We start from the raw sequence: 56,973 nt of genomic DNA, 5'->3' as shown, positions 1-56,973 counted from the left end.
CTGCAACAGACCGCCGACATGCTGGATCTGGCCTACGAAGAGCTCAAACACAGCTATGTCACCGGCACCGAAGTGTTTTCGTTGCTGGCCAACCTGCGCCTGCCGCCCGCCAAACAGACCAACCGGCAGATCATCGAACTGGTGCGGGTGCACTGCAAACTCCATGGCCTGGACGAAGGCAGCAGTCGTGACCTGACCATGGCAGCGGCGCTCTACAACATCGGTAAGTTGAGCTGGACCGACAGCATGATGAGCACGCCCTCGGACCTGCTGCATCACAATGACCGCGAGCGCTATCGAGGTTATCCGAAGCAGAGTGAGTCGCTGCTGATGACGCTCGATCCGATGAAGGATGCCGCCCGGCTGATCCTGCATCACCAGGAGCGTTGGGACGGCAGCGGTTTTCCTGATCGGCTCAAGGGCGAAGCGATTCCGTTCGGTTCGCGGTTGCTGAAACTGGCGGTGGATTTCATCGAGTTACAGCGCGGGCTGATCCTCGAACGGCAGATGAACAGCGATGAAGCCCTGGTGTATATCCGCCAATACGCCGGTCGCCTCTACGACCCGGAACTGGTGGAGGATTTCATTCAGGTCTGCGCCACTTATCTGAGCGACGTGACGCTGGCCGATCCAACGGTCAAGGTGCTGACTACCCGGGATCTGGTGGCGGGCATGATCCTGGCGCGCAATCTCAATGCCGACAACGGCATGCTGCTGCTCAATGCCGGCAAGGTGTTGAATGGGCCGCTGGTGGAGAAGTTGATCGCTTTCGAGGCGATGGAAGGTGCCAAGTACAGCATTTTCGTGAAAGTGCCGGAGGAAGTGGGGGGCGCGCTTCTCGAGACGAGTTAAGCCTTCAGGCCGTAAGTAAAGACGCATAACCTGTAGGAGCGAGGCTTGCCCGCGAAGAATGCAGCGCGGTTTTTCAGGTATTACGCGTCATCGTTCTTCGCGGGCAAGCCTCGCTCCTACAGGGAGGGCTGCGGAGGTTTTTTCGGCGTGACGAAGAACCGGCACGCATGTGATCCTTGCTGCTTTACCCAAGGTCAATCCTGATCCATGACGCTTTCATCCGCCGCTTCGCCTCGCCTCATCCGCATTGCCGCTGCCCTGCTGATCGGCCCTGACGGTCGCACCCTGCTGGTTCGCAAGCGCGGTACCCAGGCGTTCATGCAGCCAGGGGGCAAGATCGAGGCCCATGAACAGCCGGTCCATGCCCTCGCTCGTGAGCTGGAAGAGGAATTGGGGCTGGTTATCGATCCGGCGCATGCCGCCTACCTGGGGCAATTCTCGGCACCGGCCGCCAATGAGCCGGGTTATGTCGTACAGGCCGAACTCTTTCAACTGACCATCGATTCGTGCGTTTCCCCAGCGGCGGAGATCGAAGAGGTGCGCTGGATTGATCCGGCCACCGACGGCGATGTCACGCTGGCGCCATTGACACGGGACCTGATCTTGCCGTTTTATCGAGCCTCACTGATCGAAACTGCCTGATCGTCCAAGGACGGAGGATGCCCATGATCCCGCTTCAAGATTTGCTGATTTTCGCCGCCGCGGCGTTGCTGATGGTGCTCACGCCCGGGCCCAACATGATCTACCTGATCTCTCGTTCAATCTGTCAGGGGCGCAAGGCCGGAGTGACTTCGTTGCTCGGCGTGGTCGCGGGATTTTTAGTGCACCTGTTCGCGGCCGCCGCGGGTTTGACCGCGGTGTTCGTGGCAGTGCCGATGGCCTACGAAGCATTGAAATGGGCCGGCGCGCTGTACTTGCTGTGGCTGGCGTGGCAGGCGGTCAAGCCCGGAGCGCGTTCGCCGTTCGAGGCGCAGCAGTTGCCGGCGGACTCGTCCCGCAAGTTGATCACCATGGGCTTTCTCACCAGCGCGCTGAACCCGAAGATCGCGGTGTTTTACCTGTCGGTGTTTCCGCAGTTCATTACCCCTGAGCACGGTTCGGTGTTTACCCAGAGCATCATCCTCGGCCTGACCCAGATCAGCGTGAGCTTCAGCGTCAACCTGCTGATTGCGCTGTTTGCCGCGGGCATCGCCTCCTGGTTCGTCAACAACCCGAATTGGTTGGCGATGCAGCGTTATTTCATGGGTTTCGTGCTGTCCGGGCTGGCAGTGCGCTTGATGCTTGAGCAGCGGCGCGTGGCCTGAAGATGTGGATTCAACGGCTTGATGCCAGCCATGCCCTGGATTACCGGGCATTGATGCTTGAAGCCTATGACTCGCATCCCCAGGCGTTCACGTCCAGCGTGCGCGAGCGCGCCGTGATGCCGCTGAGTTGGTGGGAATCGCGCCTGACCAGCAAGCTGGACGTAGTGTTCGGGGCGTTCGAGAAGGGTGAGTTGGCGGGCATCGTCGGCCTGGCCTTCGAGTCTCGGGAAAAGGCCCGGCACAAGGCGACGTTGTTCGGCATGTACGTTTCGGGTGACGTTCGGCAGCGCGGGCTCGGCTATCAACTGGTTCAGGCCGCGTTGGCTGAAGCACAGGCCCATCAGGGCCTGAGGCTGATCCAGTTGACCGTCACCGCCGGCAATGAATCGGCATTCAGGCTGTATCAGCGTTGCGGTTTCGTGCAGTTCGGGCTTGAGCCATTGGCGGTGCGGGTGGGCGAGGACTACTTCGACAAGATCTACATGTGGCGAGAGCTCACCTCTAAGCCTTTGCCATAAGAGCTGTTGTGGCGAGGGGGCTTGCCCCCGTTGGGTTGCGAAGCGACCCCAAAACCTGCAATCGCATGTGTTCAGACACAGCGCATTCACCGTTTTTACGACTGCTGCGCAGCCGAACGGGGGCAAGCCCCCTCGCCACAGGTTCTTCGCTAGCATCGGGGACGCCAAGCCTGTGCCGTAAGATCTGAAACCACCCCGATCCCTTGTAGGAGCGAGGCTTGCCCGCGAAGACGGATTCACATTCAAAACTGCTGTGGGCTGACACACCGCTTTCGCGGGCAAGCCTCGCTCCTACAGGAGATAGGTCGCTCTATCGGACAGCGCTGACGCCATCCAGCGTCGAAAACGACGTGTCCTTGGCCGTCAGCAAAAAGTCGCGCATGTACGGAGCATCCAGCATGTCGGCACGAATCCCGGCATACAGCGTCGCAAACAAGCCTTTCTCACCCAGTCGCTTGGCCTTCACATAGCCCCGTGAACTGTATTCATGCAGCGCCCAATGAGGCATGCCGCAGACGCCACGACCGCTGGCCACCAGTTGCATCATCATCACCGTCAGTTCCGAGGTGCGCACCTGGGCCGGTTCGATGTCGGCCGGTTCGAGGAAGCGGGTGAAGATGTCCAGCCGATCACGCTCCACCGGGTAGGTGATCAAGGTTTCCGTCAGCAGATCTTCGGGCACGATGTACGGCTTGCTCGCCAGGCGGTGCTGATTGGCCACCGCAAGCATGGCTTCGTAGGTGAACAACGGCACGTAAGTGATCCCGACCAGTTCCAGCGGGTCGGAGGTCACCACCAGGTCCAGATCGCCTCGTGCCAGCGCCGGCAGCGGGGCGAAGGAGAACCCCGAGGCCAGGTCCAGCTCGACTTCCGGCCAGGCATCGCGGAACTGGTCGATGGTCGGCATCAGCCACTGAAAGCAACTGTGGCACTCGATCGCCATGTGCAAACGTCCCGCAGTGCCGCCGGCCAGTCGCGCAATGTCACGCTCGGCGCCGCGCAGCAACGGCAGGGTGGCGTCGGCCAGTTGCAGCAGGCGCAAGCCGGCACTGGTGAAACGCACCGGTTTGGTCTTGCGCACGAACAACGGCATGCCCATGCGCTCTTCCAGCTCCTTGAACTGGTGGGACAACGCCGACTGGGTCAGGTGCAGGCGGTCGGCCGCATCCACCAGGCTGTCGGCTTCGCGCAAGGCGTGCAGGGTTTTCAGGTGACGGATTTCAAGCACCGGGGGCTCCATGAGGAAAACTTGTGATCAACACGAAAAGGTTGAGTTTGTCTCATGTTGGGTGAGCTGTCGACAATAGCACCATGTTTTATAGCGTCCTTTATAGAGAGAACTCTTACCATGGCCTTGGCCCACACACTTGGTTTTCCGCGCATCGGCGCTGACCGCGAACTGAAAAAAGCCCTCGAATCCTACTGGAAGGGCGATCTTGACCAGGACGCATTGAAAAGCGTCGGCCGCCAATTGCGCGCCACCCACTGGCAACTGCAGAAAGACGCGGGCATCGACCTGCTGCCCGTAGGCGACTTCGCCTGGTACGACCAGGTGCTGACTCACTCCCTGACCTTCGGCGTGATCCCGGAGCGTTTTGACAGTGCCAAGGATAAACGTGGCCTGCCGACCCTCGACACCCTGTTCGCCATGGCCCGTGGCGCTACCGCAGCCTGCTGCGGCGGCGAACATACCCAGGCGCAATACGCTCAGGAACTGACCAAGTGGTTCGACACCAACTACCATTACCTGGTCCCGGAATTCACCGCTGATCAACAGTTCAAACTGAGCTGGGAACAGCTGTTCGACGAAGTCGACGAAGCCAAAGCCCTGGGCCACAACGTCAAACCGGTGATCATCGGCCCGTTGACTTACCTGTGGCTGGGCAAGGCCAAAGGCAATGACTTCGACAAGCTCGACCTGCTGGAGCGCCTGCTGCCGATCTACGGCGAAATTCTCGGTCGCCTCGCCGCCCAAGGCGTGGAATGGGTGCAGATCGATGAACCGATCCTGACCCTCGACCTGCCACAAGCCTGGAAAAACGCCTTCGAACGCGCCTATCACATCCTCCAATACTCGCCGCTGAAAAAGCTCGTGGCGACTTACTTCAGTGGTCTGGAAGACAACCTCGGCCTGGCTGTCAGCCTGCCAGTGCAAGGCTTGCACATCGACGCGGTGCGCGCGCCGGAGCAACTTGGCCAAGTGCTGGATCGTTTGCCGACTTACAAGATTCTCTCGGTGGGTCTGGTTAACGGTCGCAATGTCTGGCGCTGCGAACTGGAGCAAGTGCTGGCGCAACTGCAGCCAGCCCAGGAACGCTTTGGCGATAACTTGTGGGTCAGCAGTTCCTGCTCGCTGCTGCACAGCCCAGTGGACCTGGACCGCGAAGACAAACTCGACCCGGAACTGAAAAGCTGGCTGGCGTTTGCCGTGCAGAAGTGCGGTGAAATCGCCGTGCTGCGTGATGCCCTCAACGACCCGCGAGCACCGAAGGTGCAAGCCGCCCTGGCCGAAAGCCGCGCCATTGCGGCCAGTCGCGCTCAGTCTCCGCGTATCCACAAGGCGGATGTTCAGGCCCGAATCAATGCCATCGGCGCAGCGGACAGCCAACGCCTCTCACCGTTTGCCAAACGCATCGCACAACAACAGGCACGGCTGAAACTGCCGACGTTCCCGACCACCACCATCGGCTCGTTCCCACAGACCGCATCGATCCGTCTGGCGCGCCAGGCCTTCAAGCAAGGCAAGCTCTCGGCCAACGATTACACCGACGCCATGCACAGCGAAATCCGCCACGCCGTGCAAATCCAGGAACGCCTGGGCCTGGACGTGCTGGTGCACGGTGAAGCCGAGCGCAACGACATGGTCGAGTACTTCGCCGAGCAACTGGACGGCTACTTGTTCACCCGGTTCGGCTGGGTTCAGAGCTACGGTTCGCGCTGCGTCAAACCGGCGATTATTTACGGCGATCTGAGCCGTCCGAAGCCGATGACCGTCGACTGGATCACCTACGCCCAGAGCCTGACCGACAAGGTCATGAAAGGCATGCTCACCGGCCCCGTGACCATGCTGATGTGGTCGTTCCCGCGCGAAGACGTCTCGCGCAAAACTCAGGCGCAGCAACTGGCCCTGGCCTTGCGTGATGAAGTGGTGGACCTGGAAAACGCCGGCATCAAGATCGTGCAGATTGACGAAGCCGCGTTCCGTGAAGGGCTGCCACTGCGTCGGGCGCAATGGCAGGAATACCTCGACTGGGCGGTGGAAGCCTTCCGCCTGAGTGCATCGGGCGTGCGCGACGAAACCCAGATCCACACCCACATGTGCTACAGCGAATTCAATGACGTGATCCAGTCCATCGTCGGCATGGACGCCGACGTGATCACCATCGAAACCTCGCGCTCGGACATGGAGTTGCTGGAGGCCTTCGAAGCGTTCGACTACCCGAACGACATCGGCCCGGGTGTCTACGACATCCACTCGCCACGGGTGCCGGACACGGCCGAGATGGTGAAGTTGATGAGCAAAGCCGTGAAGCGCATTCCGGCCGAGCGGTTGTGGGTCAATCCCGATTGCGGGTTGAAGACCCGGGCCTGGCCGGAAACGGAAGCCGCGTTGGTGAACATGGTCGCGGCGGCCCGTCTGCTGCGCAGTCAACTGGCCTGACATCAAGTGGTTATTGACTGACAACGGAGCGCTTGGGGCGCTCCGTTGTCGTTCTTCATAGCGGTGGAAAGTGTTTGAGCGCCAGCGGTTTGCCGATGTCGCCCCGCCAGATCGACTCCACCTGAGCGCCGCTGTTGGCTTGAGCCTGTTGCCATTGCAGACCCAGGTTGCGTTGTTCAGGCAATTTCAGGTGACCTTTGACGAAGTCATTGAACGCAGGCTTTGCCGAGGTGTAGTGAAAGTGCGCATACCACAAGGTTGGCGCCGGCTCGCTCGTCAGATCGCGTACCTCATATTCCTGCAGAAAATCCCGTCGACCGTCCGGGCGCTTGCCCAGATCCCGCAATCCGCCTTCCTTGCGGATGTCCACCACCCGTTGTTCCAGCAGGTAGTCCAGATAACCTTCGGTCGGGGTTTTACTGTTCATCGACTGTTCGATGCGCAGCGTACGCCCGGCACGCGCTAGGTCTCGAGCCTGATCGGACAATTGCCGGACCAGCGGATCATGGGGCGAGAGGCGTTCGATGGCTTGGGCGCGCATCGATAACTCCCCAGCCTCGAAACTCATCATGTGCTCCAGATCCACTGGCAGCATGTCTTGCTGGGCATAACCGTCGACTTTGCTTTTATAGGTGGGCACCGCCGCGAGTCTTTTTCTGGCTTCGGCCAGCAACGGCTGAACATCCGAGGTGAGAGGCTGCTGCGACGGCGCGGTGGGTTCGCTGAGATGGTACTTGCCGCTGGAGCGCGGTAGCCAGGTTTCCGTGTGACCGTCGATGCCTTCAATAGTGAAGCGCTTTTGCCGAGTGGCGGTGTCCGTGTGCTCGACGCCGACCAGCAGTCGATTGTCTTCGGTTTCAAAGAGCTTTTTGCCGGTTGTGCCCTCCGTTGGCGTGATCGAGGCTCGATTGCGAAGTGCGTTTCGCGCGTACTCTTCGACCTTCGTCAGGTTGTCCAGGAATGGCGCGATCTGCTCCAGATCCAGATGTTGCGGGTAACCCAGCGTCCACGCCTTCAGGTTGCGGCGGAACTCGGTGTAAGTCGCCAGGCAGTCTTCGAACACCCGGTTGCGCTGGGGCAGGCTGGCGCGTACTTGCGACAGATTGTGCTGGGTGAAGAGAGCACGCCCGACCTGGGTGCGGGCCTGTTTCAGTTGCATGTGGAAATAGACCCAGGTGGTGTCATCGATGGCATCGACGCGGCTGATGATTTCCAGAAGGTGGGCAGCTTTCAGGTAACGGTAATTGGTCTCGCTTAACGTGTTGTTCACTGCCGCCACGTCAGCGGCCATCCTGGCTTTTTGATCCCTGTTGGTGATTCGGCGGTTCCAGAGATTGACCTGTTCCACCGCGGCGTGAGCCTGATCAAATTCCTGGAGGAAGGCTTTGCGCACGTTCTTGCGTTGTCCCATCAGGCGCAAATGGGCGCGGGTGTCGCTGACGGGGGTGGTGTCTGAGCGGGTGAGAAGTTCATCGATCCGGTTGAGGTGTTCCATCAGGCGTTCTTTGCCGAACTGTATCCGGTGCACCGTCCGATCGACCACCACCCAGGCACTGCGGCTTTGCAAATCTTCGATCTGGGTGCGTTTTCTGCCATGGCTCAGGGGCAGCAGGTCAGCCAGGTTCTGGTAGCTGTTTTGGGCGATATCGATGTCGGTCAGGCAGGCGTTTTCCAGGGGCGATCGCAAGGCCTGACGCTGGCTCGGTGTGCTGGCGTAGTAGCGTTCCATGGCAACGTTGGTGCTACGGGTCTGAGTATCGAGCCGCAGGATATAGGCGTCGGCGGTATTGGTCAGGGTCAGTTGGCGGCGCAAGTGGCGATCAGTCCACCAGCGGGGCAGCCAACGCCTGATGGCGGCTGGCCAGAGCGGATCCATGCCGTCGGCCAGATGCCCGAGTGCCGCACCGCCGCCCATGCCACCGCCATCCATCAGGGTTCCGTACACGGCGTAGTGGGTGTGCCAGTTGCCGGCCTCATCGAGGGCGATGGGCTGTTTGTAAGATCGGGCCCAAGTACCGTACAAACGCCAGCCACGAGGAGCATCGCTCAACTCGATCCGGTAGATGCGCCCATGGCTGATCATGAAGTCGCCGTCGGCATGCCGGTAGACATTGCGATAGACACCGTGTGTCGCCGGTTGCAGGCCCGCCAGCGAGATCTCGTGTTCGTACTCGTAGCCTTTGAAGTAATCGTGGACGCTGCGGGCCTGTCGCCGCGAGGTCACTTGCATGGCCCCGGCTTTTCGGGCCAGCGCTCGCAACTGGCGATGGCGGGTGACGGTACGGGCCGCGCCGGGCGCCACAGCGGCACCAGGGAGAAGATCCATGGCCGCGTCGATCAATGACAGCAACACCGATTCAAGGTCAGCCAGACCATGACCGACGTCGCCACGCAGGAACGCGGCGACCGCCAGGTTGGCGCTGCCCCAGGCGTCATACAGCGCGACCGCCGTACCCACGAAAGGCACCATGCCCAAGGCCATTTTCAGGTAATTGAACATCGCGCCGGACTGCAGTGCGCATCGCTCCAGGTACAACGCATCGTTGGAACGGGAGGTACTTCGATGGGCTTCCAGCAGACGCCCCATATGCACATTGAGCAGGTGCGCTGCCAGGGACGTGCTGGCCGGCCACGCCAGGCCGACGCCGATCAGTGCATTGAAGTTTCGCAGCAAGGCCTGATTGATTCGACTGACATGAAAGGCGAAGTCGCCCTGCAAGGCACGCCCGGCCAGATAGTTGACCATGCTGGTGTGCAGGCACAGGTTGAACAGGCTTTGGCGCGCCTGCTCAAGGGTGTCGTACTGGCGCAGGTAGATCCCGTCCGGGCTGTCCGGTAGGTAGAGCAGTGTCAGGCCGCTGAGCTGTTCCTCGATGAAGGTGACACCGGACAACGTGCTCGGGCCTTGATGCGGGGTATCCCCACCGCCCACTGTCAGATGGGCCGGCAGCAGCACGATACGCTTGCCCTGAGGCGCAAAGGTTTCCCGGGTATTGGCGTCAATGGCGATATCCAGCACTTGCCGTCCATGGGCATCGATCTGCCGTTGCAACAAAGCAAACTCACCTTGCAGTTTCAGCATCAAGCGCCAGGGCTCGGTCAGGCTTTCAAGGCGATACTCAAGGCCGAAGGCCGAGGCGCCGGGAGCGCCAAGAAAAGCGTGACGGATCTGTGTCTCATAATGTCCAGCCAGATCCAGCTCGGTCACCAGTTTGCGCAGGTAAGGCGGGGTGATGCCGGTTTTCAGCACCTTGCGTTCTGTCTCGGTATCCGCTGTGACGTCGACCTGCATGAATGACAGGCGCCACCACAGGGGCTGATCGATGTTCGATTGCGTCAGCTCGACGAGGGACAGTTTGCTGCGCGATTCACTGGCAATCAGCACATTCTCCTGAGGCGTTCCCGGGGCGGCGCCGGCGATCGGGACCTTCTGCCACTGCGTCGAGTCGGGCAGATCGATCGTCACCGCAAAGCCTTGCGTGAGGGAAAAGTCCTGGCGCAGGCGAGCGTCGATGCGTTTTTTGCTGAAATCATCCCGTGGCGGCAGATCCCTTTCGAGCAATTCATGGGAGCGTTTCATCGCCGCAATGTAGGTTTTGAACAGATGCTTGAGCTGCAAGCGCCGAGCATCGGCCAGCGTGCCGAGCCACTGCGGCAGCGCTCGAGCCAGGGCGCTGCTGTGGTTTTGCTCGAGAAATTGCGCGAAGGCCAACTCCCGGGCGGCGGGCATTGGCACGGTCAAGCGGGCGAGGGTGTGTTCCCGCAGTTTTTCCAGCGCCACCGTCCGCTGCCCGGCATGGGATGGCACGGGGTTGTCGGCAATCAGTTGTGCAGCCTGCTGTTCGCAGCGGTAGAGCTGATTTTGCAGGGCGTATTCGAACGGGTCACCGGCCAGCTCGCTAAGGTGCAAGGCCAACACATCGTCGTTGGCGCTCAGTTTGAACAGCGCTTGTTCCAGCGCTCGCCGAGAGGCGAACCGCTGCAAGCCACCGAACCGGCCGGGCCAGTACAGCAACAGGGAGTGGGAGCCGGTGCCGTGCAGCACGGATGGACGCGTGATCAGCAGCACGCCGTCCAGTTCCTCGGTTTGGGGGATGCCGTCGTCACCTTCGGTTGCTGACAGTGTCAGCCGCGCAACCGCGACCTCGGCATTGCGCTCCGCTCGAACGGGAGCATCCAGAACATCCTTGAGCATCTGGTGCTCTTCGGGGCTGATCTGGTCCAGGGTCAGCTGAATCTCTGCCTCGCTGCGCAACCCCGTCAGCCGTGCCTGATACAGCGCGGTGTAGTGTTGATTCGGTGCATGACGCAGTTCCAGCATCTTCAGCGCGTTGCGGGCGTTCAGCAATGTGGACGCGGCGGTGTGGCTGGCCTGTTCTGCTGTCGCCAGGGCGTCGAGGTATTTTTTCAGATTCTGCAGGCGTGGATCATTCAGATCGCCCTCGAAGTTTTTGCCAAGCAGAGCTTCCAGCGCTGCGCAGTGATACGCCATGGCTCTCTGGCGGGTGTCCAGCGCAATATCGGGGTTGAGCAAGCCGAACTGCGGGACACTGTCGCCGCTTTGCCCCTCGCTACCGATGTCTGCCGGTCGTTCTGCAGGCTCGGCAAAAACCGCCTCCTGGCGATGTTGCCCTTCCAGCCGGTCGGCGGCGTTCAGCGCGGTGGCACCATGCTCGGCGATATCACTGCCGTTGCCCTGACGAACACTGTTCATCCAGGTGACCGATACGCGAGTGATCAGTTGTTCGGCAGCCATCTCCAGCGGCGTGGTTTCGATCCGCGTGTATTCGAGGCTGACGTCATTGAGCCGGGCCATTCCGACAGCGTTTTGCGGGTGGGCGATCAGCCAGTTTTCGACCTCATGACGCTGCTTGAAGTGTTTCCAGGCCGGCTGCTGCTCTGGCAAATACAACAACTGCGCGGCCGGTTGCTCGGTACTGATGAGTAAAACCCCGGGCAGCTCGACACGGCGGCCATCAGTGAAGCGCAGCGCCATTTGGTTGACAACCACCCGAGGGGAATCGACAGCCATGCTGTCGCTGGGCGCATCGATCAACGCCAGCAAGGGTTTCATCTGTTCGGCCGTCAAGGTGCGCAGGGCATGGGCGACCTGGCTGGAGGCTTCGAAGTGCTGACGATACAACCGGGCGGCCAGTGCTCTGCGTGATACCGCCGTACCGGGCGCCCGGGCATGCCACCAACGCTCCCAGGCGTGATTGAGCAGACGCTCCGGGTTCAGGCTTTTGAGCTGTTCGAGCAGTTCGGCGGGGGACTTGCCGTAGAGGCGGTGTTCCGGTGCAAGCCCGATCACCACGCAACGCGCGTTGAGTGAAGCTTCGATCACAGGATGTTGCAGCACAAAGGCGCAGGCGTGGCTCAGGCTGACAAAGTGTTCTGGCCGGTTGGCGGTGGCGAAGAAACCGAGACCGACCCGGTGGCCGTCAAGGTCCCAGTGTTCCTTGAGCAATTGGTTGATCGAGGTGCGAGCCCCCGGGATTTGCGCCATGAGTTCGAGCCACTGTCGGCGACAGTCGCTCCAGCGCTGCGAGGCGGTCAGAAGCAGGCTCTGATCCGGGTTGGGCTTAAGCGGGTGGGTGAGGCCGAAATCGGCCTGTATGGGTTTTGGGGCGTCGGGCATGGCAACTGGTCTCCATAGGCAAAAAAGGCCCAGGTTGTCTGGGCGCTCAGGCCATTAGAGGTCAGTTGCTGGAGGCGCTGGTGGTACATAGTTATAGGCTGACGTCTTGCCTGCGGAGGGTGCAAGCAAGACTGTTTCGGCACCCGCGCGGGTGAATCAGTGGGTATCGCAGTCGGCACCTTGGGGGCTATCGGCGCGGAGGAAAACGGAACTTCAAGGTCAGCCTGATGGCCCAGCCCTTTTTTCACTGGATCGCCTGATCCTTGGAATGAAACTCAAAACGCGCATTGTTATTCTGTGGAGAGGTCGGCATGATCAATTTGATGATCGGAACAACTTTATTTGTTGTTTGGGCATAAAAGTCCCGTTGGTTGTGTTGAGCCACCTCCAGGCCACCCGCTACATAGAAGAATGCCTCAATGGGAAGTTGGCGTGGGATGCCAGGGGACCACGTCTGGATAATGACTTCGCTGAAGTCATTGATTGTCGGAAGTCCGACAGGCTTCAGTCCGATAGCGCGAATGGCTTGGTAAAAAGAATCTGAGGCAAGTTCGTTCATTGCATCTCGCACATCAAAGCTGCATTGATAGCGAAACGAATCAACCTCAGGCGTGAAGGTATGGCGGACCCACTGTTCGGCGGTGGTGATCCCCATGGTCTGGCATCGCTTGCTGTTCAAGGGATAAGATCCGGAAGCCCCGCAGCCTGGTTTGTCCCTCTCCATGGTAGCGCCGTCGATGGGGAACACACACAGCACCATTGTTTGCAAGCTGCCCTCGGGACGGCTCAATACGGGGTACAGGATGTAGCCATTGGTTCGGTCCCAAGGCAGGTGTTGGAAACTTGCGTCGACCCTGAAAAAGGAAAATGACATGCCGCCCAGTTCAATGGCAGCAGGGCTGGGATCCCAGACATGGAAGCCGTTCGGGGTGTCAGTCGCTCGTAGTAACACTCCGGAACAAAGGAATGCCGGCTGGCTTGGGGAGTCATTGCATTTATTTTTTGTTTCGTTGTAACGCTCTTGAAGTGATGCGGCAACGCTGGCGCCCGAGCTCGTGTGGCTGACGTTAATCACCGGGCTGCTGCTGCAGCCCGTCAGCAAAACCAGAAGAATTAAAAACACTAAATTTCTCATAGGTGACCCCTTGGCTTTCCTTCGATGGATAGCGAGCCTCAATGTAATGAAGAGGTGGGGGTCGCGGTAACTATCACTTTTGACAGTTACGACAAGCGGTAGGGCAATTCGAACCGCACTGTGAGCATTCGACGAAACGACCACTCGGCAATCTTCATCAAACTGTCACGTAACTGTGGCAGCGCGCTTGAACAAACTTCATCAGACTCGCGCTCTACTGGAGTTCTGCGTTTCGGTGTTTTTCATGCGTGCTTTATTTTTATCAGCGACCACTGTTCTGGTCGCTTTATTGTTCAGCCTGCCGTCTCTGGCGGCTTCGCGATGTGATGTCAATGTTCCGACCGAGCGGGTCGATCTGGCGCAGGTGAGCCTGGCCTACCAGAGCATTGGCCGTGCTTCGGACCCTGCGTTGTTGCTGGTCATGGGCTTGGGTGGGCAGTTGATTCACTGGCCGGACGAGGTGGTGGTTGCGTTGTGTCAGCAGGGCTTTCGGGTGATTCGCTATGACAATCGCGATGTCGGCCTGTCGACCTGGCGACAAACACCTGCCGATGCCAACCTGACCTTTGAAGTGCTGCGTTACAAACTCGGTTTGCCGGTATCGGCGCCATACACCCTGACGGACATGGCCGACGATGCGCTTGGGCTGATGGATGCCTTGCACGTCGAGCAATTCCACGTTTTGGGCGCCAGCATGGGCGGGATGATCGCTCAGCATATGGCGGCCATGGCGCCACAACGTGTCGAGAGCCTGACGTTGCTGATGACCAGCTCGGGCGCCGAAGGTTTGCCGGCGCCGAGTGCGGCGCTGGTGCAGTTACTCGCGCGACGCGGTGCGCCGAATCGCGAAATGGCGCTGGAGCAACAGGCTGATTTGCTGGCGGCATTGGGCAGCCCGACGGTGAGCGATGACCGGCAGGCGTTGCTGCAGCAGGCGGCGCAGTCCTATGACCGGGCGTTCAACCCTGAAGGCGTGAAACGCCAGATCATGGCGATCCTCGCTGAACGGAGCCGCGTGGCGCTGCTCAACCAATTGCGGGTGCCGACGCTGGTGGTTCACGGCACCGCCGATCCGTTGTTGCCGGTGATGCACGGCGTGCATCTGGCGGCGCATATCCGCGGCAGTCAGTTGAAGCTGATCCCGGGGTTGGCCCATCGTTTCCAGGAGGCATTCAAAGCGCCGTTACTGGCGGCGGTGTTGCCGTATTTGCAGGCCCACCGCGAAGACACCTCGCATTGGGCGCAGATCGATCCGGTGGCCGAACGCAATCTTCTATAACACCCACATCCAATTGTGGGAGCGAGCCCTGTGGCGAGGAAGCTTGCTCCCGCAGGGCTGCGAAGCAGTCCCATGACCGGTCAGCGCGGATCTCCTGATAAACCGCGCAAGCCGATTTACGACTGCTGCGCAGCCGAGCGGGAGCAAGCTCCCTCGCCACAAAAGCGCCTCAATTACAGTGGAGGCTGGTTTACGTTGGAACGAAGTTATCCAGCATCCGGTTCACCGCCAGTTCACCCAACATGACGGAGTTCTGGATGCCGAGCACGGTGTTGCGCTGCGGGCCGTTCAGCTGCCCGGCGAAATCACTCAACATCACGCTCGCCGCTGCCAGTGATTCGCAGGCGTTGACCAGCAGGGTTTCGTTATTGGCGTCGGGGGCGATGAGGTAAAGGGTGCTGGGTTTGCGTGGGGTGTCTTTGGGAATGACCGGTTTGAGGTAGTAATCGAGGGCGCGGTCGGCGGCTTCGTTGAGCTTTTTGGAGCTCGGGGTTTCGTATGGGGAAACGTCGTCGGTTTCCGGTGGATTTGGAGTGATTTTGAACATTGAACTGGTACTCCTGTTAGTAGAGCTGCAACTCATCTCGCTACTAAACGGAATGGGGAGGCAGCTGTGCGCAAGTTAGTAGACCGGCCACCAGTCAAAACCGGCGCGCCCGAGGGCACCATGCGCACAGCCACCATCAAGTGCAGGCGAATGCCTGACTGGATGACACTTATGCGACCGGAAAGAAAAGCCGGGCTACTAAACCCGATCACTGGGAATCAGTGACACGAACCAAGTTACCGACGGGCCTCCAGGCGCACAAGCCGGCGGATTCTGACGTGGTTGTAGGCGACGGCGCAAGGCGCTGTAGCTTTCAGGAAGTAACGCTAAACAGAACTAAACACGCCCTCCCAAACACCCCAAAACCTGTGGGAGCGGGCTTGCCCGCGATGGCGGCGTGTCAGTCACCGCAGATGTCGTCTGGAAGGCCGTCATCGCGGGCAAGCCCGGCTCCCACAGGGATAGTGGAACGGCTGCCACACGGGCTCAGCCTTCGGGTGTATCGTTCGAGCTTTCCGGCGCGATCAAGCCTGCGAGGTCAATGATGAGTACCCCCCTGAAAATCGATTTCGTCAGCGACGTGTCCTGCCCCTGGTGCGTCGTCGGTCTGTATAGCCTGACCCGTGCCCTGGATTTGCTGGGTGACGAAGTCCAGGCCGAGATCCGTTTCCAGCCGTTCGAACTGAACCCGAAGATGGGCCCCGAAGGCCAGAACATCACCGAACACATCAGCGAAAAGTACGGCTCGACGCCTGAGCAATCGCAGAAGAACCGCGAAATGATCCGCGCGCGTGGCGCCGAGGTCGGGTTTGCCTTTCGCACGGACGGCAGCAGCCGTATCTACAACACTTTCGATGCTCACCGCTTGCTGCATTGGGCGGGGCTGGAAGGGTTGCAGTTCAACCTGAAAGACGCGCTGTTCAAGGCGTATTTCACCGAGGGCGGCAATCCGTCCGATCACGCACAGTTGGCGCAGATCGCTGAAAGCGTGGGGCTGGACCGGCAGCGGGCCGAGGCGATCCTGGCGTCCGACGAATTCGCCAAAGAGGTTCGCGAGGAAGAACAGTTGTGGTTAGCGCGCGGCGTGAGCTCAGTGCCGACGGTAGTGTTCAACGGGCAGTACGCCGTCAGTGGCGGGCAGCCGGTGGAGACGTTTGTCGGTGCGATTCGCCAGATCATGAGTGAAGCCAAGGGCGGAACGGTCAACGGTTGAACTGACGTTACACGCTCGATCGTTCCCACGCTGCGTGGGAACGATCAGTTAACTGTAGGAGCGAGGCTTGCCCGCGAATGGTTCGACGCGGTGTCCCTGAAACTCCGCTTTATCGTTCTTCGCGGGCAAGCCTCGCTCCTACAGAACGGAGGCGTTATCCGTGAAGACGCATCCACACGCTGAACAACACCGTCGCCGCCATCAACCACGCCACCGCCGCCACCGCCAATGAAGCCTCCAGCCGCATCCGGTCGACCATCACATACAAGGTCGCCAGGTAGACGAAGTACGGAATGATCGACCACATGCCAAACACGATGGTGGTTTTCAGATCATCCAGCGAGCGCCCCTTGCCGACGATGTAATGAGCGATCAGCGCAAACGTCGGGAACAGCGGCACCAGGCCTGCGATGTAATAGTTTTTGGTCTTGGCCAGCATGGCGAGGATCACTACCACCGCCGCGCCCAAGGTTGCTTTGAACATCAGGTCCATCAGTGGCTCAACCCGTACTTCTTCACTTTGTCGAACAGCGTGGTCTTGGCCATCCCCAGTTCCAGGCTGGCCTGGGTCAGGTTGCCGCCGCTGCGCTGCAAGGCGTCGCTGAGCAGGTTGCGTTCGAAGGCTTCCACCGCTTCGGCGAAGGCCAGGCCCTGGTTGCTGCCGCTGGCGCCGGTTTTTTTGAAGGCCGGCAGGCCCAATGCGAAACGCTCAGCGACGTTGCGCAATTCGCGCACATTGCCTGGCCAGTCGTGGCTCATCAGGTTCGACAGGGTCTGGTTGTCCAGCTCCGGCACCGCGCGGTCGAAGCGCAGGGATGACTGCTGCAAAAAGTGTTCGAACAGTTGCAGGATGTCTTCTCGGCGTTCGCGCAGCGGCGGCAGTTCCAGGGTTACCACGTTCAGGCGGTAATACAGGTCGCTGCGAAACTCGCCGGCCTTGCTCGATTGATCCAGATCGGACTTGGTCGCGGCGATCACCCGGCAATCCACCGCCACGCTCTGGTTCGAGCCGAGGCGTTCGAGGGTGCGTTCCTGCAACACCCGCAGCAGTTTGATCTGCAAGGGCAGCGGCATGCTTTCCACTTCATCGAGGAACAACGTGCCGCCGTCGGCGTGTTCGATCTTGCCGATCCGCCGCTTGCCGGCCCCGGTGAAGGCGTTGGCTTCGTGACCGAAGATTTCACTTTCGAACAGGTTCTCCGGCAGGCCACCGCAGTTCAGCGCGACGAACTGTTTGGTGTGCCGGCGGCTGAAGTCATGCAGGCAGCGCGCAACCAGTTCTTTACCGGTACCGGTCTCGCCTTCGATCAGCACGTTGGCCGAGGTATCGGCGACGTTGGCGATCAGTTCCCGCAGGTTCTGCATGGCCGGGGAGCGCCCGATGATCCGGCCTTCGAGGGAGTCCCGCTCGAACAGTTGTCTACGTAACGACGACACTTCCCGCGCCAGGCTGCGTTGCTCCAGCGCCCGGCGGGCGACGTCCACCAGGCGTTCAGGGGAGAAGGGTTTCTCCATGAAGTCATAGGCGCCTTTCTGCATCGCGCCGACGGCCATCGAGATGTCGCCATGGCCGGTAATCAGCACCACCGGCAGGCTGCGATCGCGGGCCTTGAGCCGGGTCAGCAGTTCCAGGCCATCGATGCCCGGCAGGCGGATGTCGCTGATGACGATGCCGGCGAAGTTATCACCGACCCGCTCCAGCGCTTCTTCGGCGCTGCCGACGCCCACGCAGGGAATGTCTTCCAGGGTCAGCGCCTGTTGGCAGCCGAGCAGCACATGGGGGTCGTCTTCGACGATCAGCACACTAAGGTCGTTGTTCATATTGGCTCGGCGGGAGTGGGGCTTACCAACGGTAAACTGAGAACGAAAGTGGTACCACCGCTGGCCGGGTGTTCGACACCCAGGTGCCCGCCAGTGGCGGCGGCCAAGCTGGCGGAAAGCGTCAGGCCGAGGCCCAGGCCTTGTTCGCCGGGTTTGGTGGTGAAGAACGGTTCGAACAGATGCTTGCGCGCTTCGGCATCGATGCCGTGGCCATTGTCACGTACCCGCAGGCGATACTTGCCGTCGAATTCTTCGGCTTCAAGCCACAACTCCGGCTGGGGCTGCGACTGCATGGCGTCGAGTGCGTTGCCGATCAGGTTGACCAGAATCTGCTCCAGACGAGTCTGGTCGATCTGTACCTGTACGTCTTCGAGGTCGCGGTGCAATTGCAGGTGCGCGCTTTCCATCCGGCTGCCCAGCAATTGCAGGGCGGCGTCCACGGCTTTGCCAAAACTGGCCTGGCCCTTGTCATCACCGCGCCGGGCGAAGGAACGCAGGCTGGCGGTGATCCGGCCCATGCGGTCGATCAGTTCATTGATGGTCTTGAGGTTGGTGCTGGCCACATCCAGCTGACCGCGTTCCAGAAAGCGCACGGTATTGCCGGACAAGGTCCGCAAGGCGGCCAGCGGCTGGTTCAATTCGTGGGCGATGCTGGTGGACATCTGGCCGATGGCCGCCAGTTTGCCGGCCTGGACCAGTTCATCCTGGGCGCGGCGCAACGTCTCTTCCGCCTGCCGGCGTTCACGGATCTGGCCCTTGAGCCGTTCGTTGCTGGCGCGCAGGTCGGTGGTGCGTTCGGTAATCCGACGCTCCAGTTGATTGTTGGCTTCCTGCAAGGCTTCCCGCGCCGCGAGGCGGGTGGCAATCACCTTGCGCCGCTCGTTCCAGGCGATCAGCAGAAACGCCACCAGGGCAAACGCCACTGCCACCAGGATCCCCTGATTGATCGCTTCACGCCGCAGGTCTTGCAGGGGCGTGAGCAGGGTGAAATTCCATGGTGTGTCGCTTAGAGGACGGGTTTGCGAGAGGTAGCTGATGTTTTCTTCATCGGACTCCAGTTCGCTGTTGGCGGGGAAGGTCAGTTTTTCCTCGCCTTCGGCCAGTTTCTCCCGCGCCAGCGGTTGCAGTTCGTTCAGCGGAAACCAGTAGTACTGCAGGCTACGGGCCAGTTTTTCCTTGGTTTCCTCGCTCAATGGCACAACCGATTTAAGCCGCCGCGCCGGATCGCTGGAGAGAATGATGATGCCGTTCTCGTCGCTGACGAAGGCTTCCAGGCGCGCACGCTGCCAGCGTTCTTCCATGGCTTCGAGGCGGACCTTGACCACGGCGACGCCGATGATCTTGCCGTGCTCTTCCAGGCCATGAGCCAGGTAATAGCCGGGTTCGCCACTGGTGCTGCCGATGCCATAGAAACGCCCCGGCTGACCGCGCACGGCATTCTGGAAATAGGCGCGGAAGGACAGGTCTTCACCCAGATAACTGTCGACATCGCGCCAGTTGCTGGTGGCCAGTACGCGACCGGTGGTGTCCATCACATAGATAGCCCGACTGCGGCTGCGCCGGTTCAGGCCTTCAAGGTATTCGTTGACCGTTTGCCGGAGTTCCGGCGACGGGTCGGCCAACAGCTTGGAAACACTGGATTCGAGTTCCAGCAGGCTGGGCAGGTAGGTGTACTTGCTGATTTCGCTCTCGACGGCGCGGGCGTGCAGTTCCAGCTGGCGCTGGCCGTTCTCGCTGAGACTGCGAATTCCGTAGTGTTCACTGACCCAGAAGCCGATGTAACCCAATCCGATCATCAGGGCGATGATCAGCGGCGGCAGGAACAGATGGCGAATCAAACGGGGTTTCACGGCGAGTGATGGCGGCGCGGCGCGATAGAGAGTGGAGTCGCATTTCATCACAGATGCCTTGGGTCAACCACAACACAAATATCCATATACCCACGGGCCCTGTGGGAGCTGCTGTGTGAGAGGGCAAGCCCAACCGGATCCCGTAGGAGCCAGGCTTGCCGGCGAAGGCGTCCTTAAGTGCGCCTTTGCCGGCAAGCCTGGCTCCTACGAAAAACGGTTCACTCCCACACAAGTGGTGCCTGGTGCCTGGTGCTTAGTGCTGCAAAATCTTCGCGAGGAAGTGCTGTGTACGCTCGGCACGGGCGTTGATGTCGCCGAAGAACTCTTCTTTCTTGCAGTCTTCGATGATCTTGCCCTGGTCCATGAAGATCACCCGGTCCGCTACCTTGCGGGCGAAGCCCATTTCGTGGGTCACGCACATCATGGTCATCCCTTCGTGGGCCAGTTGCACCATCACGTCGAGTACTTCGTTGACCATTTCCGGGTCCAGCGCCGAAGTCGGTTCGTCGAACAGCATGACGATCGGGTCCATCGCCAGCGCACGGGCAATCGCCACACGCTGTTGCTGACCGCCGGAGAGTTGGCCCGGGTGCTTTTTGGCGTGGGCGGAGAGGCCGACGCGCTCAAGCAGTTGCAGGGCTTTTTTGGTGGCTTCTTCCTTGCCGCGGCCCAGCACCTTGATTTGCGCGATGGTCAGGTTATCGATGATGCTCAGGTGCGGGAACAGTTCGAAATGCTGGAACACCATGCCGACGCGCGAACGCAGTTTTGGCAGATTGGTCTTTGGGTCGGCGATGGAGGTGCCGTCGACCACGATGTCACCTTTCTGGAACGGCTCCAGCGCGTTGACGCATTTGATCAGGGTGGATTTTCCCGAACCAGACGGCCCGCACACCACGATCACTTCGCCTTTTTTGACCTCGGTGCTGCAATCAGTCAGTACCTGGAAGTCGCCATACCACTTGTTGATGTTCTTGATAGAGATCATACGGCAAACCTTTTTTGCAGACGCTTGACCAGCAGCGAGGCGGCAAAGCTGATTGTGAAGTACGTGAGACCTGCGAAGATCAGGAACTCATTGGAGCGACCGATGATGTCGCCACTGGCGCGCGAGGCATTGAGGAAATCCACCAGGCCGACCGCGTAAACCAGCGAGGTGTCCTGGAACAGGATGATGCTCTGTTGCAGCAGCAGCGGTGTCATCTTGCGGAACGCTTGCGGCAGGATGATCAACCGCATCATCTGGCCATACGTCATGCCCAAGGCTTGGGCGGCACCCATCTGGCCCTTGGGGATCGACTGTACGCCGGCGCGGACGATTTCGCAGAAGTACGCCGCTTCGAACATCATGAATGCCACGATGCACGAGGCAAATGCGCCGATGGGGGTGTCTTCGCCGGTGATCCAGCGCAGTACAAACGGCACCGCCAGGTAGAACCAGGTGATGACCAGCAGCAGCGGGATCGAGCGGAAGTAGTTAACGTAGGCGCCGGCAATGTTTGACAGCAGTTTGCTGTGGGACAGGCGCATCAGTGCCAGGATTGTGCCGAGGATGATCCCGCCGACCACGCCCAGAACCATCAGTTTGAGGGTCATGACCATGCCGTTCCACAAACCCGGCAGGGACGGAATGATGCCCGTGAAGTCGAATTCCATCATTTACCCCCTACGGAAATCAGGCCCGGTACGGCGACTTTCTTCTCGACCGCGCGCATCAGCAGCATCAGGCCCATGTTCAGCGTGAAGTAGATCAGCGTGGCCAGGGTGAAGGCTTCGAACAGGTTGGCGGAGAACTCGGCGGTCTGTTTGGTCTGCGCGAGCAGTTCCATCAGGCCGATCAGCGATGCCACGGACGAGTTCTTGAATACGTTCAGGAATTCCGAGGTAAGCGGCGGAATGATGATGCGGTAGGCCTGGGGCAGCAGCACATTCCAGTAGATCTGTGGCAGCTTGAAGCCCATGGCACGGGCGGCGGATTCCTGGCCGCGAGGCAGCGCCTGGATACCGGTGCGCACTTGTTCGCACACCCGAGCGGTGGTGAACAGACCCAGGCACACGACGACGCTGAGGAAGGCCGAGGTGGTCGGGTTGAGATCCTGCTTGTACCACTCCTGGATGTCCGCAGGCAGCAGGTCGGGCACCAGGAAGTACCAGATGAACAGCTGAACCAGCAGCGGCACGTTACGGAAGAGTTCGACGTAGCAGGTCGCGATGCCCGATACGATGCGATTCGGTACCGTGCGCATGACGCCCAGAATCGAGCCCAGCAGCAGCGCGATGATCCAGGCTGCGACGGCAATGGCGATGGTCCAGCCCAAACCGGAGAGGTACCAGTCGAAATAAATCTCGCTGCCCACGCCGGTGGACTTGAAGAACACGCCCCAGTCCCAGTTGTAATTCATTAGGGTCTCCCCTCGGATTCGTTCGATTTACAAATGCCCGCCTGGGGAAGCTCCGTTCCCGCCCGATCTTGAAGATCAGGCACACACGAGCGGCTCGACAGCCACCGGTTCGAGTGTTTCCAGAAATGCCAGCAGGGAGTGACAACCCCTGAAAGGGCAAAGGCTCTCTCAGGGGATAGGTTAGTCAGAAATCAGGATTTCTTTTCGTCAGCCGCTTTGTCGGTCGGATTGGCGATCAGGGCCTTGAGCTCTTCGCTCATCGGGAACATCAGGTTCAGGCCTTTTGGCGGAATTGGCTGCATGAACCATTTTTCGTAGATCTTGTTGATCTCGCCGGACTTGTAGGTCGCGACGATGGCGTCGTCGACAGCTTTCTTGAACGGCGCGTCGCCTTTGCGAACCATGCAACCGTAAATCTCATTGGACTGCGCAGTCCCGGTCACGGCCCAGTCGGTCGGCTTCTTGGCCTTGGCCATTTCACCGGCCAGCAAGGCGTCGTCCATCATGAAAGCCACGGCACGGCCGGTTTCCAGCATCTGGAAGGATTCGCCATGGTCTTTGGCGGAGATCACGTTCATGCCCATCTGCTTGTCGGCGTTCATCGACTTGAGGATGCGCTCGGACGTGGTGCCGGCGGTGGTCACGACGTTCTTGCCTTTGAGGTCGGCGAAGTCTTTGTATGGGGAATCTTTCTTGGACAGCAGTTTGGTGCCGATTTCGAAAATACCGACGGAGAAGTCAACTTGCTGCTGACGTTCGACGTTGTTGGTGGTGGAGCCGCACTCGACGTCCACGGTGCCGTTCTGCACCAGCGGGATACGGGTTTGGGAGGTCACCAGGTTGTATTTGACCTGGAGGTTGGGCATGTCCAGGTCTTTCTTGATGGCTTCGACGATTTTCAGCTGGATATCGTGGGAGTAACCAACCGGTTTGCCGGAAGCGTCCGCGATGTAGGAAAACGGAATGGAAGCGTCACGATGCCCGAGGGTGATGCTGCCGGACTCTTTGATCTTCTTCAGTGTGCCGGTGAGTTCGGCGGCGAAAACTGGAGTGCTAATCAGAGCGGCAGCAATGGCTGCGCCCAGGATATGGGGAACGATGCGCATCAAATTTTCCTCGACATTGTTTTTATATGGAGCCAGTTCATCGGCCCTTTTTGGTGCTTCGAATGCTTGCCGGCTCCTGAAGGGGTGGCGCAGCGTACATTCGTCCAAGAGTGTAGAGCATGACTCGTGCCAGGCCAGGCGATATAGGTCAAGGTATTGATTTATAAGGGTATTAAATATTTATGGCGCATTTTTTCACGATCAGTAATCCGGTTATCCGAATCGACTGACAAGTCGCGTTCGGAAAACCGAATGAATCCCCCTCAACCTGTAGGAGCGAGGCTTGCCCGCGAAGAACGATAACGCGGTGTTCCAGGCAGACCGCGGTGATCCATTCGCGGGCAAGCCTCGCTCCTACAGTCTTGCGGGTTATGAAAAAGCCCCTGAATCTTGAGATTCAGGGGCTTCGTTTTAACCGGATTCCCGATCAGGCCGCTTCGATCTTGCTGCGGTTCTGCTCGACCTTGTTCAGGTAATCCTTGAGCTTCTGCTGCTCGGCCGGCGTAGTGAACAGCCCAAGCTTGCTGCGGCGCCACAGAATGTCGTGGGCGCTGGTCGCCCACTCTTCACTGCACAGGTAATCGACTTCGCGGGTGTAGAGACCGCCGCCGATGTGTTCGCCCAGGTCGCTGAGGTTTTCCACACCTTCGAGCATGCGCCAGGTGCGGCTGCCGTAAGTGGTGGCCCAGCGCCGGGCGATTTCGGTGGGCACCCAGTCGAACTTGTCGCGGATCCGCGAGCTCAAGGCCTGCGGGGTGGTCATGTCTTCGCCGCCGGGCAGGGTGGCGCTGGCAGTCCAGCTCGGCTTAATGTGCGCGAAGTACGGGGCCAGTTGCGCCAGCGCCGACTCGGCCAGTTTGCGGTAAGTCGTCAGTTTGCCGCCGAACACCGACAGCAGCGGCGCTTCTTCGGCACTGCCCGACAATGCCAGGGTGTAGTCGCGGGTGACGGCCGACGGGTTGTCGGATTCGTCGTTGCACAACGGACGAACACCGGAATAGCTGTGCAGGATATCGTCGCGGCTGACTTGCTTCTTGAAGTGGGCGTTGACCACTTTGAGCAGGTAATCGGTTTCGCCTTCGGTGATTGCAACTGCGGCCGGGTCACCGGTGTACTCGCGGTCGGTAGTGCCGATCAGGGTGAAGTGGTTCAGGTACGGAATGGTGAACACGATGCGCTGATCTTCGTTTTGCAGAATGTGCGCGTGTTCGCCTTCATACAGCTTCGGCACGATCAGGTGGCTGCCCTGGATCAAACGGATGCCGTACGGCGATTCCATCTTTAGGTCGTCACGGATGAACTTGGCGACCCACGGGCCGGCTGCATTCACCAGCGCTTTGGCGCGGATCGAAAACAGGCTGCCATCGGCGCGTTCCAGATTCAGGTGCCACAGGCCCTTGGTGCGACGGGCACTGACGCAGCGGGTTTGGGTATGGACGTGAGCGCCTTTCTCGCGGGCGGCCATGGCGTTCAGCACGACCAGACGTGCGTCATCGACCCAGCAATCGGAATATTCGAAGCCTTTGGTGATTTCGCTTTTCAGTGCGCTGTCCGGGCCGAACTTCAGGCTTTTCGAGCCTTCGAGTTTTTCCCGTTTGCCCAGGTTGTCATAAAGGAACAGGCCGGCGCGGATCATCCAGGCCGGACGCAGGTGCGGGCGGTGCGGCAGCACGAAACGCATCTGCTTGACGATGTGCGGCGCCTTGGCCAGCAGCACTTCGCGCTCGGCGAGGGCTTCGCGCACCAGGCGAAATTCGTAATGTTCGAGGTAGCGCAGGCCGCCGTGGATCAGCTTGCTGCTGGCGGACGAAGTGTGGCTGGCCAGGTCATCCTTTTCGCAAAGGAACACCGAAAGACCGCGACCGGCGGCATCCGCTGCGATCCCCACGCCATTGATCCCACCACCGATGACGGCGATATCGTAAACCTCGGCGAGAGGGGGCGTAGGCAAGGTAGAAGTGGGCATCGGCTGGCCTCGGGTTTTTTGAATTTCTATATTTGAATTCGAACATTAATGTTCATTTGCGAAAATATTAGCCCATAAAGACGCCCACAGCCAGTGTGCTTCGATTGAAAATACTGATCGAAGGGCGGTTAAAGGAAAATTTTCGAACATTTAGGCGTGCGGCGGAGCACTAGAGGTGTGTTGCGAATGCGGCCGTCATCGCGGGCAAACCCGCTCCCACAAGGTTTGCGCAATCCTTGTAGGAGCCAGGCTTGCCGGCGAAGGCGTACTCAAGGGCGCCTTCGCCGGCAAGCCTGGCTCCTACAGGTTGTTTAACCACCTTCGGTGTTAAACAACCTCCAACCGAATCTTGTGCTGGCTCAACAACTGCGCCAAGGCCGGCGAAGGCTGCTGATCGGTGACCAGGCAATCGATCAGGCTGATCGGCCCCAGGCGAATCATGGCATTGCGCCCGAATTTGCTGGAGTCCGCCGCGAGGATTACCTGCCGGGCGTTGGCGATGATCGCCTGGGACACCCGCACTTCCTGATAATCGAAATCCAGCAAGCTGCCATCTTCATCGATGCCGCTGATGCCGACCAGCGCGAAGTCGACCTTGAACTGGTTAATGAAATCGACACTCGCCTGACCAACCACTCCACCGTCACGCCGCACGTTGCCACCGGTCAGCAGCACGTCGAAATCGTCCTTGGCGCTGAGCATCGAGGCCACGTGCAGGTTGTTGGTGATGATCTTCAGGTGGTTGTGGTTGAGCAGCGCCCGAGCGATGGATTCGGTGGTGGTGCCAATATTGATGAACAGCGAGGCGTGATCGGGAATCTGAGCGGCAATGGCTTCGCCGATACGCTGCTTTTCATCGCGCATCTGGTCGGCGCGCATGGCGTAGGCGGTGTTTTCGACGCTGGAGTCGTAGGCTGCGCCGCCGTGGTAGCGACGCAACAGATTCACTTCCGCCAGTTGATTGATATCGCGGCGGATGGTTTGCGGTGTAACGACGAACAGCTGGGCCATTTCCTCGATGCTGACATAGCCGCGTTCGCGGACCAGTTCGAGGATTTGCTGCTGACGGGGAGGCAGATTCATGGGGCTTCCTTTGGGCTGCCGTGCAAAATTTGCCCATGATGCCGGAGGAATCTGCTCCCTGCCAGTTAGAACCCGACCTTGGCTTATTCAGCACCCTCATGCGGTTCCCAGTCGCGAGTGCGGCTGACGGCTTTTTTCCAGCCTGCGTAGAGTTTTTCTTTCGCGGTTTCGTCCAGCGTCGGTTCGAACTCGCGCTCGATCACTGCCTTGCCGCGCAACTCGTCCAGGCTGCCCCAGAAGCCACACGCCAGACCCGCCAGGTAAGCGGCGCCCAACGCTGTGGTTTCGCGCATTTGCGGACGCTCGACCTGAGTGCCGAGGATGTCGGCCTGGAATTGCATCAGGAAGTTGTTCGCGACTGCGCCGCCGTCCACGCGCAGGGACTTGAGGCGCTCGCCGGAATCCTGTTGCATGGCGTCCAGAACATCGCGGGTCTGGTAGGCAATCGATTCCAGCGCGGCGCGAATGATGTGATCCACGCGTACACCACGGGTCAGGCCGAACAGCGCGCCACGGGCATACGGGTCCCAGTACGGAGCACCCAGGCCGGTGAAGGCCGGCACCAGGTACACGCCGTTGCTGTCCTTGACCTTGTTGGCGAAGTATTCGGTGTCGTGGGCGTCGTTGATTATTTTCAACTCGTCACGCAGCCACTGCACGGTGGAGCCACCGTTGAATACCGCGCCTTCCAGGGCGTAGGCCACTTCGCCACGCGGGCCGCAAGCGATGGTGGTGAGCATGCCGTGTTTGGATTTCACCGCTTTGTCGCCGGTGTTCATCAGCAGGAAGCAACCGGTGCCGTAGGTGTTTTTCGCTTGGCCTGGCTCGACGCACATTTGGCCGAAGAGGGCCGCCTGCTGGTCGCCGGCGATGCCGCCAATGGCGATGCCGCTTTTGGTGTGGCCGTAGATTTCGGACGACGATTTAACTTCCGGGAGCATCTCGCGCGGGATGTCGAGGACTTCCAGCATCTTCGCGTCCCACTCCAGCGTATGGATATTGAAGAGCATGGTGCGCGAGGCGTTGGTGTAGTCGGTGACGTGTACCTTGCCGCCGGTAAATTTCCAGATCAGCCAGCTATCGATGGTGCCGAACAGCAGTTCACCCTTGCGTGCACGCTCACGGCTGCCTTCGACGTTGTCGAGGATCCACTTGAGCTTGGTGCCAGAGAAGTATGGGTCGGTGACCAGGCCAGTGGTGTCGCTGATGTATTGCTCGTGGCCATCGCGCTTGAGCTGCTGGCAGATCTCGGTGCTGCGCCGGCACTGCCAGACGATCGCGTTGTAGATCGGGCGGCCGGTGGTCTTGTCCCAGACCACGGTGGTTTCGCGCTGGTTGGTGATGCCGATGGCCGCGACCTGGTCGTGATGCAGGCCGGCTTGAGCCAGGGCCTCGACCATCACGGCGCTTTGGGTGGCGAAGATTTCCATCGGGTCATGCTCGACCCAGCCGGCTTGTGGGTAATGCTGTGCAAATTCGCGTTGGGCGGTGCAGACCACGTTCGCGTCACGGTCGAAAATGATCGCGCGGGAGCTGGTCGTACCCTGATCGAGGGCAATGATGTAGTTCTTATTCTGTATGTCGGTCATGTCGATTGCCTTGGACGAAAATTAGGAAGTGAGGTCAGGCGCGGGACCACATGGGCAGGATCACGCGCCAACGGTTTCAAGACGTTCTTGGTTTGCCGTCAATGGCCGGTGTTGCATCCTTTGTAGCAGGTATGGCGCTGGGCAGATGGCGGGCAATCAGCCCGCGATAAGCTGCAGCGCCGAGGCAGGCACCGACAATCGGTGCAAAAATCGGGATCAGGAAGTACGGGATATCGCGCCCGCCGGTGAAGGAAATTTCACCCCAGCCTGCGAAGAAAGTCATTAGTTTAGGACCGAAGTCGCGGGCCGGGTTCATCGCAAAACCGGTCAGTGGGCCCATCGAGCTACCAATCACGGCAATCAGCAGGCCGATCAGCAACGGTGCCAGCGGCCCTTTGGGCAGGCCATTGTTGTCGTCGGTCAGCGACATGATCACGCCCATCAGAATGGCGGTGATGATCACTTCAACCAAAAAGGCCTGGGCTGTGGTCAGGGCAGGGTTCGGGAAGGTGGAGAACACCGAAGCCAATTCAAGGCTGGCCTGGGTGCCACGAACCATTTGGTGAGTTTGTTCGAAATCGAAGAAAAGGTTGCTGTACAGCGTGTAAACCAACAAGGCCCCGCAGAAGGCGCCGGCCACTTGGGAGAGGATATAGAACGGCAGTTTGCGCTTTTCGAAGTCAGCGAAAATGCTCAGCGCGATACTCACGGCAGGATTGAGGTGCGCACCGGAAACGCCGGCGGTGAGGTAGATCGCCATGCTGACGCCAACCCCCCAGATGATGCTGATTTCCCATAGCCCGAAGCTGGCACCCGCCACCTTGAGCGCGGCAACACAGCCAGTACCGAAAAAGATTAGCAGTGCAGTACCCAAAAACTCGGCCATGCATTGGCTCGAGAGCGACGGTTGTTGTAAAGCAGTTGTCATTGAAAACCTCGTTTTTGTTGTTGTCTGGCGCTTTTTCATCAAGGTCAAAGCGCGATTTTCACCGAGGAGGATCCCCATCCTGGGCTCGGCTTGCTGCTGGGTGCTGCAGTGAGACATTCGTACAGTATTCAGAATCGAAAAAATATAGACAAGAAACGCTGCTGTCAAAGGTCGAAAGTGAACTGTCAGTCACATTTCAACTATTAGTCACGTGAATGACCGCATCGTTCATCGGGCAGGCTGACCGTGGACGAACGGCCCAGAAGCCCGGCCAAGCTTTTGAAATAGCGTTGTAATAGAGCCTTTTATCGATCAATGACCTAGAATCTGCGCAGTATTTTTTCTTCTGCCGCCAAGCTTGGAGCTGCCATGACCCCCGCATTGGATTTGTTGAAAAAAGTTCGTGCCGAACATCGCGTGCACAGTTACGAACATGATCCGAAGGCCGCGTCCTATGGTCTGGAGGCCGCGGAAAAACTGGGGCTGGACCCGGCCCAAGTGTTCAAGACATTGCTGGCGGCCAGCGAAAAGGGGGAACTGTTGGTGGCAGTGGTGCCGGTCGTCGGAAGTCTGGACTTGAAGGCGCTGGCGCATGCTGCTGGCGTGAAGAAAGTCGAAATGGCCGATCCCGCCGCAGCACAGCGATCGACAGGGTATCTGTTAGGGGGTATCAGTCCGCTCGGGCAGAAGAAGCGCCTGCGTACCTTTATTGACAGTTCAGCTCAGCCTTTTTCCAGCATCTTCGTCAGTGCCGGACGGCGTGGTCTGGAAGTTGAGCTGGCGCCCGCCGTATTGGCCGAACACACCCAGGCGAAGTTCGCCGATATCGGTCGCGCCTGAGCAGAAGGCCTCGGGCGTTCAGCCCGGTGGTGTATGGTGAAAATTGATTCGCTCTGTCACTGGTGAAGGACTCTTCGTGGCTCCATGCTCGTCGACCTGAAAAAGGGAGAAGTGGCATGCAGCTAGAGTTTCATCAGGTCGACGCGTTCAGTGATCGGCCGTTCAGTGGCAACCCGGCGATGGTTTACCGGCTCGATACCTGGCTCGACGATGAGTTGATGCAAAAAAATCGCCGCCGAACACAACCTCGCCGAAACCGCGTTTCTGGTGCGTGAGGGTCCTGTCTGGCACATCCGCTGGTTTACTCCCACCACCGAAGTCCCGTTATGCGGCCATGCGACCCTGGCCAGCGCCTATGTTCTGTTTGAAATCTATAGGGAGCCGGCCGAACGTTTGGACTTTATCTGCAAGTCCGGCCCGCTGAGTGTCAGCCGTGAGGGCGCGCGCTTGTGGCTGGATTTCCCGGCCATCGTGCCGACAGAAGTGGGCGTGACCCTGGATGTCGAGCACGCCTTGGGTGTGAAAGCAGTCGATGTGTTGGGTTCCAAAGAATTGTTCGTGGTACTGGAGTCCGAGCAAGCCGTGCTCGATTGTCAGCCGGACATGGTTGCGCTGGCAAAACTGCCGTGGCCAGGCGCCATTGTGACGGACAAGGGCAACACGCATGATTTTGTATCGCGGTACTTTGCGCCAGCAATCGGTATCAACGAAGACCCGGTGACCGGATCGACCCACTGCAGCCTGATTCCGTACTGGGCGGAACGCTTGAGCAAGTCGAGTCTGACGGCTTATCAGTGCTCGGCGCGGGGCGGGGAGTTGTTTTGCCAGCTGGAAGGGGATCGAGTGAGTATTGGCGGGAATGCAACGCTGGTTGCGAGCGGCAAATTATTGCTCGGATGATTTTTTTGTAGGAGCGAGCGGTGCGGCGATCCGACTTGCCCGCGAAGGCGTCGTGTCAGTCGACATCATCATTGACTGACACGACGCCTTCGCGGGCAAGCCTCGCTCCTACAGATTCTGGTGTCAGCTGGCGGAGCTGTACCGCCGAACACCGGATTCGATCACCGGAATTTGCGCCGCCGTACTGCCGGACGCCTGGAACAACACCAGGTGTTCAGCCGCCACCCGAATACCTACTTCAGCACCGACCAGATGATCGGCATGACTCGGGAAAATCGACTCCAGCTGTGCGCCTGTAGGCAACTGCAAGCGGTACAGGGTTGATGCCCCCTGGAAGCTCTTGCCGACAATCTGTGTCCTCAGTGGGCTGTCCGGCGCATAGACGATATCGTCCGGACGCAACAACACATCCACAGCACAACCGATTGGCCAAGTGTAGGCACGGTTGCCGCGCAATTCACCCAACTCGGTCTGCACCGATTCCGGGCTGCTCAACTGACCGCGAATGAAGTAACCCTGGCCAATGAAACTGGCCACGAATGGCGTCAGTGGTTCGTGATAGAGGTTGTAGGGCGTGTCCCACTGCTCCAGGCGACCTTCCTTGAAAACACCGACATGGTCGCTGACCGCGAAGGCTTCTTCCTGATCGTGGGTCACCAGGATTGCACTGGTGCCGCGAGCCTTGAGAATGGCGCGTACCTCATGGCTGAGCTTGCGTCGTAGTTCGCCGTCGAGGTTGGAGAACGGCTCATCGAGCAGCAGCAGTTGCGGTTCCGGCGCCAGGGCGCGGGCGAGGGCGACACGTTGCTGCTGGCCGCCGGACAGTTCATGGGGGAAGCGCTTGCCGAGGTTTTTCAGATTGACCAGTTCCAGCAGCTCTTCGATGACCCGATCCTTTTGCGGATGCTTGCGGATCCCGAAAGCGATGTTCTCGGCCACGCTCAAATGCGGAAACAGTGCGTAATCCTGAAATACCATGCCGATCCGGCGTTTCTCCGGGGCGAGGGTGAAACCGGCGCTGGAGATGGTCTCGCCCGCCAGCTGGATTTCACCTTCATGCACCGGCTCGAATCCGGCAATTGCCCGCAGGGTGGTGGTTTTGCCGCAGCCCGAAGACCCCAGCAGGCAACCAATATCGCCGGCATTCAAATGCAGGTTGAGGTTCTGCACGACCCGCTGGTTTTGGTAACCGCAGGCCAGGTTGCGCAGGTTCAGCAGTAAGGTCTGGCTCATGCGTGGTGGTACGAAGGCGGGACCAGAAACTCAAGCAGGGCCTTTTGTGCGTGAAGACGGTTTTCGGCTTGATCCCAGGCCACCGAGCGCGAGTCGTCGAGCAGGTCAAGGCTGATTTCCTCGCCGCGGTGGGCCGGCAGGCAATGCATGAACAGCACGTCCGGCGCGGCCAGGTCGAGCAGGGCACGGTTGACCTGGAACGGTGCGAACAACTTCAGGCGCTTGGCGGTTTCCTCTTCCTGGCCCATGGAGGTCCAGACGTCGGTGCTCACCAGATGCGCGCCGCGCACGGCTTCCTGTGGATCGCGGATGATGGTCACCCGATCGCCGGCTTTAGCCACGAACTCAGGGTTGGGTTCGTAACCTTCCGGGCAGGCGATGCGCAACTGGAAGTCGAACTGGATCGCCGCTTCTATATAGCTGTTGCACATGTTGTTGCCATCGCCGATCCAGGCCACGGTCTTGCCTTGAATCGAACCGCGGTGTTCGAGGAAAGTTTGCATGTCGGCCAGCAACTGGCATGGGTGCAGGTCATCGGACAGGCCGTTGATCACCGGCACGCGGGAGTTGGCGGCGAATTCGGTCAGGGTGCTGTGGGCAAAGGTACGGATCATCACCGCATCGAGCATGCTCGACATGACGATGGCACAGTCGCCGATCGGCTCGCCGCGACCCAGTTGCGTATCGCGTGGCGACAGGAAGATCGCCTGGCCACCGAGCTGGATCATGCCGGCTTCAAACGAGATACGGGTGCGGGTCGAGGACTTCTCGAAGATCATCCCCAGGACGCGGTTCTTCAAAGGCTCGAACAGTACGCCGCGGTTACGCAGGTCCTTGAGCTCAACGCCTCGACGGATCACGCTGACCAGCTCTTCGGGCGTGCAATCCATCAGGGAGAGAAAGTGCCTTGCGCTCATCATTGACTACCTTTTTGCAACAGACCGCAGATACTCAAAGCCTTGTTTAACTGAAAAACGGGCGAGACCTGCGGCGTAAGCCGCACGGGGCGACGAAATAGGGGAAGGCGCGATATTGACATTAAATGTCGCGTTTTTCCAATGGGCTACGGTGTTTAGGGGATTTCAGAGGGGCTACGGGTGACCGCAGTAGCGCTTTTGAAGCCTGTTTCCTGACAGCAGCCAACCATTTGTACACCGCGCTCGCCGGGCTTGGCAATCAAACAGGGCGCGGGCGACACGCTGGCGGTCGGTTTTTGACCTGTCATTCGGGCCTTTGGCGGGCGTTGTGTCTTGTCCGAAACATTTGCTAAAGCAAAGTGCTGGGTTATAACTAGAGCACGAGCGACGCAGGAAGCCCTTGGAATGGAATCGAAAGAACAGCTGTTGATGGAGCTACTCGGCCTTACGGCCCGCTCCCTGACCCACCTCACTGCTTCCATGACCTCGATGTCTTTCGAGCTGTTGCGCAGTGAAGACGAAGTCACGAAGGTAGCTGGCCGGCGCATGATCGACCGCATGGCCACCGTCAGCGCCGGGCTCGACGAGCATTGGCGACTGATCGGCGAGCTCACCGGCGTGCATGTTGCCCATGAGCAGATCGAAACCATCGAGGAGATCCAGTTGCAGGCGCCGCCGAGTCTGCCGTCGAACTGATCCCTTGCTGCCATTGGCTGGCCTGATGGCCGCCGATTCACAAGACGAACGTCGCTGGCCAAGGAGTGGGTCGCGCGCCATAGTTTTGTTCCCGCGGCCGATATTGCCCGCCCAGAACAAAACAGAGACTGGCCATGACCAAGACTCTCCATCACCGTGCGTGCCACCTGTGTGAAGCCATCTGCGGCCTGACCATCGAAACCACCGAGGTCGAAGGCAGCGGTGTACAGATCACCTCGATCAAGGGTGATCCACAGGACACCTTCAGCCGCGGGCATATCTGCCCCAAAGCGGTTGCCCTGCAAGACATCCAGAACGATCCGGATCGCCTGCGTCAGCCGATGCTGCGAGTAGGCCGCGAATGGCAGCCTATCGAGTGGGAAGATGCTTTCAGCCTTGTGGCCGAACGCCTGGCGGCGATTCAGGAGCGTCACGGGCAGAACGCGGTGGCGGTCTATCAGGGCAACCCCAGCGTGCACAACTACGGGTTGATGACCCACAGCAATTACTTTCTCGGCTTGTTGAAAACCCGCAACCGGTTTTCCGCGACGTCGGTCGACCAGTTGCCCCATCACCTGACCAGTCATTTGATGTACGGCCACGGTTTGCTGTTGCCGATTCCGGACATCGATCACACCGATTTCATGCTGATCCTGGGCGGCAATCCACTGGCTTCCAACGGCAGCATCATGACTGTGCCGGATGTAGAGAAGCGCCTCAAGGCGATTCAGGCGCGGGGCGGCAAAGTGGTGGTGGTCGATCCGCGTCGCAGCGAAACGGCGGCGATTGCCGATCAGCATTTGTTCGTGCGCCCCGGTGGCGATGCGGCGCTGTTGTTCGGGCTGCTCAATACCTTGTTTGCCGAAGGCTTGACCCACGACAGTCATTTACCGGTCGATGGCCTGGATAAAGTGCGTGAGGCAATCGCAGGGTTCACCGCCGAAGCCATGAGCCCGCTGTGCGCGGTGCCCGCCGAGCAGATCCGCCAATTGGCACGGGACTTCGCGGCAGCGCCGACGGCGGTCTGCTACGGCCGTATGGGCGTTTCGACCCAGGCTTTCGGTACCCTGTGCCATTGGCTGGTGCAACTGATCAATCTGGTCACCGGCAACCTCGACCGGGTGGGCGGTGCGTTGTGCACCGAGCCTGCGGTGGATCTGGTGGCATCGACCTCGGGCGGGCATTTCAACCGATGGCAGAGCCGGGTGTCTGGACGTCCGGAATACGCTGGAGAACTGCCGGTGTCGGCGCTGGCCGAAGAGATGCTCACCGAAGGGGAAGGGCAGGTTCGCGCGCTGATCACCGTGGCGGGTAATCCGGTGCTGTCCACGCCCAATGGCCGACAACTCGAGCAAGCGCTGGAGGGGTTGGAGTTCATGGTCAGCGTTGACCTGTATATCAATGAAACCACGCGTTATGCCGACCTGATTCTGCCGTCGACGTCTGCGCTGGAAAACGATCATTACGACACTACGTTCAACATGTTCGCGGTGCGCAACGTCACCCGCTTCAACCGGGCGATCCTCGCCAAGCCCGAAGGCGCGCTGCATGACTGGGAAATTTTCGTCGGGCTGGCCAAAGCCTTTGCGGCGAAGACTGGCAAGGAGCTGAAACCGACCATCGCGCCGGCGCAGATGATCGACCGAGGGCTGCGGATGGGCCTGTATGGCGACGCTTCGGAACACAAGCTGTCGCTGGCGACCTTGTTCGATCATCCTCATGGTATCGATCTCGGGGCGCTCAAACCCAACCTGGCGCCACGCTTGAAAACGGCCAATCAGCGAGTCCAGGCAGCACCCGTCGAGATCCTCGCCGACCTGACGCGCTTCGCGGCACTGCAAGCACCGGCAGCCGATGAGTTGCTGATGATCGGCCGCCGCCATGTGCGCAGCAACAACTCATGGATGCACAACTATCACCGCCTGGTGAAGGGCAAGCCGCGTCATCAACTGCTGATGCACCCGGACGACTTGGCCAGCCGCGGGCTCAGCGACGGGCAGCGGGTGCGCGTCAGTTCGCGGGTCGGCGTGATCGAGGTTGAAGTGATCGCCAGCCTGGATATGATGAAAGGAGTGGTCAGCCTTCCTCACGGTTGGGGTCACGCGCGACCGGGTGTGCAGATGACAATTGCCAGCGGCCAACCCGGCTCCAGCGCCAATGACCTGACTGACGAATGTCAGCTCGATGAGTTGTCGGGCAACGCGGCGTTGAACGGCGTACCGGTGACCGTGGCGGCGGCGTGAACATGACTGTCGGGGAGGCCGAGCATGGCGCTCGGGTTTCCGTTACAATGCGCCACCGTGCCGACCACTGAGTCGGAAAGTTCAGCCGAGGTGCTCCATGGATATCATCGAAACGATTAAAGAGCAGATTGCCAACAACACCATTCTGCTTTACATGAAAGGCTCGCCGAATGCCCCACAGTGTGGGTTCTCCGCGAAAGCCGCTCAGGCTGTTATGGCCTGTGGCGAAAAGTTTGCCTATGTGGACATCCTGCAGAACCCGGAAATCCGCGCCAACCTGCCAAAGTACGCCAACTGGCCAACCTTCCCGCAACTGTGGGTCGGCGGCGAACTGGTCGGCGGTAGCGATATCATGACTGAAATGGCTGCTGATGGTTCGTTGCAAGCGACGATCAAAGCCGCTGTTGAAGCTGCTGCTGCCAACAAGACCGACGCCTGATTCGGTACTTGGAGTGGGCGGTGTGGCGAGGGAGCTTGCTCCCGCTGGGTCGCAAAGCGGCCCCAAAATCCTTACAGTCGATGAAGGTTTTGTGAGTGCTACGCACTCAAGCGGGAGCAAGCTCCCTCGCCACAGGGATCGCCGCCCGCTCGCTCCAACAAGAGCGTGCCTGTGTAAACAATATTCAGGACAAGACAGCGCACACAAAAAAGCCCCGCCTCTATAAAAGAGAGCGGGGCTTTTTATTGCATCGCGATTAGCGGCGTAGCATTTACTCTTCGCCCATCTGCGACTGCAGATAGTTCTCAAGACCGACTTTATCGATCAGGCCCAGTTGGGTTTCCAGCCAGTCGATATGTTCTTCTTCGGATTCAAGAATGTCTTCGAGCAGTTCACGGCTACCGAAGTCGCCGACAGTTTCGCAGTGAGCGATAGCAACTTTCAGATCGGCATGGCCGTCGCGCTCGATCTTCAAGTCACACTCAAGCATTTCCTTGGTGTGTTCGCCGATGTGCAGCTTGCCCAGGTCCTGGACGTTCGGCAGGCCTTCAAGGAACAGGATGCGTTTGATCAGCTTGTCAGCGTGCTTCATCTCGTCGATGGATTCGTGGTACTCGTGCTTGCCGAGCTTGTTCAGGCCCCAATCTTCATACATGCGTGCATGCAAAAAGTATTGGTTGATCGCGACCAGCTCATTGGCAAGGATCTTGTTGAGATGCTGGATGACTGTAACGTCGCCTTTCATGATGGGGTCCTGCCCTGAGTAGCTGTCTATAAGGCAGAGTTTGAGCCGCGTAATTAAGAGTGTCAAACCTAAGTTATTGAAACTTAAATGAAAATTAATCGGAATAAGAATGTTTGTGTTCCGCGTCTAGAGCCTAAGCGATTGATTTCCAGACATAAAAAAACCGGACATCAAGTCCGGTTCTTTGAAATACGGTAATTATGCAGCGGTAAATTCTGCGGGGTAGGGGATAGCCGCCTGGGCCGATTGCAGTTTGCCCAGGGTTTCGCGGACCACTTCCTTGGCAAGGCAGGCGCATTTACCGCATTGGCTGGCAACGCCAGTGGCCTGACGGACTTCCCGATAGCTGCAGCAACCTTCATAGATTGCATCGCGGATTTGACCGTCGGTGACGCCAGTGCAGAGGCAGACATACATAAGTGAAAACCGTCGCTGGTTGTGACTCAATTGCGATGGATCTTAATGTTAACGAGAATGATTGTCAAAGTGGTTTCTGAAAGGTTTTCGTCATAAGGGCATGTGACTGACGAACGGTTTCTTCTCACACCTTCCATGAGGAAAATATAGCAGCGGCCTTTCACCTGGCAGAAAAAACCGTTGAGGACAGGTCAAAAACGCGGTGTATGATGGTCGGCCTTTTGCGAAGGGGGATCGTGTCACAGGGCTGTCGCCTGAGGGTGGCAGGCTGATACGAACCCTGTACTTCACCGTTATTACACCAGGAGATATCCAATGAGCGTACTCGTAGGCAAACAAGCCCCTGACTTCACCGTACCGGCCGTACTCGGCAATGGCGAAATCGTAGACAGCTTCACCCTGTCCTCGGCCATCAAAGGCAAATACGGCCTGGTGTTCTTCTACCCACTGGACTTCACCTTCGTTTGCCCGTCCGAGCTGATCGCTCTGGACAACCGCATGTCTGATTTCAAGGCACGCAACGTGGAAGTGGTAGCCGTTTCGATCGACTCGCACTTCACCCACAACGCTTGGCGCAACACCCCGGTCAACAACGGTGGCATCGGCGAAGTTCGCTACACCATGGCGGCCGACCTGAAGCACGAAATCGCCAAGGCCTACGACGTTGAGTCCGAAGGCGGCGTGGCTTTCCGTGGCGCGTTCCTGATCGACGACAAAGGCGTTGTTCGCTCGCAGATCATCAACGACCTGCCGCTGGGCCGTAATATCGAAGAGCTGATCCGTCTGGTCGACGCTCTGCAATTCCACGAAGAGCACGGCGAAGTTTGCCCTGCCAACTGGAAAAAAGGCGACAAAGGCATGACCGCTTCCACCGAAGGTGTTGCGGCTTACCTGACCGAGAACGCTGCTGCGCTGTAAGGCACGTTCGAGGCATAAAAAAACCGGCCGCCAAGGCCGGTTTTTTTATGGGCGGGATAAACCCAGGCTGTTCACTTGTGGAGAGGGAGATCAGTGATGGATCAGTCGTTGTAGTCTTCCCAGCCGCCCATTTGTTTCCAGCGATTGACGATGCCGCAGAACAGGTCAGCCGTCTTCTCGGTGTCGTAGCGGGCCGAGTGGGCCTCGCGACCGTCGAAGTCGATATCGGCTGCCTGGCAGGCCTTGGCCAATACGGTTTGACCATAGGCCAGGCCGGCGAGGGTCGCCGTATCGAAACTGGAGAACGGGTGAAACGGGTTGCGTTTCATGTCCAGGCGCGCGACAGCGGCGTTGAGGAAGCCCAGGTCGAAGCTGCTGTTGTGCCCGACCAGAATCGCCCGTTTGCAACCGTTGGCCTTCAGAGCCTTGCGCACACCACGGAAGATATCGGTCAGGGCCGCTTCTTCACTCACCGCCATGCGGAGCGGGTGATCGAGCTTGATCCCGGTGAATTCCAGGGCTGCCGCTTCGATGTTCGCGCCTTCGAAAGGCTCGACCCGGAAGAAATAGGTGTGCTCAGGGTACACAAAGCCTTTTTCATCCATGCCGATCACGGTGGCGGCGATTTCCAGCAGGGCATCGGTGGCCGAGTTGAAGCCACCGGTTTCTACGTCGACAACGACCGGCAGGTAACCACGGAACCTGGCCGCCATTGGATGGCGGGAACCGCCTCCGCCGCCATTACCGTCCTGTTCGTCGTCGAAATGGTCTTCACTCACGCGTGTTCCTCCAGCAGGCGCCAGCGCAGTTTTTCACCGGCGCGCAGCGGGATTACAGTCAGCTCGCCAAACGGCAGGCTGGTTGGGGCGGTCCACTCATCGCGAACCAGGGTGATGCGATCGGTGTTCGCCGGCAGGCCGTAGAAACGCGGGCCATTGAGGCTGGCGAAGGCTTCGAGCTTGTCCAGCGCGTTGCGCTGTTCAAAGGCTTCGGCATACATCTCGATCGCGGCATAAGCGGTGTAGCAACCGGCACAACCGCAAGCCGCTTCTTTGGCGTGCTGGGCATGGGGCGCCGAGTCGGTGCCGAGGAAAAACTTGTCGCTGCCGCTGGTAGCGGCGTCGAGCAGGGCTTCCTGGTGGGTATTACGCTTGAGGATCGGCAGGCAGTAGAAGTGCGGCCGAATCCCGCCCACCAGCATGTGGTTGCGGTTGTACAGCAGGTGATGCGCGGTGATGGTTGCGCCGACATTGGCCGAAGCCTCGTTGACGAACTGCACGGCGTCAGCGGTGGTGATGTGTTCAAACACCACTTTGAGGGTCGGGAAACGCTCGACCACTCGACGCATGTGCTCGTCGATGAAGATTTTTTCGCGATCGAAAACATCGACATCGCCACGGGTGACTTCACCATGAACCAACAAGGGCATCCCGACGTCGGCCATGGCCTCGAGTGCAGGGAAAATCTTGTCGATGCTGGTGACGCCAGAATCCGAGTTGGTGGTCGCGCCGGCCGGGTACAGCTTGGCGGCGTAGACGAAACCGCTGGCCTTGGCCTCACGAATTTCTTCGGGTTGAGTGCGGTCGGTCAGGTACAGCACCATCAGCGGTTCGAAGCGGCTGCCGGCCGGACGCGCGGCGAGAATCCGCTGGCGATAGCCATTGGCTTCAGCCGCGTTGCGCACCGGCGGTACCAGGTTGGGCATGATAATGGCGCGACCAAAGGTGCGCGCGACATCCGCGACGGTATTGGTCAACACAGCACCATCGCGAAGATGAATATGCCAGTCGTCGGGACGCAGCAGGGTCAGGCGGTCGGACATGAGGGGATTCCAGGCGGGTCAAACTCAGGGGAATGCTACCGGAAAAGACTCTTGCAGGCACTCGCTATCAAGTTTTGCAGCAAGCTTCCGATATCCAACAGGTACGCCGTAAATATGTGTGTCGGTCTTTTTGTTGCAGAAGCCAGTGGAGCCTCCCGTGCGCCAGCGTTATTTAGCCTTGCTCAGTGTGTTTGCCAGCCTTCCCGCGATGGCGCTCACTTTCCAGACCCGTCTGGAGAGCATCGAGTGGACGGTCGAAGGTGACAAGTTCGAATGCCGCCTGACTCAACCCATCACCGATTTCGGTTCGGGGGAGTTCGTGCGCCGCGCTGGCGAGCAGGCGACATTTCGTCTGAAGGCCTACAACTCGATGATCGGTGGCGGTTCCGCGACCTTGCTGGCGGCCGCTGCGCCATGGCAGCCGGGGCGTGGCGACATCAACCTGGGCTCGGTGCGAATCGGCAGTGGCAACGTGCTGTTCAACAGCTCGCAAGTTCAGGCCGGGCGCCTGATCAGTGGGTTGATGGACGGTCGCAGCCCGGTCGTTCGACACTCCTCGGGTGACGGTCGGGTATCTGAAGTTCGCCTGCTGCCGGTCAAATTCAGCAAGGCCTACAGTGACTATCAGGGTTGCGTGGCCAAGTTGCTGCCGCAGAATTTTGAACAGGTGAAGCAATCCGAAGTCGGCTTTCCGGGGGAGGGCATCGATCTCGACGCCCAAGCCAAGGCCCATCTGCAGGTCATGCTGGAGTTCATGAAAGCCGATCCGACGGTCAACCACATTGAACTCGACGGCCATTCCGATAACAGCGGTAACCGCCTGACCAACCGCGAACTGTCGCGACGCAGGGCGCTGGCCGTGATGGATTTCTTCAAGGCCAATGGTATTCAGGAATCGCAGATCACCCTGCGTTTTCACGGTGAGCGCTATCCTCTGGCGCCGAACACCAATGCCGCCAATCGGGCGAAGAACCGCCGGGTTGCCGTACGTCTTGAACGGGTAGCGCCGACCGAGCAACCGGCGCCTCAAGCCACCGCTTCCGCGGGCAGCGCGAAGACCACCTGAACCTGCTGAAATCGTCGCTCGCTCGACATAATCTGTCGCTTCGTCGTCATAAGCTGTCGCGCCTCTGTAAATTATCCTGCATGAGCGGTAGACTTGACGGCTTTCCGTAGAACCCCGTGGAGTGATGGCATGGCGGACGTAAACAAGGTCGTTCTGGCGTATTCCGGCGGCCTGGACACTTCGGTGATCCTCAAGTGGCTGCAGGATACTTATAACTGTGAAGTAGTGACCTTCACCGCTGACCTGGGTCAGGGCGAAGAGGTCGAACCGGCCCGCGCCAAGGCACAGGCCATGGGCGTAAAAGAAATCTACATCGACGATCTGCGCGAAGAATTCGTGCGCGATTTCGTGTTCCCGATGTTCCGCGCCAACACCGTTTATGAAGGCGAGTACCTGCTGGGTACTTCCATCGCTCGTCCGTTGATCGCCAAGCGCTTGATCGAAATCGCCAACGAAACCGGCGCTGACGCCATTTCCCACGGCGCGACCGGCAAGGGCAACGACCAGGTTCGTTTCGAACTGGGCGCCTACGCCTTGAAGCCAGGCGTGAAAGTGATTGCTCCTTGGCGCGAATGGGACCTGCTCTCCCGTGAAAAGCTGATGGATTACGCTGAAAAGCACAACATCCCGATCGAGCGTCACGGCAAGAAAAAATCCCCGTATTCGATGGATGCCAACCTGCTGCACATCTCCTATGAAGGCGGCGTGCTGGAAGACACCTGGACCGAGCACGAAGAAGACATGTGGAAATGGACCGTCTCCCCGGAGAAGGCTCCTGATAAAGCGCAGTACCTGGAACTGACCTACCGCAACGGCGACATCGTCGCACTGGACGGCGTCGAAATGACCCCGGCCACCGTGCTGGCGACCTTGAACCGGATCGGTGGCGAACACGGTATCGGCCGTCTGGACATCGTCGAAAACCGCTACGTCGGCATGAAGTCCCGCGGATGCTACGAGACCCCGGGCGGCACCATCATGTTGCGCGCTCACCGTGCGATCGAATCGATCACTCTGGACCGCGAAGTGGCTCACCTCAAAGACGAGCTGATGCCTAAATACGCCAGCTTGATCTACACCGGTTACTGGTGGAGCCCTGAGCGTCTGATGCTGCAACAGATGATCGATGCTTCCCAGGCCCACGTGAACGGCGTAGTGCGCCTGAAGCTGTACAAGGGCAACGTGATCGTCACCGGCCGCAAGTCCGACGAGTCGTTGTTCGACGCCAACATTGCGACCTTCGAGGAAGATGGCGGCGCCTACAACCAGGCCGATGCGGCGGGCTTCATCAAGCTCAACGCCTTGCGCATGCGCATCGCGGCGAACAAAGGCCGGAAGCTTTTCTGAGACCTTTGAGTCGGTAATGGATGTGTGGCCTCGCTGATGAGGCCACACATCTGAAAGAGGGATACCCTGTCGTATTCAGCTTTTCTTCTTGCCTTTGTCAATACCTTTCTTCGCTTCTTTCTCCAATGGCTCTTCAAGAGCTGGCTGCTGTGTGCCTGTAAAGATTTTGACCAATCATCGTCAGCTCGTGTGAATTCAAATTGTAAGCGATGCAGAACGTCGCGCCGTTGCGTTTCTTGGTGTGCTTTGAATGCCTGAGTGCACTTTCCTTCAGCAACGTCTCCGACTCGGCACAGGTGAGAAACACGATCATCTGAGCCGGGTTTTCCTGTGCTTGCTGGATTTTCTCCACCAAGGCGCTGAATGCCATTTTGTTGCTCATCCACCGTGCATCAATGATATGCAGGTCTTTCAAGTGCTGGGGCAGGCGTACATGGTGCTGGGTCGAGCTTTCATGCGGTGCCGGGTCGCTTCCTGATCGATTAACGTTCCCCATGACCTTCATGAAGTGTTCCTCTTTTTTGAAATCGGAGGGCGCGTAAAGCGATCGATAGTTGAAATTGAGTGTGACGAAAAAAAGAAAAAGTAAATAAAAGGGGAAACTAATCAGAAACCAGACATAGAGTTCTCTATCCTTGTTGTCGAGAAAGGGGAGGGACACGGCGGCCGATGTTTCAGACAGTGCTGCAAATATTGCAATGATTGTCATGGGGTTGGTGATTCTTTTTTTGAGTTTTATCATGTCTTCTGCTCATGAGATATTATTTCTTCTCGATTTGTTTGTGAGTGTGGGTCTTGGGGTGATAATTAATGAATGAGATTTTTCTGTTGTTATGTCGGGCTCTTTTTAGTGGGTGATGTGGGTCGTTATAGTAACTGTATTGTTCTTGGTTCGGGTGTGACTATTCATTTGTTTTAAAGTTATATGGGTTTATTCTGTGGGTGAAATGTTGCTGTGTGTGAGCTTTCATAAGCCATTCGAATCGAGTTGTACAGGGGCTGGAAAATGCTCGTTACTTTTAAGAGTAGCTCAATAGCCGAAGTCTGTCGGATGACTAGTGTGAGACCCTGTTCTTGTGTTTTTTGGTTGAAAGTCGATACAAATAACCGTCCAAGTGCTGAGCAGTGTACGGCGAGTAGCAATCTCATGACTCACGATATGCAATGATTTTTTGTAGGAATAATCCGTGTTGTTTGTAGGCCATGTCTCTCGCTGCGGGTGGCCGGGGGTGATGGCATGCCATGGGTGAAACGACTAGGCTATGGTGCGGGCTCTAAAAATTCGAACAGCGAAATTGGACTTGCCCATGAATAAAGTGCTGATCGTGGATGATCACCCCGTCATTCGTCTTGCGGTACGTATGCTAATGGAACGTCATGGCTACGAAGTCATTGCAGAAACAGATAATGGTGTAGATGCATTACAACTTGCCCGTGAACTAATGCCGGATATTGTCATTCTGGATATTGGAATACCGAAGCTGGATGGGTTGGAAGTCATCGCGCGTCTGGCATCGACGGCGATGCCTCTTAAAGTTCTGATATTGACGTCCCAGGCGCCAGGGCATTTTTCCATGCGTTGCATGCAATCGGGTGCCGCGGGATATGTCTGCAAACAACAGGATCTCACTGAGTTGCTCAGTGCAATAAAAGCCGTACTGTCAGGCTACAGCTATTTTCCCAATCAGGCTCTGCATACCGTGCGTTCCAGTCTTGGGAACGCCAGTGAAGCCGATATGGTGGATCGTTTGTCCGGGCGAGAGATGATGGTCCTGCAACAGCTGGCCCGAGGAAAGACAAACAAGGAGATCGCCGATGGAATGTTCCTCAGCAATAAAACCGTCAGTACTTACAAAACGCGTCTGCTGTTAAAGCTTAATGCTCGCTCACTGGTCGACCTGATCGAATTGGCTCAACGCAATGGCCTGGTATGAAGCTGTCAGCGTTTGACGGATGAACGGGCGTTTATCAGGGGTCGGCACTTAGTAAAAAGCCTCCGTTTCGGGAGGCTTTTAAGTGTCATAAGTCAAAATCGTAATCGGCCAATTGCTTCTGCAGTCGGCGCTCCTCCAGCAGATTGTCGATGGTGCGGCGTTTGCTCAGGTTGGTCTTTGCCACTTCCACTACCGGCTCTGCGTCATCGGCCTCAACGGGGGTGAAGTCGTCTTCTACGTCCAATTGCTCTTTGCCAGTGCTCATAAGGTTAACTCCAGGCTAAGGCTGCCCTTTGGCGCTCCTTATATCGACAATTTCCCGGCGGGTAAAAAAGATTTTTTCAATCGATCCATCAACAAAACTAATAGAGCCTCAATCGTCCGAGGTCTTTTGCTTGTATTCGCACAAATCCTCGATCCGGCAACTGCCACAGCGCGGCTTGCGGGCCAGGCAAACATAGCGTCCATGAAGAATCAGCCAGTGATGGGCGTCGAGCAGATATTCCTTGGGCACGAATTTCATCAGTTTCTGCTCCACTTCGACCACGTTCTTGCCGGGAGCAATGCCAGTACGGTTGCTGACCCGGAAAATGTGAGTGTCTACGGCCATGGTCAGCTGACGAAAGGCGGTATTGAGCACCACGTTGGCGGTCTTTCGACCGACACCGGGTAAAGCCTCCAGCGCCTCGCGAGTTTGCGGTACTTCGCCTCCATGGCGCTCCACCAGCAAGCGACAGGTTTCGATCACGTTTTTCGCTTTGCTGTTGAACAGGCCGATGGTCTTGATGTACTCCGACAGCCCTTCGACGCCCAAGGCATGGATCGCCGCTGGCGTATTGGCCACCGGGAACAGTTTGGCGGTGGCCTTGTTCACGCCGACATCGGTCGACTGCGCCGAGAGAATCACGGCGATCAGCAATTCGAACGGTGAGGCGTAGGCCAGTTCGGTCTTCGGTTCAGGGTTGTCTTCGTGAAACCTGCGGAAAATTTCAAGACGTTTTGCGGCATTCATGGGCGATGCGTTTCCTCGAAGGCAGTCAATGTGGGGCAGCCGGGCGGCGGGTCCAGGCTTGATGTGCGGCGATCAGCAGTCCCAGCAGAATAAACCCGCCAGGGGCCAGCGTGGCCAGGTGCAGGCCACCGTCGGCGATCAGCGTCCAGCCTTGCCAGTCCAGTTGCGTGGCACCGGCCATCCAGGACAGATGGCTACCGAGTGTCCCGTTGCCGATGAACTCGCGCAGCAAGCCCAAGCCCGCCATCAAGGCGCCGAACAGACCACACAGACTCAGTCGATCACGCCATGTGCCCTGGAAAAAACCATTATGTTCCAGCACAACGCATTGCAGGGCGATCAACCCTGCGTAGAAACCCAGGTGCTGGTGCCATTGGAGCGACCAGGCTTGCGTGGCAAGTTCCGCACAACTGGTCAGCGTGGCCGCCAGCAGCAGGCATGCCAGCAAATGTGTGGCCGGCATCAGTCGCGAGCGCAAAGCGCCCATGCTTACACCATAAACACTGAGCACCAGGGCGAACATCAGCCATAGGCCCAGGGCCGTTACCAATGAATCAGTGACACCGATCAACGGCGTTAGCATCAGCGAGTTCTGCAGGGTTGATGACTTATTCATGAGCGCTGCTCCCGATCAGCAGTTGCCGGTGTTCATCGAAGTAGCGCAGCGCGTCATGGGTGGCATTGATCACCGCTCTTGAGGTGATGGTCGCGCCCGCGATCTGATCGAATTGCCCTTGGTCCTTTTTCAAGGCCCAGCCATTGTCATCGGGGTCGGCTAGCGATTTGCCGGTAAACACCTGAAGCCAGGCATTGGGCCAGTCGGCGAGCTTGCCGCCCAGCCCCGGGGTTTCCGATTGCTTGAGGGTTTTGACCCCCACTAACTTGCCTTGGCGGTCGATGGCGATCAGCAATTCGAGGGAGCCGACGTAGCCCAGAGTCTGGCTGCGCAGCAACACGGCGCTCGGTTGGCCGGCCTTGGACGCCAGATAGCCACCCAACAGTGTGCTGTTGGCCAGGCGAGTGTTTTCGAGACCGAGGGGGTGTTCCAGTGGCTGATTGTCGTAGCTGTCGGGCGGTAGCAGATCCAGTAACCGGCGGCTGTCGATCAGGCGTTGTTCGGCGGCAATGCGCGCGGCGCTGGTGTGCTGCACGAGGTAAGTCGCGCCCATCCCCAGGCCTGCCAGCACTACCAGGATCACAACGCTCGTCGCTCGGTTCATGGGGCAACCTGCTCCTGTCTGGGCGCGGCAAACCGCTCCAGCGCCGGTACACAGAGATTCATCAGCAAAACCGCAAAGGCCACACCGTCCGGATACCCGCCCCACGTGCGAATCAGGTAAGTCAGTAACCCCACGCCTGCGCCAAACAGTAATCGGGCGATGGGGCTTTTTGCACCGGATATCGGTTCCGTCACGATGAAGAAGGCACCGAGCATGCTCGCGCCGGTGAGCAGATGAAACAGTGGCGAGCCATGAGAATCGGAGCCCGTACCGTTCCAGCACAACAGGCTGATGATGAACAGGCTGGCGAGCATGCCGACCGGCGCATGCCAACTGAATACCCGTCGCTGCAGCAGAAACGCACCGCCTGCCAGAAACGCCAGGTTGACCCATTCCACGCCTCGGCCGCCGAAACGGCCGAATGCCGGATTGCCGGAGAACAGTTCGTCCATGGTCAGGCTTTTGTTGATTCGCAGACTGTCCAGCGCCGTGGCCTGGGCCCACGCATCGGGTGTCTGGCCGAAGCTGAAGCCGAACACCTGTTGCAGCCCACCGAACAAATCCATGCCATGGGACGCCGGCCAATGGGTCATTGGCTGGGGAAACATCACCAGGACCAGCGCGAAACCGAGCATTGCCGGATTGAACGGATTCTTGCCGACGCCGCCATACAAGTGCTTGCCGAAAAACAGTCCGAACGCCGCAGCGCTAACCGTCAGCCACCAAGGGCAATAAGGCGGCAAGGCCAGCGCCAACAGCGTCGCACTGACCAGCGCACTGCCGTCGCTCAACGTCGGTTTTACCGGTTGCTTGCGCAGCTGTAACACCGCCGCTTCAACGGCCAACGCGGTTGCCGCCGTCAGAACCAGGTTGATCAACACCCCCCAACCGTACAGCCAGAACAACATCAGCATCCCCGGCACAGTGGCCAGCAATACCAGCTTCATGGCCTGTTGAAGGCGTTCGTCCACCGATTCAAGGGGCGGCATAGGCATCCACCTGACGCTCGGCTTCGCTGAGCGCTTGTTGCAACGCTTCGATCTGTTCGGCCGGCGCCTCGCTTGTTTGAGCTTTCTTGAGTTCGGCGCGCCGCATGGCCAGCTGGATCTTCGCCCGTTTCAGCTCGGCATCTTTGGCCGGGGCAGGTGGCGCTAAGACCGGCGGTGAGCCGCTTTCCAGTTGCGCCAGCGCCTGTTCGGCGGCTTCGAACTGCTGTTGCAGCACGATCAGTTGCGATTGCTGTTCGAAGGTCGGCGGATGCCCGAAGGCCTTGAGCGACTTGTTCAGCTGCGCCCGGCTCATCGCCAGATCGACCTTGGCCTTTTTCAATGCCGCATCGGCATTGGCGGCTTTCTGTGCGCGGACGCGCTCGAGTGCGGCCTGAACCGGGTCGAGCGTCACTTCGCTGTGCTGCACGGCGCGTTGGGCACGGGCCTGGCGTTCGGCGAGTTTCTGTTGCTCTTCGCGATGCAAGCGGGCATTGCGCTGTTCGAAACGGCGTCGCGCGTGATTGCGCTTGGCGGCCCGGGCCTGTTGTTCCTCCAGGCTGAACGCCAGCCCACCGACAATCGGCAGCACCGTGGCCCGTGGTAACGGATGCATCTCGATGCAATCCACCGGGCAGGGCGCCACGCAGAGGTCGCAACCGGTGCATTCGTCGACGATGACCGTGTGCATGAATTTCGCCGCGCCGACAATGGCGTCGACCGGGCAGGCCTGGATGCACTTGGTGCAGCCGATGCATTCGGCTTCGCGGATGTAAGCGATCTGCGCGGGTGCTGAACCGCGACTGACGTCCAGTTCCAGCACCGGCACTTTCAGCAGATCGGCCAGGGCCGCAATGGTTTCGCTGCCGCCCGGTGGACACTTGTTGATCGGCTCGCCGCTGGCGATGCCTTCGGCGTAGGGTTTGCATCCCGGGTGGCCACACTTGCCGCATTGGGTCTGCGGCAAGAGGGCGTCGATGCGTTGAATCAGACTCATGTTTTGATCAGCCCGCTGAATCCGAGAAAAACCACCGCGATCAATCCGGCGCCGATCAATTCGATCGGCAGGCCGCGAAAGGGCAGGGGGATATCGTTATCGAGTGTGCGCTGGCGCAAGTCGCTGAACAGACTCAGCACCAGCCAGAACCCCAGCCCGGCGCCAAGGCTCAGGGCTATGGCGTGGAAAACTCCCTTGTCTTCTTGAGCGTTGAGCAACGTCAGCCCAAGTACCCCGGCATTCCCCAGCAGCAGGGGCCAGAGACCATCGAATGAAAGCTTCGCCAATAACCGTGAAAGCAGCTTCAGCAGGGGGGCGATCAGCAGAACGCTCAACGGCAGGAACACGAACAGACGCAACGACGTCAGCCCCAATGGCACCAGTAGCCAGTGGTAGAGCGCATAGCCGAGTATGCCGACGATCAGCATCAGGCACGTTGTCGCGATACCCAGCGCGTGGACCTGTGGCCGCTCGCTGCCCAGCACCGGATCGACGCCCAGCGGCCAATGCAACACGAGGTTGTTGATCAGGGCAGCGCTGATAAGCGTAAGAAGCAGTTCGGTCATGATCAGTCTACCTGAAGCGTCCGTATCCACACATCGTTGGGCTGCTGGGTAAATCTGTAGGCGCTGCCGCAGGCTGCGATCTTTTGACTTTGTTTTTTAAAGACAAGGTCAAAAGATCGCAGCCTCGTTTCACTCGACAGCGCCTACAAGGTGAGGCAGGAGTTGAGAGATAGTATGGGCCAGACATGAAAAACCCACAGTCATGCCAGGCACGACTGTGGGATCGGTCCAGCGGATCGAGCCTTACTTGATGCGCTGACCCGGCTTGGCGCCGCTGTCGGGGCTCAGCAGGTAGATTTCTTCACCGCCAGGGCCTGCCGCCATCACCATGCCTTCAGAGATCCCGAATTTCATTTTGCGGGGCTTGAGGTTGGCGATCATCATGGTCAGGCGACCATTGAGCTTGGATGGGTCCGGGTAGGCGCTCTTGATCCCGGAGAACACGTTGCGTTGCTCGTCACCGATGTCCAGGGTCAGGCGCAGCAGCTTGTCGGCACCTTCCACGGCTTCGGCCTTGAGGATCAGCGCAACGCGCAGGTCTACAGCGGCAAAGGTGTCGAACTCGATCTCTGGCGACAGCGGATCCTTGGCCAGTTCACCGTTGCCGACGGGTGCAGCTTCGCCGGTGTCGGTTGCGCTGGCGGTCAGGTCTTCTTTCGAGGCGTCGGTCATAGCTTGTACTTTTACCGGGTCGATGCGGGTCATCAACGGTTTGAACTCGTTCAGCTGATGGTTGCTGAGCAAGGTGGCGTGATCGTTCCAGGTCAGCGGGGCGACGTTCAGGAACGCCTCGGCATCGGCGGCCAGCAGCGGCAATACCGGCTTGAGGAAAATCACCAGTTGGCGGAACAGGTTGATGCCCAAGGCGCAAATGGCCTGGACTTCATCGTGCTTGCCTTCCTGTTTGTTCAGCGACCACGGCGCCTTGTCGGCGATCCAGGCGTTGGCGCGGTCGGCCAGGCCCATGATTTCGCGCATGGCACGTGCGAAGTCGCGAGCCTCATAGGCATCGGCAATGCTTGGCGCTGCGGCCAAAAAGGCGTCGGTCAGTTCCGGCGCGGCGTTGCCGGCTACCAGTACACCGGCGTTGCCTTTATGGATGAAACCGGCGCAACGGCTGGCGATGTTGACGACTTTGCCGACCAGGTCGGAGTTGACCTTCTGCACGAAGTCTTCGAGGTTCAGGTCCAGGTCATCGACGCCACGGCCCAGCTTGGCGGCGTAGTAGTAGCGCAGGTATTCCGGCGACAGGTGATCCAGGTAAGTCCGCGCCTTGACGAACGTGCCGCGGGACTTGGACATCTTCTGGCCGTTGACGGTCAGGTAGCCGTGTACGTTGATGCCGGTCGGTTTGCGGAAACCGGCGCCTTCAAGCATGGCTGGCCAGAACAGGGCGTGGAAGTTGACGATGTCCTTGCCGATGAAATGGTACAGCTCGGCGGTGGAATCCTTGCCCCAGAACGCGTCGAAGTCCAGGTCCGGACGGCGGGCGCAGAGGTTCTTGAAGCTGGCCATGTAGCCGATTGGCGCATCCAGCCACACGTAGAAATATTTACCCGGCTCGTCGGGAATCTCGAAGCCGAAGTACGGCGCGTCGCGGGAGATATCCCACTGTTGCAGGCCGGCATCCAGCCACTCGGCGATCTTGTTGGCCACGGCTTCTTGCAACGTGCCGCTGCGGGTCCAGGCTTGCAGCATTTCCTGGAAGTCCGGCAGCTTGAAGAAGAAGTGCTGGGAATCCTTGAGCACCGGAGTGGCGCCGGAGATTGCCGACTTCGGATCCTTGAGGTCGGTCGGCGCGTAGGTCGCACCGCATTTTTCGCAGTTGTCGCCGTACTGGTCTTCGGTGCCGCATTTGGGGCAGGTGCCCTTGATGAAGCGGTCGGCCAGGAACATTTTCTTTTCCGGGTCGAAGTACTGGGTGATCGAGCGCTTGGCGATGTGCCCGGCCTCGCGCAGCTTCAGGTAGATCTGGCTCGACAGCTCACGGTTTTCTTCAGCGTGAGTGGAGTGGAAGTTGTCGAAGTCCACCAGGAACTCGGCAAAGTCGGCGCTGTGTTCAGCCTGGACATTGGCGATCAGTTGTTCCGGGGTGATGCCTTCCTTTTCCGCGCGCAACATGATGGCCGAACCGTGGGCGTCGTCGGCGCAGACATAAATGCATTGGTTACCGCGATGCTTCTGGAAGCGCACCCACATATCGGTCTGGATGTATTCCAGCATATGGCCGAGGTGGATCGAACCATTGGCATAGGGCAGGGCGCTGGTGACGAGGATCTTGCGTGGCTCGGACATGGGGCTCGGCTACTTGATGAAACGGAGGTCGGCCACTATAAAGCGCTGGCGCATATTTTTCACCCTTCAGGCCTGTTTCCGGATGCATCGGCCCTGAAAAAAGTGGTGATGAGTTCGCTGCGTGCAAGAGGGCTTTTGTGGCGAGGGAGCTTGCTCCCGTTGGGTGGCGAAGCCGCCCTAACCCCTGCCACCCGGTTCCGACAGAAGGATCGCGTCAGCTGGATTACGACTGCTGCGCAGTCGAGCGGGAGCAAGCTCCCTCGCCACAGGGATGTGTTTGCCAGAAATCGTCGCGGGGCATGCCGTCTATGATGTAGAACGGTTAGGATACCCGCCTGATTTTCCAGTCTTGCTATCGGAGTTGCCCATGAGCGCCGTCAATCGCGCAGCGGTGGAAGCCGTCCTTCGCCAATACACCGACCCTTACCTGAACCAGGACCCGGTCAGCGCCGGGTGCGTGCGCAGCATCGACATCCAGGGTGATCGCGTCAGCGTCCAGCTGGAGCTGGGCTATGCCGCCGGTCTGTTCAAGAGCGGCTGGGCGCAGTTGTTGCAACTGGCCATCGAAGGCCTGGACGGCGTCGTCACCGCGCGCGTCGAGATCACCAGTGTGATTGCCGCGCACAAAGCCCAGGCACAGATTCCGGGGTTGGCCAACGTCAAGAACGTCGTGGCCGTAGCGTCCGGCAAGGGGGGCGTGGGCAAGTCCACCACGGCCGCCAACCTGGCCCTCGCGCTGTCCCGTGAAGGCGCCAAAGTCGGGATTCTCGACGCGGATATCTACGGTCCGAGCCAGGGCATCATGTTCGGCATCCCTGAAGGTACCCGACCAAAGGTCAAGGATCAGAAGTGGTTCATTCCGATTGAGTCCCATGGTGTCGAAGTGATGTCCATGGCCTTCCTGACTGACGACAACACGCCGATGGTTTGGCGGGGGCCGATGGTGTCCGGTGCCTTGTTGCAACTGGTCACGCAAACGGCCTGGGGCGATCTGGATTACCTGGTCATCGACATGCCGCCAGGCACCGGCGATATCCAGTTGACCCTGGCGCAGAAAGTCCCGGTGGCCGGTGCGGTAATCGTGACCACCCCGCAGGATCTGGCATTGCTGGACGCGCGCAAGGGCGTGGAGATGTTCCGCAAGGTCAACATCCCGGTGCTGGGCGTGGTGGAAAACATGGCCGTGCACATCTGCTCCAACTGCGGGCATGCCGAGCATCTGTTCGGTGAGGGTGGCGGCGTGAAGCTGGCCAACCAGTACGGTGTCGAACTGTTGGCTTCGTTGCCACTGTCGATGCTGATCCGCGAACAGGCCGATGGCGGCAAGCCGACGGTGATCGCCGAGCCAGACAGCCAGATTGCGATGGTTTACCAGGAACTGGCTCGCCATGTCGGCGCGCGGATTGTGTTGCAGGAAGCGGCGACGCCAGCGATGCCGAACATCACTGTCAGCGACGATTAAATCGTTTGTGTAGGAGCCAGGCTTGCCGGCGAAGGCGTCCTCAAGCCCGCTTTCGCCGGCAAGCCTGGCTCCTACAGGAGCGTGATCTTGCTTTAGATCCGCAACCCGCCATCCAACTCAAGAATCCGACCGGTGTAGTAGTCGTTCTCGAAAATGTACGCTGCCGACTGGGCGATCTCTTCAGGTTTGCCCATGCGCTTGAGCGGAATCCCGGACGTCATTTTCTCCAGCGCTTCGGGCTTCATGCTCAGGGTCATCTCGGTTTCGATGAAACCCGGCGCAATGCCCGCCACGCGAATACCGTAGCGCGCCAGTTCCTTGGCCCAGGTCACGGTCGCCGCAGCAACACCGGCCTTGGCGGCGGAGTAGTTGGTCTGGCCGATGTTGCCGGCGCGTGAGATCGACGAGATATTGATGATCGCGCCGCTGTTTTTCAGCTCGACCATTTTCGCGGCGACCTCACGGGTACACAGGAACACACCGGTCAGATTGACGTCGATCACCGCCTGCCATTGGGCCAGGCTCATCTTGGTCATTTCGCCGTCCTTGACCTTCAGCAGCAGGCCGTCGCGCAGAATGCCGGCGTTGTTGATCAGGCCATGGATTGCGCCGAAATCGTCGGCCACCTGAGCGGCCATATGGGTCACTTGCTCTTCATCTGCAACGTTGCACAGGTAGGCGCGGGCCTCGACACCCTTGGCTTTGCAAGCCGCGACGGCAGCGTCGAGTTTTTCCTGATTCAGGTCCACCAGCGCCAGCTTCGCGCCTTTGCCTGCGAGATACTCGGCCATGGAGCGGCCTAAACCCTGGCAACCGCCGGTGATAATGATTACTTTGTCAGTGAGTTGCATTCGCATAGCCCCATAGCAGTTCGGAGTGGTTTTCCTTCTATTCTAGAGGGCCTCTCGATCTGAGCCTGATATGGCCTGGCTGCACATGAGAACTGCCCCTATGGCGTGCTGGAACTTTAACCAGGCGCCTGTCCGTTTTTTTGACGGATTCTATATAAGGAGTCATAAATTGAGCGTTGTAGTGGCTAAGCATGCCCGAGAATTGCTTCTCAAGGAATACCGTGGAGTGCTCTCGACGCACTCCAAAGCGATGCCCGGTTTTCCGTTTGGCTCCGTGGTTCCCTACTGCCTGGATGAGCTGGGCCGACCGCTGATCCTTATCAGCCGCATCGCTCAGCACACTCACAACCTGCAGAAAGATCCGAAATGTTCGCTGCTGGTGGGTGAGCGTGAAGCCGAAGACGTACAAGCCGTTGGTCGCCTGACTTACCTCGCCGAGGCAGAAAAGCTCCAAGACCCCGTTGCCATCGAGGCGGCAGCCGAGCGTTACTATCGCTATTTCCCCGATTCGCAGAACTATCACAAGGCCCATGATTTCGATTTCTGGGTGCTTAAAGAGGTACGTCACCGCTACATTGGCGGCTTCGGTGCGATCCACTGGATCGATCAGTTGGCCCTTGCCAACCCGTTCGCCGGCAAGGCCGAAGTGAGCATGGTCGAGCACATGAATGCCGATCACGCCAAAGCCATCGCCCACTACGTCGAGCTGGCGGGTCTGCCGAAAACCGCTCCGGCACAATTGGCCGGTATCGACACCGAAGGCATGCACTTGCGCATCGGCCAGGGGCTCTACTGGCTGCCGTTTCAAACGCCCTGTAATACGCCGACACAAGTCCGGGAAGCCTTGGTTTTCCTGGCTCACGCCGAGCATTGGCCGAAAAATGAAGTGGCCGACGCTTGAATTCACGAAACGGCGACGTCATCTAAGGAAAACTGGCAAGGTATTCTTGCGTTGAGGAACCATTTGATGCGCCCTTTTTTATTGCTCTTTGTACTGTTCCCGGTGTTGGAGCTGTTCGTATTCGTCAAGGTTAGCGGGGCGATCGGGTTTTTCCCGGCCCTGCTGCTGGTCATTCTCGGCTCGATGCTCGGCGTGTTCGTGCTGCGTGTCGCCGGTCTTGCTACTGCGCTGCGCGCCCGTGAAAGCCTGAACCGCGGCGAGCTGCCGGCCCAGACCATGCTCGAAGGCCTGATGCTGGCCCTGGCGGGCGGTCTGTTGATTCTGCCGGGCTTCGTCACCGACGTGCTGGGCCTGATCATGTTGCTGCCGATCTCTCGCCGACTGCTGGCCAACAAAATGCGTCGGCGCGCCGAGGAACAAGCGATGCGTCAGCGTGCGTTCGCCGATGACCTCCAGCCACGGGGCGGTCCTGCTCCGCAGCAGCCATTGGGCCGTGAGCCCAATGTGATCGAAGGCGAGTTCGAACACCGCGATTCCAAGTAACACTTCCATCGACACGGCACCTTCGGGTGCCGTGTTGGTTTTCAGGGCCTCGACGTAAAAAAATTTCGCTCCCCGCCCTTGAAATAAGCTTGTGCGCCCTTATGTAACGGTCACCGCAAGGTTTCTGGCAATTGCGCCAGACAGACTTCCGCGGTTCGCTTGACGAACCGCACCCGGCACCGCCGGATTTGTTAAACCCGCCGGGAATACACCGGCCGATGAAAACCACAATTAGGAGAGATCGACAATGAAGCTTCGTCCTCTGCATGACCGCGTCGTCGTCCGTCGCAGCGAAGAAGAAAAGAAAACCGCTGGCGGTATCGTCCTGCCAGGTTCGGCTGCTGAAAAGCCAAACCAGGGTGAAGTCCTCGCCGTAGGCCCAGGCAAAGCACTGGACAACGGTGAAGTGCGTGCGCTGGCCGTGAAAGTGGGTGACAAGGTTGTGTTCGGCCCTTACTCCGGCAGCAACACTGTGAAAGTTGACGGCGAAGACCTGCTGGTAATTGGCGAGAGCGAAATCCTCGCCGTTATCGAAGGCTGATTCCCCGCTCATTTTCCCGCTACTACAAAGTATTTAAGGAATATCGATCATGGCTGCTAAAGAAGTTAAATTCGGCGATTCCGCCCGCAAGAAAATGCTCGCCGGTGTCAACGTCCTGGCTGACGCAGTAAAAGCGACCCTGGGCCCTAAAGGCCGTAACGTGATCATCGAGAAGAGCTTCGGCGCTCCGACCATCACCAAGGACGGCGTTTCCGTTGCCAAAGAAATCGAGCTGAAAGATCGCTTCGAAAACATGGGCGCGCAGCTGGTCAAAGACGTTGCCTCCCGTGCCAACGATGACGCAGGCGACGGCACCACCACCGCTACCGTTCTGGCTCAATCGATCGTCAACGAAGGCCTGAAAGCCGTCGCTGCCGGCATGAACCCGATGGACCTGAAGCGCGGTATCGACAAAGCGACCATCGCGATCGTCAAAGAATTGAAAGCCCTGTCCAAGCCTTGCGCTGACACCAAGGCCATCGCTCAGGTCGGCACCATCTCGGCCAACTCCGACAGCTCCATCGGCGACATCATTGCCGAAGCCATGGAAAAAGTCGGTAAAGAAGGCGTGATCACCGTTGAAGAAGGCTCGGGCCTGGAAAACGAACTGTCGGTTGTTGAAGGCATGCAGTTCGACCGTGGCTACCTGTCCCCGTACTTCGTCAACAAGCCAGAGACCATGACCGCCGAGCTGGATGGTCCGCTGATCCTGCTGGTCGACAAAAAGATCTCCAACATCCGCGAAATGCTGCCAGTACTGGAAGCCGTTGCCAAAGCCGGCCGTCCACTGCTGATCGTGGCCGAAGACGTTGAAGGCGAAGCCCTGGCGACTCTGGTTGTGAACAACATGCGTGGCATCGTTAAAGTCGCAGCCGTCAAGGCTCCAGGCTTCGGCGACCGTCGCAAGGCCATGCTGCAGGACATCGCTGTTCTGACTGGCGGTACCGTTATCTCCGAAGAGATCGGTCTGAGCCTGGAAAGCACTACCCTGGAACACCTGGGTAATGCCAAGCGCGTGATCCTGTCCAAAGAAAACACCACCGTGATCGACGGTGCCGGCGTTGAGGCTGACATCCAGGCTCGCGTGACCCAGATCCGTCAACAAGTGGCTGACACTTCGTCCGACTACGACCGTGAAAAACTGCAAGAGCGCCTGGCCAAGCTGTCCGGCGGCGTTGCAGTGATCAAGG

At 59.0% G+C, this 56,973-nt stretch carries 51 protein-coding genes and 1 pseudogene (2 of these 52 only partly in view); 21 read left to right on the top strand and 31 right to left on the bottom strand.

What is annotated here, in order from left to right:
• The 4 genes from PMI18_RS19780 to PMI18_RS19795 all read left to right on the top strand — a co-directional run.
• A protein-coding gene (locus PMI18_RS19780) for an HD domain-containing phosphohydrolase (protein ID WP_007898551.1) crosses the window boundary here: on the top strand, positions 1–852 show its 3' portion. 507 nt of this gene lie to the left of the window's left edge; 852 of the gene's 1,359 nt are visible here — the last part of the coding sequence; its start codon lies beyond the left edge, outside the window; it ends in the stop codon at positions 850–852.
• Positions 853–1,059: 207 nt separating this feature from the next.
• Positions 1,060–1,494 carry an NUDIX hydrolase gene (locus PMI18_RS19785; RefSeq protein ID WP_007898550.1) on the top strand — a complete coding sequence of 145 codons (435 nt, stop codon included), beginning with the start codon at positions 1,060–1,062 and terminating at the stop codon, positions 1,492–1,494.
• Between the two features lie 23 nt (positions 1,495–1,517).
• Positions 1,518–2,156, top strand: coding sequence for a LysE family translocator (locus PMI18_RS19790; RefSeq protein WP_007898549.1), 639 nt, complete (start codon positions 1,518–1,520; stop codon positions 2,154–2,156).
• Positions 2,157–2,158: 2 nt separating this feature from the next.
• Positions 2,159–2,674 carry a GNAT family N-acetyltransferase gene (locus PMI18_RS19795; protein ID WP_007898548.1) on the top strand — a complete coding sequence of 172 codons (516 nt, stop codon included), beginning with the start codon at positions 2,159–2,161 and terminating at the stop codon, positions 2,672–2,674.
• Between the two features lie 310 nt (positions 2,675–2,984).
• On the opposite strand, the gene metR is transcribed toward PMI18_RS19795, so the two are convergent.
• Complete coding sequence (metR, locus tag PMI18_RS19800; RefSeq protein WP_007898547.1) at positions 2,985–3,902, bottom strand: transcriptional regulator MetR; 918 nt, start codon at positions 3,900–3,902, stop codon at positions 2,985–2,987.
• Positions 3,903–4,022: 120 nt separating this feature from the next.
• Between metR and metE the strand changes: the two genes are divergently transcribed.
• The gene (gene metE / locus PMI18_RS19805) at positions 4,023–6,335 is read left to right on the top strand and encodes a 5-methyltetrahydropteroyltriglutamate--homocysteine S-methyltransferase (protein WP_007898546.1); all 2,313 of its coding nucleotides are present in this window, start codon (positions 4,023–4,025) and stop codon (positions 6,333–6,335) included.
• Positions 6,336–6,390: 55 nt separating this feature from the next.
• Here metE and PMI18_RS19810 read toward each other — a convergent pair whose 3' ends face one another.
• Together PMI18_RS19810 and PMI18_RS19815 are read right to left on the bottom strand one after the other, a co-directional pair.
• Positions 6,391–11,973: a dermonecrotic toxin domain-containing protein gene (locus PMI18_RS19810; protein WP_007898545.1), complete on the bottom strand. Its 5,583-nt coding sequence runs from the start codon at positions 11,971–11,973 to the stop codon at positions 6,391–6,393.
• 244 nt (positions 11,974–12,217) lie between these two features.
• Positions 12,218–13,108 carry a hypothetical protein gene (locus tag PMI18_RS19815; RefSeq protein WP_007898544.1) on the bottom strand — a complete coding sequence of 297 codons (891 nt, stop codon included), beginning with the start codon at positions 13,106–13,108 and terminating at the stop codon, positions 12,218–12,220.
• Positions 13,109–13,352: 244 nt separating this feature from the next.
• Here PMI18_RS19815 and PMI18_RS19820 point away from each other — a divergent pair, with 244 nt between their 5' ends.
• Positions 13,353–14,387: an alpha/beta fold hydrolase gene (locus PMI18_RS19820; protein ID WP_007898542.1), complete on the top strand. Its 1,035-nt coding sequence runs from the start codon at positions 13,353–13,355 to the stop codon at positions 14,385–14,387.
• Positions 14,388–14,577: 190 nt separating this feature from the next.
• Here PMI18_RS19820 and PMI18_RS19825 read toward each other — a convergent pair whose 3' ends face one another.
• On the bottom strand, positions 14,578–14,934 hold the full coding sequence (locus PMI18_RS19825) for a DUF6124 family protein (protein ID WP_007898541.1): 357 nt from the start codon (positions 14,932–14,934) through the stop codon (positions 14,578–14,580).
• 544 nt (positions 14,935–15,478) lie between these two features.
• On the opposite strand from PMI18_RS19825, the gene PMI18_RS19830 reads away from it, so the two are divergent.
• Positions 15,479–16,147, top strand: coding sequence for a DsbA family oxidoreductase (locus PMI18_RS19830; RefSeq protein WP_007898537.1), 669 nt, complete (start codon positions 15,479–15,481; stop codon positions 16,145–16,147).
• 154 nt (positions 16,148–16,301) lie between these two features.
• Here the strand turns inward: PMI18_RS19830 and PMI18_RS19835 are convergent, their stop codons facing one another.
• The 11 genes from PMI18_RS19835 to PMI18_RS19885 form a co-directional block, all read right to left on the bottom strand.
• Positions 16,302–16,631, bottom strand: a complete 330-nt coding sequence (locus PMI18_RS19835) for a GlpM family protein (protein WP_177319018.1) — start codon at positions 16,629–16,631, stop codon at positions 16,302–16,304.
• Positions 16,632–16,639: 8 nt separating this feature from the next.
• Complete coding sequence (locus PMI18_RS19840) at positions 16,640–17,968, bottom strand: sigma-54-dependent transcriptional regulator (protein ID WP_007898530.1); 1,329 nt, start codon at positions 17,966–17,968, stop codon at positions 16,640–16,642.
• Positions 17,965–19,866, bottom strand: coding sequence for a sensor histidine kinase (locus PMI18_RS19845; protein ID WP_007898529.1), 1,902 nt, complete (start codon positions 19,864–19,866; stop codon positions 17,965–17,967). The genes PMI18_RS19840 and PMI18_RS19845 overlap by 4 nt, the downstream gene beginning before the upstream one ends.
• A 205-nt stretch (positions 19,867–20,071) precedes the next feature.
• Positions 20,072–20,806, bottom strand: coding sequence for an amino acid ABC transporter ATP-binding protein (locus PMI18_RS19850; protein ID WP_007898528.1), 735 nt, complete (start codon positions 20,804–20,806; stop codon positions 20,072–20,074).
• A complete protein-coding gene (locus PMI18_RS19855; RefSeq protein ID WP_033036199.1) occupies positions 20,803–21,474 on the bottom strand; it encodes an amino acid ABC transporter permease in 672 nt (223 codons plus the stop codon). The genes PMI18_RS19850 and PMI18_RS19855 overlap by 4 nt, the downstream gene beginning before the upstream one ends.
• A complete protein-coding gene (locus tag PMI18_RS19860) occupies positions 21,474–22,220 on the bottom strand; it encodes an amino acid ABC transporter permease (RefSeq protein WP_007898526.1) in 747 nt (248 codons plus the stop codon). Before PMI18_RS19860 ends, PMI18_RS19855 begins: the two co-directional genes overlap by 1 nt.
• Positions 22,221–22,411: 191 nt before the next feature.
• Positions 22,412–23,326, bottom strand: a complete 915-nt coding sequence (locus tag PMI18_RS19865) for a glutamate/aspartate ABC transporter substrate-binding protein (protein ID WP_007898525.1) — start codon at positions 23,324–23,326, stop codon at positions 22,412–22,414.
• A 427-nt stretch (positions 23,327–23,753) separates the two neighbouring features.
• Positions 23,754–25,292: a glycerol-3-phosphate dehydrogenase gene (gene glpD, locus PMI18_RS19870; protein WP_007898524.1), complete on the bottom strand. Its 1,539-nt coding sequence runs from the start codon at positions 25,290–25,292 to the stop codon at positions 23,754–23,756.
• A gap of 327 nt (positions 25,293–25,619) precedes the next feature.
• The gene (locus PMI18_RS19875; protein ID WP_007898523.1) at positions 25,620–26,375 is read right to left on the bottom strand and encodes a DeoR/GlpR family transcriptional regulator; all 756 of its coding nucleotides are present in this window, start codon (positions 26,373–26,375) and stop codon (positions 25,620–25,622) included.
• An 83-nt stretch (positions 26,376–26,458) separates the two neighbouring features.
• Positions 26,459–27,964 carry a glycerol kinase GlpK gene (glpK, locus tag PMI18_RS19880; protein WP_007898522.1) on the bottom strand — a complete coding sequence of 502 codons (1,506 nt, stop codon included), beginning with the start codon at positions 27,962–27,964 and terminating at the stop codon, positions 26,459–26,461.
• Between the two features lie 76 nt (positions 27,965–28,040).
• Complete coding sequence (locus tag PMI18_RS19885; RefSeq protein WP_007898521.1) at positions 28,041–28,892, bottom strand: MIP/aquaporin family protein; 852 nt, start codon at positions 28,890–28,892, stop codon at positions 28,041–28,043.
• A 369-nt stretch (positions 28,893–29,261) separates the two neighbouring features.
• Here PMI18_RS19885 and ybaK point away from each other — a divergent pair, with 369 nt between their 5' ends.
• Together ybaK and PMI18_RS19895 are read left to right on the top strand one after the other, a co-directional pair.
• A complete protein-coding gene (gene ybaK / locus PMI18_RS19890; RefSeq protein ID WP_007898520.1) occupies positions 29,262–29,732 on the top strand; it encodes a Cys-tRNA(Pro) deacylase in 471 nt (156 codons plus the stop codon).
• A gap of 116 nt (positions 29,733–29,848) precedes the next feature.
• Positions 29,849–30,632: pseudogene (locus tag PMI18_RS19895) on the top strand (PhzF family phenazine biosynthesis protein).
• 123 nt (positions 30,633–30,755) lie between these two features.
• On the opposite strand, the gene PMI18_RS19900 reads toward PMI18_RS19895, so the two are convergent.
• Complete coding sequence (locus PMI18_RS19900) at positions 30,756–31,865, bottom strand: ABC transporter ATP-binding protein (RefSeq protein ID WP_007898517.1); 1,110 nt, start codon at positions 31,863–31,865, stop codon at positions 30,756–30,758.
• Positions 31,862–32,782, bottom strand: a complete 921-nt coding sequence (argF, locus tag PMI18_RS19905) for an ornithine carbamoyltransferase (protein WP_033036197.1) — start codon at positions 32,780–32,782, stop codon at positions 31,862–31,864. The genes PMI18_RS19900 and argF overlap by 4 nt, the downstream gene beginning before the upstream one ends.
• A gap of 405 nt (positions 32,783–33,187) precedes the next feature.
• Between argF and PMI18_RS19910 the strand changes: the two genes are divergently transcribed.
• From PMI18_RS19910 to grxD, 3 genes are all read left to right on the top strand, one after another.
• Positions 33,188–33,478 carry a hypothetical protein gene (locus PMI18_RS19910; protein WP_007898515.1) on the top strand — a complete coding sequence of 97 codons (291 nt, stop codon included), beginning with the start codon at positions 33,188–33,190 and terminating at the stop codon, positions 33,476–33,478.
• 134 nt (positions 33,479–33,612) lie between these two features.
• Entirely contained in the window at positions 33,613–35,721 is a 2,109-nt protein-coding gene (locus PMI18_RS19915) for a molybdopterin oxidoreductase family protein (RefSeq protein WP_007898514.1), read from the top strand.
• Between the two features lie 97 nt (positions 35,722–35,818).
• Complete coding sequence (grxD, locus tag PMI18_RS19920) at positions 35,819–36,160, top strand: Grx4 family monothiol glutaredoxin (protein WP_007898513.1); 342 nt, start codon at positions 35,819–35,821, stop codon at positions 36,158–36,160.
• Between the two features lie 271 nt (positions 36,161–36,431).
• On the opposite strand, the gene bfr is transcribed toward grxD, so the two are convergent.
• On the bottom strand, positions 36,432–36,905 hold the full coding sequence (bfr, locus tag PMI18_RS19925; protein WP_007898512.1) for a bacterioferritin: 474 nt from the start codon (positions 36,903–36,905) through the stop codon (positions 36,432–36,434).
• A gap of 198 nt (positions 36,906–37,103) precedes the next feature.
• A complete protein-coding gene (locus tag PMI18_RS19930; RefSeq protein WP_007898511.1) occupies positions 37,104–37,322 on the bottom strand; it encodes a bacterioferritin-associated ferredoxin in 219 nt (72 codons plus the stop codon).
• A 315-nt stretch (positions 37,323–37,637) separates the two neighbouring features.
• On the opposite strand from PMI18_RS19930, the gene PMI18_RS19935 reads away from it, so the two are divergent.
• Positions 37,638–38,240, top strand: coding sequence for a peroxiredoxin (locus PMI18_RS19935; RefSeq protein ID WP_007898510.1), 603 nt, complete (start codon positions 37,638–37,640; stop codon positions 38,238–38,240).
• 101 nt (positions 38,241–38,341) lie between these two features.
• On the opposite strand, the gene rnt is transcribed toward PMI18_RS19935, so the two are convergent.
• Both rnt and pyrC read right to left on the bottom strand, forming a co-directional pair.
• Positions 38,342–39,019, bottom strand: a complete 678-nt coding sequence (gene rnt / locus PMI18_RS19940; protein ID WP_007898509.1) for a ribonuclease T — start codon at positions 39,017–39,019, stop codon at positions 38,342–38,344.
• Complete coding sequence (pyrC, locus tag PMI18_RS19945; RefSeq protein ID WP_007898508.1) at positions 39,016–40,062, bottom strand: dihydroorotase; 1,047 nt, start codon at positions 40,060–40,062, stop codon at positions 39,016–39,018. Before pyrC ends, rnt begins: the two co-directional genes overlap by 4 nt.
• A 157-nt stretch (positions 40,063–40,219) precedes the next feature.
• On the opposite strand from pyrC, the gene PMI18_RS19950 reads away from it, so the two are divergent.
• Positions 40,220–41,128 (top strand): flagellar protein MotY, encoded by a 909-nt coding sequence (locus PMI18_RS19950; RefSeq protein WP_007898505.1) that lies wholly within the window; start codon positions 40,220–40,222, stop codon positions 41,126–41,128.
• A gap of 129 nt (positions 41,129–41,257) precedes the next feature.
• Complete coding sequence (locus tag PMI18_RS19955; protein WP_007898502.1) at positions 41,258–42,475, top strand: argininosuccinate synthase; 1,218 nt, start codon at positions 41,258–41,260, stop codon at positions 42,473–42,475.
• 133 nt (positions 42,476–42,608) lie between these two features.
• On the opposite strand, the gene PMI18_RS19960 is transcribed toward PMI18_RS19955, so the two are convergent.
• The gene (locus PMI18_RS19960) at positions 42,609–43,217 is read right to left on the bottom strand and encodes a hypothetical protein (RefSeq protein ID WP_007898498.1); all 609 of its coding nucleotides are present in this window, start codon (positions 43,215–43,217) and stop codon (positions 42,609–42,611) included.
• 565 nt (positions 43,218–43,782) lie between these two features.
• Here PMI18_RS19960 and PMI18_RS19965 point away from each other — a divergent pair.
• Complete coding sequence (locus PMI18_RS19965; protein ID WP_007898495.1) at positions 43,783–44,409, top strand: response regulator transcription factor; 627 nt, start codon at positions 43,783–43,785, stop codon at positions 44,407–44,409.
• Positions 44,410–44,494: 85 nt separating this feature from the next.
• On the opposite strand, the gene PMI18_RS19970 is transcribed toward PMI18_RS19965, so the two are convergent.
• The 8 genes from PMI18_RS19970 to metG all read right to left on the bottom strand — a co-directional run bounded on the left by PMI18_RS19970 (position 44,495) and on the right by metG (position 51,485).
• Positions 44,495–44,674, bottom strand: coding sequence for a PA3496 family putative envelope integrity protein (locus PMI18_RS19970; RefSeq protein WP_007898493.1), 180 nt, complete (start codon positions 44,672–44,674; stop codon positions 44,495–44,497).
• Between the two features lie 108 nt (positions 44,675–44,782).
• Complete coding sequence (nth, locus tag PMI18_RS19975; RefSeq protein WP_007898489.1) at positions 44,783–45,421, bottom strand: endonuclease III; 639 nt, start codon at positions 45,419–45,421, stop codon at positions 44,783–44,785.
• Positions 45,422–45,446: 25 nt separating this feature from the next.
• Positions 45,447–46,037 carry an Rnf-Nqr domain containing protein gene (locus PMI18_RS19980; protein ID WP_007898487.1) on the bottom strand — a complete coding sequence of 197 codons (591 nt, stop codon included), beginning with the start codon at positions 46,035–46,037 and terminating at the stop codon, positions 45,447–45,449.
• Entirely contained in the window at positions 46,030–46,641 is a 612-nt protein-coding gene (locus tag PMI18_RS19985; RefSeq protein ID WP_007898480.1) for an RnfABCDGE type electron transport complex subunit G, read from the bottom strand. The genes PMI18_RS19980 and PMI18_RS19985 overlap by 8 nt, the downstream gene beginning before the upstream one ends.
• Positions 46,638–47,630, bottom strand: a complete 993-nt coding sequence (locus PMI18_RS19990) for an RnfABCDGE type electron transport complex subunit D (RefSeq protein ID WP_007898478.1) — start codon at positions 47,628–47,630, stop codon at positions 46,638–46,640. Before PMI18_RS19990 ends, PMI18_RS19985 begins: the two co-directional genes overlap by 4 nt.
• Positions 47,617–48,624 (bottom strand): electron transport complex subunit RsxB, encoded by a 1,008-nt coding sequence (rsxB, locus tag PMI18_RS19995; protein WP_007898477.1) that lies wholly within the window; start codon positions 48,622–48,624, stop codon positions 47,617–47,619. Before rsxB ends, PMI18_RS19990 begins: the two co-directional genes overlap by 14 nt.
• Positions 48,621–49,190 (bottom strand): Rnf-Nqr domain containing protein, encoded by a 570-nt coding sequence (locus tag PMI18_RS20000; RefSeq protein WP_007898468.1) that lies wholly within the window; start codon positions 49,188–49,190, stop codon positions 48,621–48,623. Before PMI18_RS20000 ends, rsxB begins: the two co-directional genes overlap by 4 nt.
• Positions 49,191–49,433: 243 nt before the next feature.
• Positions 49,434–51,485, bottom strand: a complete 2,052-nt coding sequence (metG, locus tag PMI18_RS20005) for a methionine--tRNA ligase (RefSeq protein WP_007898459.1) — start codon at positions 51,483–51,485, stop codon at positions 49,434–49,436.
• A gap of 367 nt (positions 51,486–51,852) precedes the next feature.
• Between metG and apbC the strand changes: the two genes are divergently transcribed.
• Positions 51,853–52,947 carry an iron-sulfur cluster carrier protein ApbC gene (gene apbC, locus PMI18_RS20010; protein WP_007898456.1) on the top strand — a complete coding sequence of 365 codons (1,095 nt, stop codon included), beginning with the start codon at positions 51,853–51,855 and terminating at the stop codon, positions 52,945–52,947.
• Between the two features lie 92 nt (positions 52,948–53,039).
• On the opposite strand, the gene PMI18_RS20015 is transcribed toward apbC, so the two are convergent.
• A complete protein-coding gene (locus tag PMI18_RS20015) occupies positions 53,040–53,798 on the bottom strand; it encodes an SDR family oxidoreductase (protein ID WP_032835342.1) in 759 nt (252 codons plus the stop codon).
• Positions 53,799–53,967: 169 nt separating this feature from the next.
• Here PMI18_RS20015 and PMI18_RS20020 point away from each other — a divergent pair, with 169 nt between their 5' ends.
• The 4 genes from PMI18_RS20020 to groL form a co-directional block, all read left to right on the top strand.
• Positions 53,968–54,699 (top strand): HugZ family pyridoxamine 5'-phosphate oxidase, encoded by a 732-nt coding sequence (locus PMI18_RS20020; protein ID WP_033036195.1) that lies wholly within the window; start codon positions 53,968–53,970, stop codon positions 54,697–54,699.
• A 66-nt stretch (positions 54,700–54,765) separates the two neighbouring features.
• Positions 54,766–55,242 (top strand): FxsA family protein, encoded by a 477-nt coding sequence (locus PMI18_RS20025; RefSeq protein ID WP_007898445.1) that lies wholly within the window; start codon positions 54,766–54,768, stop codon positions 55,240–55,242.
• Between the two features lie 247 nt (positions 55,243–55,489).
• Positions 55,490–55,783 (top strand): co-chaperone GroES, encoded by a 294-nt coding sequence (locus tag PMI18_RS20030; protein ID WP_007898444.1) that lies wholly within the window; start codon positions 55,490–55,492, stop codon positions 55,781–55,783.
• A 49-nt stretch (positions 55,784–55,832) separates the two neighbouring features.
• Positions 55,833–56,973: the 5' portion of a chaperonin GroEL gene (gene groL, locus PMI18_RS20035; RefSeq protein WP_007898438.1), read on the top strand. It continues 503 nt past the right edge of the window; 1,141 of the gene's 1,644 nt are visible here — the first part of the coding sequence; it begins with the start codon at positions 55,833–55,835; the stop codon falls past the right edge of the window.

The organism is Pseudomonas sp. GM102, assembly GCF_000282555.1.
Lineage (GTDB): Bacteria > Pseudomonadota > Gammaproteobacteria > Pseudomonadales > Pseudomonadaceae > Aquipseudomonas.
This window is presented reverse-complemented; position numbering and strand designations above follow the sequence as displayed.

What these genes read in the sequence shown, in the direction of transcription:
- PMI18_RS19785 (WP_007898550.1), top strand. Translation starts at nt 1,060, where the DNA reads ATGACGCTTTCATCCGCCGCTTCGCCTCGCCTCATCCGCATTGCCGCT.
- PMI18_RS19790 (WP_007898549.1), top strand. Translation starts at nt 1,518, where the DNA reads ATGATCCCGCTTCAAGATTTGCTGATTTTCGCCGCCGCGGCGTTGCTG.
- PMI18_RS19795 (WP_007898548.1), top strand. Translation starts at nt 2,159, where the DNA reads ATGTGGATTCAACGGCTTGATGCCAGCCATGCCCTGGATTACCGGGCA.
- metE (WP_007898546.1), top strand. Translation starts at nt 4,023, where the DNA reads ATGGCCTTGGCCCACACACTTGGTTTTCCGCGCATCGGCGCTGACCGC.
- PMI18_RS19810 (WP_007898545.1), bottom strand. Translation starts at nt 11,973, where the DNA reads ATGCCCGACGCCCCAAAACCCATACAGGCCGATTTCGGCCTCACCCAC.
- PMI18_RS19815 (WP_007898544.1), bottom strand. Translation starts at nt 13,108, where the DNA reads ATGAGAAATTTAGTGTTTTTAATTCTTCTGGTTTTGCTGACGGGCTGC.
- PMI18_RS19820 (WP_007898542.1), top strand. Translation starts at nt 13,353, where the DNA reads ATGCGTGCTTTATTTTTATCAGCGACCACTGTTCTGGTCGCTTTATTG.
- PMI18_RS19825 (WP_007898541.1), bottom strand. Translation starts at nt 14,934, where the DNA reads ATGTTCAAAATCACTCCAAATCCACCGGAAACCGACGACGTTTCCCCA.
- PMI18_RS19830 (WP_007898537.1), top strand. Translation starts at nt 15,479, where the DNA reads ATGAGTACCCCCCTGAAAATCGATTTCGTCAGCGACGTGTCCTGCCCC.
- PMI18_RS19835 (WP_177319018.1), bottom strand. Translation starts at nt 16,631, where the DNA reads ATGTTCAAAGCAACCTTGGGCGCGGCGGTGGTAGTGATCCTCGCCATG.
- PMI18_RS19840 (WP_007898530.1), bottom strand. Translation starts at nt 17,968, where the DNA reads ATGAACAACGACCTTAGTGTGCTGATCGTCGAAGACGACCCCCATGTG.
- PMI18_RS19845 (WP_007898529.1), bottom strand. Translation starts at nt 19,866, where the DNA reads ATGAAATGCGACTCCACTCTCTATCGCGCCGCGCCGCCATCACTCGCC.
- PMI18_RS19850 (WP_007898528.1), bottom strand. Translation starts at nt 20,806, where the DNA reads ATGATCTCTATCAAGAACATCAACAAGTGGTATGGCGACTTCCAGGTA.
- PMI18_RS19855 (WP_033036199.1), bottom strand. Translation starts at nt 21,474, where the DNA reads ATGGAATTCGACTTCACGGGCATCATTCCGTCCCTGCCGGGTTTGTGG.
- PMI18_RS19860 (WP_007898526.1), bottom strand. Translation starts at nt 22,220, where the DNA reads ATGAATTACAACTGGGACTGGGGCGTGTTCTTCAAGTCCACCGGCGTG.
- PMI18_RS19865 (WP_007898525.1), bottom strand. Translation starts at nt 23,326, where the DNA reads ATGCGCATCGTTCCCCATATCCTGGGCGCAGCCATTGCTGCCGCTCTG.
- glpD (WP_007898524.1), bottom strand. Translation starts at nt 25,292, where the DNA reads ATGCCCACTTCTACCTTGCCTACGCCCCCTCTCGCCGAGGTTTACGAT.
- PMI18_RS19875 (WP_007898523.1), bottom strand. Translation starts at nt 26,375, where the DNA reads ATGAATCTGCCTCCCCGTCAGCAGCAAATCCTCGAACTGGTCCGCGAA.
- glpK (WP_007898522.1), bottom strand. Translation starts at nt 27,964, where the DNA reads ATGACCGACATACAGAATAAGAACTACATCATTGCCCTCGATCAGGGT.
- PMI18_RS19885 (WP_007898521.1), bottom strand. Translation starts at nt 28,892, where the DNA reads ATGACAACTGCTTTACAACAACCGTCGCTCTCGAGCCAATGCATGGCC.
- ybaK (WP_007898520.1), top strand. Translation starts at nt 29,262, where the DNA reads ATGACCCCCGCATTGGATTTGTTGAAAAAAGTTCGTGCCGAACATCGC.
- PMI18_RS19900 (WP_007898517.1), bottom strand. Translation starts at nt 31,865, where the DNA reads ATGAGCCAGACCTTACTGCTGAACCTGCGCAACCTGGCCTGCGGTTAC.
- argF (WP_033036197.1), bottom strand. Translation starts at nt 32,782, where the DNA reads ATGAGCGCAAGGCACTTTCTCTCCCTGATGGATTGCACGCCCGAAGAG.
- PMI18_RS19910 (WP_007898515.1), top strand. Translation starts at nt 33,188, where the DNA reads ATGGAATCGAAAGAACAGCTGTTGATGGAGCTACTCGGCCTTACGGCC.
- PMI18_RS19915 (WP_007898514.1), top strand. Translation starts at nt 33,613, where the DNA reads ATGACCAAGACTCTCCATCACCGTGCGTGCCACCTGTGTGAAGCCATC.
- grxD (WP_007898513.1), top strand. Translation starts at nt 35,819, where the DNA reads ATGGATATCATCGAAACGATTAAAGAGCAGATTGCCAACAACACCATT.
- bfr (WP_007898512.1), bottom strand. Translation starts at nt 36,905, where the DNA reads ATGAAAGGCGACGTTACAGTCATCCAGCATCTCAACAAGATCCTTGCC.
- PMI18_RS19930 (WP_007898511.1), bottom strand. Translation starts at nt 37,322, where the DNA reads ATGTATGTCTGCCTCTGCACTGGCGTCACCGACGGTCAAATCCGCGAT.
- PMI18_RS19935 (WP_007898510.1), top strand. Translation starts at nt 37,638, where the DNA reads ATGAGCGTACTCGTAGGCAAACAAGCCCCTGACTTCACCGTACCGGCC.
- pyrC (WP_007898508.1), bottom strand. Translation starts at nt 40,062, where the DNA reads ATGTCCGACCGCCTGACCCTGCTGCGTCCCGACGACTGGCATATTCAT.
- PMI18_RS19955 (WP_007898502.1), top strand. Translation starts at nt 41,258, where the DNA reads ATGGCGGACGTAAACAAGGTCGTTCTGGCGTATTCCGGCGGCCTGGAC.
- PMI18_RS19960 (WP_007898498.1), bottom strand. Translation starts at nt 43,217, where the DNA reads ATGATAAAACTCAAAAAAAGAATCACCAACCCCATGACAATCATTGCA.
- PMI18_RS19965 (WP_007898495.1), top strand. Translation starts at nt 43,783, where the DNA reads ATGAATAAAGTGCTGATCGTGGATGATCACCCCGTCATTCGTCTTGCG.
- PMI18_RS19970 (WP_007898493.1), bottom strand. Translation starts at nt 44,674, where the DNA reads ATGAGCACTGGCAAAGAGCAATTGGACGTAGAAGACGACTTCACCCCC.
- nth (WP_007898489.1), bottom strand. Translation starts at nt 45,421, where the DNA reads ATGAATGCCGCAAAACGTCTTGAAATTTTCCGCAGGTTTCACGAAGAC.
- PMI18_RS19980 (WP_007898487.1), bottom strand. Translation starts at nt 46,037, where the DNA reads ATGAATAAGTCATCAACCCTGCAGAACTCGCTGATGCTAACGCCGTTG.
- PMI18_RS19985 (WP_007898480.1), bottom strand. Translation starts at nt 46,641, where the DNA reads ATGAACCGAGCGACGAGCGTTGTGATCCTGGTAGTGCTGGCAGGCCTG.
- PMI18_RS19990 (WP_007898478.1), bottom strand. Translation starts at nt 47,630, where the DNA reads ATGCCGCCCCTTGAATCGGTGGACGAACGCCTTCAACAGGCCATGAAG.
- rsxB (WP_007898477.1), bottom strand. Translation starts at nt 48,624, where the DNA reads ATGAGTCTGATTCAACGCATCGACGCCCTCTTGCCGCAGACCCAATGC.
- PMI18_RS20000 (WP_007898468.1), bottom strand. Translation starts at nt 49,190, where the DNA reads ATGACCGAACTGCTTCTTACGCTTATCAGCGCTGCCCTGATCAACAAC.
- metG (WP_007898459.1), bottom strand. Translation starts at nt 51,485, where the DNA reads ATGTCCGAGCCACGCAAGATCCTCGTCACCAGCGCCCTGCCCTATGCC.
- apbC (WP_007898456.1), top strand. Translation starts at nt 51,853, where the DNA reads ATGAGCGCCGTCAATCGCGCAGCGGTGGAAGCCGTCCTTCGCCAATAC.
- PMI18_RS20015 (WP_032835342.1), bottom strand. Translation starts at nt 53,798, where the DNA reads ATGCAACTCACTGACAAAGTAATCATTATCACCGGCGGTTGCCAGGGT.
- PMI18_RS20025 (WP_007898445.1), top strand. Translation starts at nt 54,766, where the DNA reads ATGCGCCCTTTTTTATTGCTCTTTGTACTGTTCCCGGTGTTGGAGCTG.
- PMI18_RS20030 (WP_007898444.1), top strand. Translation starts at nt 55,490, where the DNA reads ATGAAGCTTCGTCCTCTGCATGACCGCGTCGTCGTCCGTCGCAGCGAA.